Origin of the sequence: Avibacterium paragallinarum (assembly GCF_011765605.1) — a bacterium.
Classification (GTDB): Bacteria; Pseudomonadota; Gammaproteobacteria; order Enterobacterales; family Pasteurellaceae; genus Avibacterium; species Avibacterium paragallinarum.
Genome location: NZ_CP050316.1, coordinates 222119 through 279789, shown reverse-complemented (window position 1 = coordinate 279789; position 57671 = coordinate 222119). Strand labels below are relative to the sequence as shown.

General features: G+C 39.8%; 48 protein-coding genes, 3 tRNA genes, 1 pseudogene and 1 riboswitch (2 of these 53 running past the window's edge). Of the genes and pseudogenes, 24 read left to right on the top strand and 28 right to left on the bottom strand.

Going from position 1 to position 57671, the window contains the following annotated elements; all coding sequences use genetic code 11:
* Positions 1-2481, top strand: the 3' portion of a protein-coding gene (locus tag HBL79_RS01540) for a M16 family metallopeptidase (protein ID WP_017807005.1). Its footprint begins 297 nt before the window's first position; only the last 2481 of its 2778 coding nucleotides appear in the window; the start codon falls outside the window, past its left edge; the stop codon is at positions 2479-2481.
* A gap of 66 nt (positions 2482-2547) precedes the next feature.
* Here HBL79_RS01540 and HBL79_RS01535 read toward each other — a convergent pair whose 3' ends face one another.
* From HBL79_RS01535 to HBL79_RS01510, 6 genes are all read right to left on the bottom strand, one after another.
* Positions 2548-3423, bottom strand: a complete 876-nt coding sequence (locus HBL79_RS01535; protein WP_017807006.1) for a VirK/YbjX family protein — start codon at positions 3421-3423, stop codon at positions 2548-2550.
* 115 nt (positions 3424-3538) lie between these two features.
* On the bottom strand, positions 3539-4879 hold the full coding sequence (gene argG, locus HBL79_RS01530; protein ID WP_017807007.1) for an argininosuccinate synthase: 1341 nt from the start codon (positions 4877-4879) through the stop codon (positions 3539-3541).
* A 90-nt stretch (positions 4880-4969) separates the two neighbouring features.
* Positions 4970-5809, bottom strand: a complete 840-nt coding sequence (locus HBL79_RS01525) for an SDR family oxidoreductase (protein ID WP_017807008.1) — start codon at positions 5807-5809, stop codon at positions 4970-4972.
* Positions 5810-5920: 111 nt separating this feature from the next.
* Positions 5921-6223 (bottom strand): helix-turn-helix domain-containing protein, encoded by a 303-nt coding sequence (locus HBL79_RS01520; RefSeq protein WP_017807009.1) that lies wholly within the window; start codon positions 6221-6223, stop codon positions 5921-5923.
* Position 6224: 1 nt separating this feature from the next.
* Positions 6225-6590, bottom strand: a complete 366-nt coding sequence (locus HBL79_RS01515) for a type II toxin-antitoxin system RelE/ParE family toxin (protein WP_017807010.1) — start codon at positions 6588-6590, stop codon at positions 6225-6227.
* A 249-nt stretch (positions 6591-6839) separates the two neighbouring features.
* On the bottom strand, positions 6840-7700 hold the full coding sequence (locus tag HBL79_RS01510; protein WP_035686936.1) for a phosphoribosylaminoimidazolesuccinocarboxamide synthase: 861 nt from the start codon (positions 7698-7700) through the stop codon (positions 6840-6842).
* Between the two features lie 181 nt (positions 7701-7881).
* On the opposite strand from HBL79_RS01510, the gene prfC reads away from it, so the two are divergent.
* Positions 7882-9471 (top strand): peptide chain release factor 3, encoded by a 1590-nt coding sequence (gene prfC, locus HBL79_RS01505; protein ID WP_035686939.1) that lies wholly within the window; start codon positions 7882-7884, stop codon positions 9469-9471.
* A 324-nt stretch (positions 9472-9795) separates the two neighbouring features.
* On the opposite strand, the gene tsf is transcribed toward prfC, so the two are convergent.
* From tsf to dapA, 8 genes are all read right to left on the bottom strand, one after another.
* Positions 9796-10641 (bottom strand): translation elongation factor Ts, encoded by an 846-nt coding sequence (gene tsf, locus HBL79_RS01500; protein ID WP_017807013.1) that lies wholly within the window; start codon positions 10639-10641, stop codon positions 9796-9798.
* Positions 10642-10772: 131 nt separating this feature from the next.
* Positions 10773-11501 (bottom strand): 30S ribosomal protein S2, encoded by a 729-nt coding sequence (gene rpsB, locus HBL79_RS01495; protein ID WP_017807014.1) that lies wholly within the window; start codon positions 11499-11501, stop codon positions 10773-10775.
* 273 nt (positions 11502-11774) lie between these two features.
* The gene (gene ppiD / locus HBL79_RS01490) at positions 11775-13631 is read right to left on the bottom strand and encodes a peptidylprolyl isomerase (protein ID WP_017807015.1); all 1857 of its coding nucleotides are present in this window, start codon (positions 13629-13631) and stop codon (positions 11775-11777) included.
* A gap of 134 nt (positions 13632-13765) precedes the next feature.
* Positions 13766-16180, bottom strand: a complete 2415-nt coding sequence (gene lon, locus HBL79_RS01485) for an endopeptidase La (RefSeq protein ID WP_035686941.1) — start codon at positions 16178-16180, stop codon at positions 13766-13768.
* A 281-nt stretch (positions 16181-16461) separates the two neighbouring features.
* Complete coding sequence (gene gorA, locus HBL79_RS01480; RefSeq protein WP_017807017.1) at positions 16462-17817, bottom strand: glutathione-disulfide reductase; 1356 nt, start codon at positions 17815-17817, stop codon at positions 16462-16464.
* Positions 17818-17935: 118 nt separating this feature from the next.
* Positions 17936-18781 (bottom strand): 23S rRNA (adenine(2030)-N(6))-methyltransferase RlmJ, encoded by an 846-nt coding sequence (locus HBL79_RS01475; RefSeq protein ID WP_035686943.1) that lies wholly within the window; start codon positions 18779-18781, stop codon positions 17936-17938.
* 123 nt (positions 18782-18904) lie between these two features.
* Complete coding sequence (gene bamC / locus HBL79_RS01470) at positions 18905-19909, bottom strand: outer membrane protein assembly factor BamC (protein WP_017807019.1); 1005 nt, start codon at positions 19907-19909, stop codon at positions 18905-18907.
* A 114-nt stretch (positions 19910-20023) separates the two neighbouring features.
* Entirely contained in the window at positions 20024-20920 is an 897-nt protein-coding gene (gene dapA, locus HBL79_RS01465; RefSeq protein WP_017807020.1) for a 4-hydroxy-tetrahydrodipicolinate synthase, read from the bottom strand.
* A gap of 139 nt (positions 20921-21059) precedes the next feature.
* Between dapA and bcp the strand changes: the two genes are divergently transcribed.
* Both bcp and adhE read left to right on the top strand, forming a co-directional pair.
* Positions 21060-21527: a thioredoxin-dependent thiol peroxidase gene (gene bcp, locus HBL79_RS01460; protein ID WP_017807021.1), complete on the top strand. Its 468-nt coding sequence runs from the start codon at positions 21060-21062 to the stop codon at positions 21525-21527.
* Between the two features lie 529 nt (positions 21528-22056).
* Positions 22057-24684 carry a bifunctional acetaldehyde-CoA/alcohol dehydrogenase gene (gene adhE, locus HBL79_RS01455; protein WP_035686945.1) on the top strand — a complete coding sequence of 876 codons (2628 nt, stop codon included), beginning with the start codon at positions 22057-22059 and terminating at the stop codon, positions 24682-24684.
* A 402-nt stretch (positions 24685-25086) separates the two neighbouring features.
* Here the strand turns inward: adhE and lexA are convergent, their stop codons facing one another.
* Complete coding sequence (gene lexA / locus HBL79_RS01450) at positions 25087-25722, bottom strand: transcriptional repressor LexA (RefSeq protein ID WP_035660202.1); 636 nt, start codon at positions 25720-25722, stop codon at positions 25087-25089.
* A gap of 195 nt (positions 25723-25917) precedes the next feature.
* Between lexA and plsB the strand changes: the two genes are divergently transcribed.
* Complete coding sequence (gene plsB, locus HBL79_RS01445) at positions 25918-28353, top strand: glycerol-3-phosphate 1-O-acyltransferase PlsB (protein ID WP_017807023.1); 2436 nt, start codon at positions 25918-25920, stop codon at positions 28351-28353.
* Positions 28354-28449: 96 nt separating this feature from the next.
* Here plsB and HBL79_RS01440 read toward each other — a convergent pair whose 3' ends face one another.
* Positions 28450-28647 carry an opacity family porin gene (locus tag HBL79_RS01440; protein WP_233570733.1) on the bottom strand — a complete coding sequence of 66 codons (198 nt, stop codon included), beginning with the start codon at positions 28645-28647 and terminating at the stop codon, positions 28450-28452.
* 42 nt (positions 28648-28689) lie between these two features.
* The gene (locus HBL79_RS01435; RefSeq protein WP_017807024.1) at positions 28690-30348 is read right to left on the bottom strand and encodes a putative transporter; all 1659 of its coding nucleotides are present in this window, start codon (positions 30346-30348) and stop codon (positions 28690-28692) included.
* 216 nt (positions 30349-30564) lie between these two features.
* On the opposite strand from HBL79_RS01435, the gene HBL79_RS01430 reads away from it, so the two are divergent.
* Positions 30565-32352, top strand: a complete 1788-nt coding sequence (locus tag HBL79_RS01430; RefSeq protein ID WP_017807025.1) for an ABC transporter ATP-binding protein/permease — start codon at positions 30565-30567, stop codon at positions 32350-32352.
* 166 nt (positions 32353-32518) lie between these two features.
* On the opposite strand, the gene rsmC is transcribed toward HBL79_RS01430, so the two are convergent.
* The 3 genes from rsmC to HBL79_RS01415 all read right to left on the bottom strand — a co-directional run bounded on the left by rsmC (position 32519) and on the right by HBL79_RS01415 (position 35067).
* A complete protein-coding gene (gene rsmC / locus HBL79_RS01425; protein ID WP_035686948.1) occupies positions 32519-33511 on the bottom strand; it encodes a 16S rRNA (guanine(1207)-N(2))-methyltransferase RsmC in 993 nt (330 codons plus the stop codon).
* A gap of 150 nt (positions 33512-33661) precedes the next feature.
* Positions 33662-34168, bottom strand: a complete 507-nt coding sequence (locus HBL79_RS01420) for a DUF2301 domain-containing membrane protein (protein WP_035686952.1) — start codon at positions 34166-34168, stop codon at positions 33662-33664.
* 2 nt (positions 34169-34170) lie between these two features.
* Positions 34171-35067: an AraC family transcriptional regulator gene (locus HBL79_RS01415; RefSeq protein ID WP_035686953.1), complete on the bottom strand. Its 897-nt coding sequence runs from the start codon at positions 35065-35067 to the stop codon at positions 34171-34173.
* A gap of 183 nt (positions 35068-35250) precedes the next feature.
* On the opposite strand from HBL79_RS01415, the gene HBL79_RS01410 reads away from it, so the two are divergent.
* A complete protein-coding gene (locus tag HBL79_RS01410; protein ID WP_017807091.1) occupies positions 35251-35586 on the top strand; it encodes a carboxymuconolactone decarboxylase family protein in 336 nt (111 codons plus the stop codon).
* A 155-nt stretch (positions 35587-35741) separates the two neighbouring features.
* Here HBL79_RS01410 and HBL79_RS01405 read toward each other — a convergent pair whose 3' ends face one another.
* The 6 genes and pseudogenes from HBL79_RS01405 to HBL79_RS01385 all read right to left on the bottom strand — a co-directional run bounded on the left by HBL79_RS01405 (position 35742) and on the right by HBL79_RS01385 (position 40731).
* Positions 35742-37103 (bottom strand): alanine/glycine:cation symporter family protein, encoded by a 1362-nt coding sequence (locus tag HBL79_RS01405; RefSeq protein WP_035686956.1) that lies wholly within the window; start codon positions 37101-37103, stop codon positions 35742-35744.
* A 162-nt stretch (positions 37104-37265) separates the two neighbouring features.
* Positions 37266-37384: riboswitch (glycine riboswitch) on the bottom strand.
* A gap of 196 nt (positions 37385-37580) precedes the next feature.
* Positions 37581-37847 (bottom strand): GNAT family N-acetyltransferase, encoded by a 267-nt coding sequence (locus HBL79_RS01400; protein ID WP_035686958.1) that lies wholly within the window; start codon positions 37845-37847, stop codon positions 37581-37583.
* A gap of 10 nt (positions 37848-37857) precedes the next feature.
* The gene (yacG, locus tag HBL79_RS12415) at positions 37858-38061 is read right to left on the bottom strand and encodes a DNA gyrase inhibitor YacG (protein WP_046097598.1); all 204 of its coding nucleotides are present in this window, start codon (positions 38059-38061) and stop codon (positions 37858-37860) included.
* A gap of 120 nt (positions 38062-38181) precedes the next feature.
* Positions 38182-38682, bottom strand: a pseudogene (gene coaE, locus HBL79_RS01395) (dephospho-CoA kinase); the annotation flags it as partial.
* Between the two features lie 142 nt (positions 38683-38824).
* Positions 38825-39520, bottom strand: coding sequence for a prepilin peptidase (locus HBL79_RS01390; protein WP_035686962.1), 696 nt, complete (start codon positions 39518-39520; stop codon positions 38825-38827).
* Positions 39517-40731, bottom strand: coding sequence for a type II secretion system F family protein (locus tag HBL79_RS01385; protein WP_081637525.1), 1215 nt, complete (start codon positions 40729-40731; stop codon positions 39517-39519). Before HBL79_RS01385 ends, HBL79_RS01390 begins: the two co-directional genes overlap by 4 nt.
* Positions 40732-41116: 385 nt before the next feature.
* Here HBL79_RS01385 and manX point away from each other — a divergent pair, with 385 nt between their 5' ends.
* From manX to manA, 5 genes are all read left to right on the top strand, one after another.
* Positions 41117-42100 (top strand): PTS mannose transporter subunit IIAB, encoded by a 984-nt coding sequence (gene manX, locus HBL79_RS01380; protein ID WP_035686968.1) that lies wholly within the window; start codon positions 41117-41119, stop codon positions 42098-42100.
* A gap of 12 nt (positions 42101-42112) precedes the next feature.
* Entirely contained in the window at positions 42113-42916 is an 804-nt protein-coding gene (locus tag HBL79_RS01375; protein ID WP_017807082.1) for a PTS mannose/fructose/sorbose transporter subunit IIC, read from the top strand.
* Between the two features lie 13 nt (positions 42917-42929).
* The gene (locus HBL79_RS01370; RefSeq protein ID WP_017807081.1) at positions 42930-43766 is read left to right on the top strand and encodes a PTS mannose transporter subunit IID; all 837 of its coding nucleotides are present in this window, start codon (positions 42930-42932) and stop codon (positions 43764-43766) included.
* Positions 43767-43860: 94 nt separating this feature from the next.
* Positions 43861-44415, top strand: a complete 555-nt coding sequence (locus tag HBL79_RS01365; RefSeq protein WP_046097319.1) for a DUF986 family protein — start codon at positions 43861-43863, stop codon at positions 44413-44415.
* 2 nt (positions 44416-44417) lie between these two features.
* A complete protein-coding gene (manA, locus tag HBL79_RS01360) occupies positions 44418-45626 on the top strand; it encodes a mannose-6-phosphate isomerase, class I (RefSeq protein WP_035686970.1) in 1209 nt (402 codons plus the stop codon).
* A gap of 151 nt (positions 45627-45777) precedes the next feature.
* On the opposite strand, the gene rnhA is transcribed toward manA, so the two are convergent.
* Positions 45778-46239: a ribonuclease HI gene (gene rnhA / locus HBL79_RS01355; protein ID WP_035686972.1), complete on the bottom strand. Its 462-nt coding sequence runs from the start codon at positions 46237-46239 to the stop codon at positions 45778-45780.
* Positions 46240-46320: 81 nt separating this feature from the next.
* Here rnhA and dnaQ point away from each other — a divergent pair, with 81 nt between their 5' ends.
* The 4 genes from dnaQ to HBL79_RS01335 all read left to right on the top strand — a co-directional run bounded on the left by dnaQ (position 46321) and on the right by HBL79_RS01335 (position 47440).
* On the top strand, positions 46321-47088 hold the full coding sequence (gene dnaQ / locus HBL79_RS01350) for a DNA polymerase III subunit epsilon (RefSeq protein ID WP_035686973.1): 768 nt from the start codon (positions 46321-46323) through the stop codon (positions 47086-47088).
* A gap of 87 nt (positions 47089-47175) precedes the next feature.
* Positions 47176-47252, top strand: a tRNA-Asp gene (locus tag HBL79_RS01345).
* A 17-nt stretch (positions 47253-47269) separates the two neighbouring features.
* Positions 47270-47346, top strand: a tRNA-Asp gene (locus HBL79_RS01340).
* A gap of 17 nt (positions 47347-47363) precedes the next feature.
* A tRNA-Asp gene (locus HBL79_RS01335) sits at positions 47364-47440 on the top strand.
* A gap of 252 nt (positions 47441-47692) precedes the next feature.
* On the opposite strand, the gene HBL79_RS01330 is transcribed toward HBL79_RS01335, so the two are convergent.
* Positions 47693-48766, bottom strand: coding sequence for a porin (locus tag HBL79_RS01330; RefSeq protein WP_035686975.1), 1074 nt, complete (start codon positions 48764-48766; stop codon positions 47693-47695).
* A gap of 398 nt (positions 48767-49164) precedes the next feature.
* Between HBL79_RS01330 and purM the strand changes: the two genes are divergently transcribed.
* The 8 genes from purM to leuS form a co-directional block, all read left to right on the top strand.
* Complete coding sequence (gene purM, locus HBL79_RS01325; protein ID WP_035686977.1) at positions 49165-50202, top strand: phosphoribosylformylglycinamidine cyclo-ligase; 1038 nt, start codon at positions 49165-49167, stop codon at positions 50200-50202.
* Positions 50202-50840, top strand: coding sequence for a phosphoribosylglycinamide formyltransferase (purN, locus tag HBL79_RS01320; RefSeq protein WP_035686979.1), 639 nt, complete (start codon positions 50202-50204; stop codon positions 50838-50840). Before purM ends, purN begins: the two co-directional genes overlap by 1 nt.
* A gap of 162 nt (positions 50841-51002) precedes the next feature.
* Complete coding sequence (pyrR, locus tag HBL79_RS01315; protein WP_035686982.1) at positions 51003-51551, top strand: bifunctional pyr operon transcriptional regulator/uracil phosphoribosyltransferase PyrR; 549 nt, start codon at positions 51003-51005, stop codon at positions 51549-51551.
* Positions 51552-51638: 87 nt separating this feature from the next.
* Positions 51639-52583: a peptidylprolyl isomerase gene (locus HBL79_RS01310; protein ID WP_035686985.1), complete on the top strand. Its 945-nt coding sequence runs from the start codon at positions 51639-51641 to the stop codon at positions 52581-52583.
* An 84-nt stretch (positions 52584-52667) separates the two neighbouring features.
* Entirely contained in the window at positions 52668-53528 is an 861-nt protein-coding gene (rsmA, locus tag HBL79_RS01305) for a 16S rRNA (adenine(1518)-N(6)/adenine(1519)-N(6))-dimethyltransferase RsmA (RefSeq protein ID WP_035686988.1), read from the top strand.
* Positions 53529-53547: 19 nt separating this feature from the next.
* A complete protein-coding gene (gene apaH, locus HBL79_RS01300) occupies positions 53548-54369 on the top strand; it encodes a bis(5'-nucleosyl)-tetraphosphatase (symmetrical) ApaH (RefSeq protein ID WP_035686991.1) in 822 nt (273 codons plus the stop codon).
* 3 nt (positions 54370-54372) lie between these two features.
* A complete protein-coding gene (locus tag HBL79_RS01295) occupies positions 54373-55005 on the top strand; it encodes a G6PD family protein (RefSeq protein ID WP_174758214.1) in 633 nt (210 codons plus the stop codon).
* 149 nt (positions 55006-55154) lie between these two features.
* Positions 55155-57671: the 5' portion of a leucine--tRNA ligase gene (leuS, locus tag HBL79_RS01290; protein ID WP_035686994.1), read on the top strand. Its footprint extends 66 nt past the window's final position; the window shows 2517 of its 2583 coding nt (coding positions 1-2517); the start codon lies at positions 55155-55157; its stop codon lies beyond the right edge, outside the window.

Here is a 57671-nt window from a genome sequence, read left to right as displayed (position 1 = left end):
TATGCTCTCGAAAAATTAGGTATGAAATTTGCTCGAGATATTAATGCCTTTACCGATTTTGAAAATACAGTTTACACCCTTAATCTGGATAAAAATGATCCTGAGAGTTTCACTTTAGCTTTTGACGTTTTAAATGAATGGATACATCACCTTACAATTTTAAAGAAAGATTTAGATGCTGAACGCGGTGTTGTAGAGGAAGAATGGCGTCGCCGCTTAAGTCCAATGCTACGGTTAGGAGATAAAAAAAGTGCAATTGAAATGGCTGGCTCTCGCTATATTCTACGAGATCCTATTGGTGATATGAATATTATTCGTACCATTTCTCAGCAACGCGTTGCTGATTTTTATCATAAGTGGTACAGACCTGATAATATGTCGCTTATCATTGTTGGAGATATTGATACAAAAGTGATAATAAAGCAATTAAAACAACAACTTGATATCAAAAAAGCGATAAATCAGCCACCTATACCTAAAATTGATTTTTCAATTCCGTTAATCAATCAGTGGCGTTTAGCAACAGTTGCTGAAAAAGGAACAAATATTCCCGTGATTGAATTTAGTTTCTTTGAAACTTTTGATAATAAAATAAATACATTATCAGCATACCGACAAGATTTATTACAACAAATTCTTATTCGTTTAATTAATCTACGTTTACAAGATTGGGAAAAGCAAGAAAATAAAAATATTGAATCCGTTAATTTTTATCGTACACATTTAGGTCGAGAAACAATACAGAATATTTTTTCATTACAGCTTTTTAATACAGATTATAAAAAGGTAATCAGAAATTTATTTAACTTTATTGCAGAAATTAAACAGCAAGGATTTTCAAAACAAGAATTTGAACAAGAAATAAAAAGATTAATTCAATTAAATAAAAAGCAACGCACACTAAGATCAGGGAGCTTAAAAATTGCAGATGATCTGATTATTTCTGCTGCCAATAACCAAATTGTTATTAGCCCAGAAGATCGCTATCAATTAAACCAACGATTTCTAAATACAATTTCTTTAGAGGAAATTAATCAGCAATTTGAACAACTACTTGCCATTAAAGCAAAATTATTACTGATTACACAGCCTTACCCAGCGGGTTCTTTATCTTTAACGCAAAAGAACATAGAAAATATGTGGCAAGAAGCACTTTCTACGAAACAGCAACCTTGGCAAATTAAAACCAATCACGTCCAATTTCCCCCTTTAGAAATAGAATATGGAGAAATTAAAAAAGTAAAATATTGGAAAAAAGGCGATATTACAGAATATCAATTATCCAATGGCAGTAAATTAATTTATCACTATAGTGATAAAATGCCGAATCAAGTTTATTTTAAAGCTATTACTCAGGGCGGATTACGAACAGTGTCGCCTAATGACTATCATTTATTTAAAACCGCAGTAACACTTACTGATGATTCAGGGATAAATGTATTAACCCTTTCACAAATTAATCAGCTATTTAGCCAAAGTCCAATCGCTTTTGCAACAATCCTTGATGATTATAAGCAGGGATTCACGGCTGTTGGAAAAACAGATCAGTTAGAGAGTTTATTAAAACTTTTCCGTTTAAAATTACAAGGAACGCCTGTTTCTGAGAATGCACTTGAACGCTATAAAAAAGAGACTCAAGAATATATAACACAAATTGATACAGAAACGCTTTTTATGAAAAAGATTCTTGAACAACGCTATCCTCATATTCCTTTTATCTATAATGCCAAACCAGAACAGCTTCTCAATTTTTCCACCCAACAATTAACCGATTTTTATCATCAAGCCATATTAGGTAAAACAGATTTTACCTATTTTATTATTGGTGATATTGAGCAAAGCAAGGTTGAAAATTTAGCTCGTCATTATCTTTCTTCCGTGCCTGTAAAAAAACAGCAACGGCAAGCTTACGAGATTTCTCCGCAAATACCAGCTAAAACATTAATAATGAATGGGCTAAAAGAACCTAGAGCGGATGTTGAAATTTATTTAACCGCAAAGCATCAATGGCAACCCGAATTGCAATATCAATTAGATTTACTTAGTGATATTTTACAGGAAAAATTACGACGGGTTTTACGCGAACAAGCGTCAGGTGTATATACAATAGAGAGCTGGTTTACCCAAGAAAAAGAGCAATCCAAAATTGAAGGAAAAATTGCATTTAGTTGTGCACCAGAGAGAGTCCAAGAACTAAGCCAAAAAACCTACCAGATTCTTGACGAAATCAGTCAAAATGGAATTGACAGCCAATTCTTACAGAAGAAAATTCAAGAAAAGCACCGACAAATTAAACAACAATTTGATACATTGCTTTCAGTGGCAAATATCATAGAACAAAGTTTTTGGCATACAGAAAGTAACGAAGAAATCTATCTGTATCAACATTTGGAACAAATCGCGAGCAAAGAAAATATAGATCTCCTCGCAGAGAAAGTTTTACAGCCGAAAGCCAGATTTAGAGCCGTATTGATGCCTTAAGCCTCTAAAATAAGGAATACCGCATCTTATTTAAAGTAAAAGTGCGGTATTTTTTGTGAACTATTTTTATTCAAATCGCTTAGCTAACTCAGCTTCGAGTTGATCGAGCATTTCATAACGTTTGCGGTACATTGAACGTTTTTTACTTTGAATTTCTTCTAAGGGTTTGCGTTCAATACTGAGGGGGAGTTGCCAATAGCCTTTTGCGTTTAATGTCCCATTATTTTCTTGCCAAAATTCATCATAATTAAAAATCAAGCGTTTAGAGTCGTTCCAACGGTATTTGGCTTGGCGTTTATGGGCGATGCCGATTAATTCGCAATCGGATTGTGTGGCGAGCATTTTGAAAGCATTGACAATCATAAACATCGGGCGAATGCCGTGTAATTGTTTGGTGGCTGTTCGCACGAGATCTTGTGCCACTTCCCCTTTTGGCCCTTGAATTGAGGCAATCAAAATTTGGTTTGGGGATAAAAAGCTGAATGAGGCATCGTAAACACTGCGTTGGCTTTCATTATCATAAATATTCAACGAGAAAAATCCTTCCAGCGGATCAATCTGATTTAGGTTTAGTTGTAGTGATAATTGCTCTGTGAGCTGGGATAATACTACACTTTTTTGCGTAACTAATTTTTGACAGAAATCCACGCCCCATTTTTCTTCGGCAAGTAGAAAATGCTGTGAAATCGCATTCAAACGTTGCTCGGCATTAAAGGTTTTATCGCAATAGGCGTATAACAAACTGTTTGTGCGGTATAAGTTTTGATTAAAAAATTCCGCCCAAAGCGGATTTGTGTTTAAAAACGCAACGAGTTGCTGGCATTGTTTACGGTATAACAATGTTCTCCCTGCATAACGCAACGCTTCGCGTAAACGCTTTAAGCGGCGTTTTTCATTGGGATACAGTTGAGCAAAGGAAGGAAAAGAAAATTCTGTGGTCATAAAAATACCGTAAGTCTGCCAAATTGAGGGGAAAATTCTAATAAAAAACCACCGCACTTTCAATCAGGAAAAAGCTATCTGAAAAAAGTGCGGTGCAATTTTTGCGAGATTTTGATTAATCTTGCTTATTATTTAATTGTGGTAAAAAAGAGTCTTTGGAAATACTCAATAGCCCTGTTTGGGTGTAAATACCTAATTTATCGCGAGTATCCACAATGTCTAAGTTACGCATTGTTAATTGACCGATACGATCTAATGGATCGAATGGCGCATTTTCAATTTTTTCCATACTCAAACGCTCTGGGTGATAAGTGCTGTTTGCTGATGAGGTGTTTAAGATGGAATAATCGTTCCCGCGGCGTAATTCAAGGGTAACTTCGCCTGTAATCGCACGCGCAACCCAACGCTGAGCAGTTTCACGCAACATTAGGGCTTGAGGGTCGAACCAGCGACCTTGATACAACAAGCGACCTAAACGTAAGCCGTTGATACGGTATTGTTCGATAGTGTCTTCATTGTGAATTGCACTGAGCAGGCGTTCGTACGCGATGTGTAATAACGCCATTCCCGGGGCTTCATAAATACCGCGAGATTTCGCTTCAATAATGCGATTTTCGATTTGATCTGACATTCCCAAGCCGTGGCGACCACCAATGCGGTTGGCTTCAAGGAAAAGTTCAACTAAATCGCTGAATGATTTGCCATTCAATGCTACTGGCACGCCTTCTTCAAAGCGAACGGTCACTTCTTCAGGTTTGATTTCCACATCTTCACGCCAGAATGGCACGCCCATAATTGGGTTCACAATGCGAATGCCACGGCTGAGTAATTCAAGATCTTTCGCTTCGTGGGTTGCACCAAGCATATTGGAATCGGTCGAATAGGCTTTTTCCACTGACATTTTGTATTCAAAACCGTTGGCAATTAAAAATTCTGACATTTCGTGGCGACCGCCCAATTCTTCGATAAAACGGTTGTCCAACCAAGGTTTGTAGATTTTTAAATTTGGGTTAGTTAATAAGCCGTAACGATAGAAACGTTCAATGTCGTTGCCTTTGAAGGTACTACCATCGCCCCAGATATTTACATCATCTTCTTTCATTGCAGAAACTAACATTGTGCCTGTTACCGCACGCCCTAATGGGGTGGTGTTGAAATAGGTCGCACCGCCCGTTGAAATGTGGAACGCACCGCATTGAATGGCTGCGATCCCTTCGTGAGCAAGCTGGCTGCGACAATCAATCAAGCGAGCATTTTCCGCACCGTATTCCATCGCTTTACGTGGAATAGCATTGTAATCCTCTTCATCAGGCTGACCTAAATTGGCGGTGTAAGCATAAGGAATCGCCCCATTTTGACGCATCCAAAGCAATGCGGCACTGGTGTCTAATCCACCTGAAAAGGCAATCCCTACTTTTTGTCCAACTGGAAGGCTTTGTAAAATTGTGTTTGACATAGTAATCCCTATATTTGATTTTAAATTTGCGTTGGTGTGATTTTAAATCGGCTTATTATCAATGAAATCCCCCATAAAGTCCATTGCCCGTTACAGAGTTTTTTCCCCATCGGCGATCATTAAATCAGGATCGGGATATTGATAAACAAAATCCAATTCTTGACAAATTTTGTTGCCCGCAATAATCCGCATTGGATCATTCGCGGAACAAACAAAGTGCGGTGCGATTAAATGAAGTTTTTCCGCCATTTTGCCATAATATTCCGCTTTGCTCGGGTGTTGTGGAGCGACGAGGTGATATAAACGCTGCCCGCTTGGCGTTTCCAACAAAAGCTGAATGGCTCTGGCACAGTCGTCAATATGCACCAAATTAATCGGCGTGTTGCCTTGTGGCAAATCGCTTTTTCCCGCGAGAGCATAAACGGGGTGGCGATCCGCCCCCACTAGCCCCGCAAAGCGAATAATGTCGCAATCAATATTCGCCAAACTGGCTAGCCATTGTTCAATTTCTAACAAGCCCCGTCCGATTTCGCTATCAGGTTGAGGCGATTGGCTTTCGGCGAAATGCCCATTTTGCTGTGGGAAAACGGAAGTTGAGCTGATAAAAATAAAGTGTTGCACGCCGTTGAGTAAGGCTTCATTCACCAAATGTTTAATGCCTTGTACATACTGTTGCACATCGAAAAAATATTGACTCGGCGGAATATTAATCACCACAGTTTCCACCGAAAATAAGGCAGCGAGATCGTCAGGATCAGCATTAATTTCAGGCTCTAACAAGAGATGATAGGTTTCCAGCCGCATTAATCGCATTTGCTCCACACCGCTATGGGTGCGTTTTGTGCCTTTCACCGCCCAACCTAAATTTTTCAGATGACGAGCAAGGGGCAAGCCCAACCAACCTAATCCAACGATTGCAACAGATCGCATAATCCCTCAAAAACGTTAATTCAAAGTGCGGTTAATTTTAGCGGAATATCTTCTTTTTGTATATTCCACAAGGGTTTAGCTAAAAAAACGTTCACTAAAACACCTTACCATTTATAAGTTAAATGTTACGGTTTTCCCAGTAGGCAATTCAATAGATAAATTTAGAACACCGCCCATTGCTTCAATATAACGCTTCACTGATGATAATTTTATATCATTACCCCGTTTCTCAAGTGCAACAACTGATGGCTGAGAAATATTCAAAGCTTCCGCCATTTGCTTTTGGGAAAGCTCCAATTCTTCACGAATGCGATAAAGTTGTAATTCCATTCGCATATCATCTGCTATCGCTTTTACTTTGGCTTGCTTTTCTGCTGGCAGTTTATTCATTAAATCTTTAAATGCTACGCTCATTTTATTGCTCCTTTAAAAATTCAGAAAGGTAATTATCATAAGTTTGTTCGGCAAGTGTGATCATCTCTTTGTAAAAGAGCTTTTCTTTTTTGCCTTTTTTATCTCCCCCACATAGCACAATAGCCTGTCGAATGGGATCAAATATATAAAACAAACGGAAAACGGATAATTTAGACTGTACTCTCAATTCTTTTAAATTGGTATATTTAGAACCTTGAATAGTATCGGCATAAGGTCTGCCTAATTGCGGTCCTTCTGTTGATAATAACGCTAATGCCGCATAGACTTTTAATAAGTCATCTTCTGCTAATGTTTCAAGCCAATTTAAAAGTGGGTCTTGTAAAATAACTTCCCATTCTTGTTTCATACAGCGATTACCTTTTATTACTTAATATAGATTTTAATCTATATTTAATAACCGAACAAGAAATTTACAACCACACTTAAACTAAGTGCGGTCGGTTTTTAGTGAATTTTTAACGCATATTCAATGGCTTAGAATATGGTTTTTTGCGTATTTTGATAATTTCCGCTTTCAAGAAGCTCGTTACTTTATTATAAAAAAGCAATGTTTTAATTAAGGAAATCTGAACCGAAAAATCACCGCACTTAAAATTTATTTAGTTAAAAGATCCAAGGCTTCTTGATATTTATCCACTGTTTTTTGGATCACTTCAGTAGGAACACGTGGAGCGGGCGGTTCTTTGTTCCAGCCACTGTTTTCCAGCCAATCGCGGATAAATTGTTTATCAAAAGAAGGTGGATTGATACCCTCTTGGTAAGTATCCACCGACCAAAAACGGCTTGAATCTGGCGTAAGCACTTCGTCCATTAGGGTGAGTGTGCCATTTTCGTCCAAGCCAAATTCAAATTTGGTATCACAAATAATAATGCCTTTAGTCAGGGCATATTCTGCCGCTGCTTGATAGAGAGCGAGGGCTTTTTCTTTCACTTGAGCCGCTAATTCTGCCCCAATCAATTTTTCGAATTCTGCGTAGCTGATATTAATGTCGTGATTGCCCACTTCTTCTTTGCTTGACGGGGTGAAAATGGGTTCGGGTAATTTGCTCGCTTCCTGTAAGCCCTGTGGTAGCACCAGCCCGCAAATTGTTCCCGTTTGCTGATAATCTTTCAGCCCGCTGCCCGTGAGATAACCGCGTACGATAGATTCAATTTTAATCGGTGTTAAGCGTTTGCACACCACCGCACGATCTTTAACTAAATCCGCTTCCGCTTTCGGCAACACGTCATACAGGCTTTCTCCTGTTAGGTGGTTCGGCATAATATGTGCCAATTTGTTAAACCAAAAATTGGAAATTTGGGTCAAGATTTCCCCTTTGCGAGGAATGGGATCGGTTAAGATCACATCAAATGCCGACAGCCTGTCCGTTGCCACCATTAGCATTCGTTTCTCATCGATCTCATAGAGATCTCGCACTTTTCCCGAATAGATTTTTTTCAAACTTAATTCGCTCATTTTCAGCCTCTGTTGCTTTGTGAAAAAACTGCCGTCTATTGTACCGCACTTTTGCCCTATTTACGCAAACGATTGCTTAATTTTTTTATTTTCGTAAAAAAGAAATAAAAGATTGAGAATAAAGGCAATATCAGGGAAAATAGCTCCTATTTTTCGCCATAAAAAGAATGATGAGAGAACAATGTCTGTAAACGATTATCCACAACAAGTTAATAAACGCCGAACTTTCGCGATTATTTCCCACCCCGATGCGGGGAAAACCACCATTACGGAAAAAGTGTTGCTTTACGGCAATGCCATTCAAAAAGCAGGATCGGTAAAGGGGAAAGGCTCAGCCCAGCACGCAAAATCAGACTGGATGGAAATGGAAAAACAACGGGGAATTTCTATCACCACCTCCGTAATGCAATTTCCTTATAACGATTGCTTGGTGAATTTGCTTGATACCCCCGGACACGAAGATTTCTCGGAAGATACTTACCGCACTTTAACCGCCGTAGATAGCTGTTTAATGGTGATCGACAGTGCCAAAGGGGTGGAAGAATGTACCATTAAATTAATGGAAGTTACCCGTCTGCGTGATACCCCAATTCTCACTTTTATGAATAAATTAGACCGCGATATTCGCGATCCAATGGAATTGTTGGACGAAGTGGAAAGCGTGCTAAATATCCATTGTGCACCGATCACTTGGCCGATTGGCTGCGGAAAGCTTTTCAAAGGGGTTTATCATTTATACAAAGATGAAACCTATCTTTACCAGACTGGACAAGGGCATACCATTCAAGAGGTTCGCATCGTTAAAGGCTTGGATAATCCTGAGCTAGATGCTGCCGTAGGCACGGATTTAGCCCAACAACTGCGTGAGGAATTAGAGCTAGTCAAAGGGGCATCGAACGAATTTGATTTATCCCTCTTTTTGAGCGGCGAGCTAACGCCTGTTTTCTTCGGTACGGCATTAGGCAATTTTGGGGTAGATCATTTCCTTGACGGCTTAACCGAATGGGCACCTGCACCGCAAGCACGCCAAGCGGATACTCGTCTGGTTGAAAGTAGCGAAGAAAAGCTCACGGGCTTTGTGTTTAAAATTCAAGCCAATATGGATCCAAAACACCGCGACCGCGTCGCCTTTATGCGTGTGGTTTCGGGAAAATATGAAAAAGGAATGAAGCTCCGCCACGTTCGTATCGGCAAAGATGTGGTGATTTCTGATGCTCTGACCTTTATGGCAGGCGATCGCACCCACGCCGAAGAAGCCTATGCGGGCGATATTATCGGCTTGCATAATCACGGCACGATCCAAATTGGCGATACGTTCACACAAGGGGAAGAACTGAAATTCACGGGCATTCCAAACTTCGCCCCTGAGCTATTCCGCCGTATTCGTCTGAAAGATCCGCTCAAACAAAAACAGCTGTTGAAAGGCTTAGTTCAACTTTCGGAAGAAGGGGCGGTGCAAGTTTTCCGCCCGCTCACCAACAACGACCTCATCGTAGGTGCGGTTGGTGTGCTGCAATTTGATGTGGTGGTATCACGCTTGAAATCCGAATATAACGTTGAAGCCATTTATGAAACCGTCAATGTGGCAACGGCTCGCTGGGTTGAATGCTCAGATGCGAAAAAATTTGAAGAATTTAAACGCAAAAATGAACAAAACCTCGCTCTAGACGGCGGCGACAACCTCACCTACATTGCCCCAACAATGGTAAACCTCAACCTTGCCCAAGAGCGTTATCCTGATGTGGCGTTCTTTAAAACAAGGGAACACTAACCCCGCAACGCTAAAAGGGAGGGCAATTGCTCTCCCCAAAAAATCACTGTATTCGGGTATATTACTAAAGCATAATTTTTGTTTCTTTATTGTCCCAAATGCATCACGATTCATTGGTAAAGAAAACCGATATAAATTATTTGATGCTAACAACCTCCAGCGGGCTTTACATCAAAATACTACTCATATGATCTTTAAATCAGAATCTTACCTTGCTTTGAGCTTAAATAGTTATAAAATTCGTTTTACATCTTTCTTTAGTAGATTAGTAATAAAAAAGCAGATCCGAAGATCTGCTTTTTTCGATTCGCCATTTTACAATGATTATTTCGTCATTGCAGCAACTTCTGCAGCGAAGTCAGTTTCAACTTTTTCGATACCTTCACCCACTTCAAAGCGTAAGAATGAAACCACTTCTGCACCTTTCTCTTTTAGTAATTCACCCACTGATTTAGAAGGATCCATTACGAAAGGCTGGCCAGTTAAAGACACTTCACCAGTGAATTTCTTCATACGACCTTCAACCATTTTTTCAGCGATTTCGCGTGGTTTACCAGATTGCATTGCGATATCCACTTGGATTTGACGCTCGTGTTCTACTACGTCTGCAGGTACATCACTTGGATTTACATATTCTGGACGGCTTGCTGCAACGTGCATTGCAACGTGTTTCACTAATTCTTCATCAGCGTTTACTGCACCCACTAATACACCAATTTTCGCACCGTGTAAGTATGAACCTACAACTGGTGCTTGTACTGAACCAACGCGGCGGATTGTCATATTCTCACCGATTTTAGCCACTAATGCAGCACGTTTTTCTTCAAATTCAGCTTGTAATGCTTCAATGGTTACGCCTTTGTTGTTTAATGCGTAATCTGCTACTTCATTTGCTAAACCTAAGAAACCTGCGTCTTTTGCTACGAAGTCAGTTTCACAGTTCATTTCAATCATTACGCCGTAGTCGCCAGCAACACGTGCGATGATAACACCTTCAGCAGCAACACGACCTGCTTTTTTCGCCGCTTTTGCTTGACCTGATTTACGCATATTATCAATCGCTAATTCGATATCACCGTTTGCTTCTACTAATGCTTTTTTACATTCCATCATACCTGCGCCGGTACGATCACGAAGTTCTTTTACTAAAGATGCTGTAATTTCAGCCATTTTAAAATCCTCTATCCACAAAATTTGATGCGATTTTTGACCGCACTTATGTAAAAAAGCAGGGAACATAAGCCCCCTGCTAACCAATTAATCGTTGTGATTAATAAGGGCTTTCGCCGCATTCACCTGAATTATTCAGCTGCTTCTGCTTCAGCAAATTTCTCTTCGGCTACCACTTCTTGTTGGCGACCTTCTTTTACTGCTGCCGCTGCTGCTGCAAGATATAGTTGAATTGCACGTGCTGCATCATCGTTACCAGGGATAACAAAATCAACACCGTCTGGTGCAGAGTTTGTATCAACCACTGCAAATACTGGAATACCAAGGTTATTTGCTTCTTTGATTGCGATGTGTTCGTGATCTGCACCGATAACAAATAATGCATCAGGAAGACCCGCCATATCTTTGATACCGCCAAGGCTTAATTCAAGTTTTTCCATCTCACGGCTACGCATTAATGCTTCTTTCTTAGTTAATTTGTCGAAAGTACCATCTTGAGATTGAGTTTCTAAATCTTTTAAGCGTTTGATTGATTGACGTACTGTTTTCCAGTTAGTCAACATACCACCTAACCAACGGTGATTTACATAGTATTGCTGACAGTCTAATGCTGCTGCTTTTACTGCTTCACTTGCTGCTCGTTTTGTACCAACAAATAAGATTTTACCGTTGTTGCCCGCAATACGAGTTAATTCTGCTAATGCAGCATTGAACATTGGGACGGTTTTTTCAAGGTTGATGATATGAACGCCGTTGCGTGGTCCGAAAATGAATGGTTTCATTTTTGGGTTCCAGTAACGAGTTTGGTGACCGAAGTGAACGCCAGCTTGTAGCATTTCACGCATTGAAACTTGTGCCATAATAATTTTCCTTTTGTTTGGGGTTTAGCCTCCACATACCAAATAAATCGACCGTTTGGCACCCCGATTTATCCGTGCGATATGTGTGTGATTTATTGTTAAAAATTAAGTTTGAAATTATTTTGTCTAAAATAAAAATTACTTTGCTATTCTAGCCAAAATAACGCCGCACTTTATACCATAAAGTGCGGTGAAAAACTAGCGAATTTTTAAAAACCAATAAAAACGGCAACCTGTCATTCCAAAGCTGCCGTTTTATTTTTATGCTACGAATTATTCTTGCTGAGTTAAAAACGCTTGATTAATCTCGATTTTCGCTTTTGCTCTTAACGCCTGCAATAATGTCTGCTGTAATTCAATTTGTTGCGTCTGTTGTAACTGCATATCAAATTGCTTAAGTTGTTCTGGCGATAACTCTCCATCTTTCACATTAATAAGCTCTATTACAACTATACCATTATCACCATTTTTTGCAGCCATATATATTGGTTTATCCGCCGGTTTTCTCATTGCAAAAATCACATCTCGCAGTTGTGGATGTTTGTTTTCTGCATAAACCCATTGTTCTGTTTCACCAAATTGAACTCCATCTGGTAACGTAGCATCACTATTTTCCGTTAACGATTGTGCTACTTTTTCAGCTTGAGCCAACACAATTTGTTCTGCTTTTTGTTGTTTCAAATATTGGATAATTTGATCTTTTGCCTCTGCTAAAGTTTTCACCCCTTCTGGTTTGTGATCGACCACTCTAATAATCAAAGAGTGTTGTTCGCCTACATTAATCGCTTCTGAATTTGTCCCTCCCTGGTTTAATTCAGAGTCAAATATCGCAGAAACAACATTACTATAATTTAATACAGCTGGAATTTCATTACGTGGGAAATAGCCCGTTTCTTGCACGCTAACGCCAGCCGTTTGAGCAGCAGCTTGTAAAGAATCTGGCTGTTCAAATGCTCTCTCATTCGCCTGTCTTTCCATTGCATAAAACGCTTTTGCACTTAATTCATTGCGAAGTTTCGCAACAATGTCATTTTTTACTTCTGAAAGTGGTAAAAACTTTTCATCTTCCACTTTAATGATGTGATAAGTATTATCAACTTTTACAGGCTGACTATACTCGCCCACTTTTAACTCTCGTGCAACCGCTTCAAATTGTGGAGGCATCATACCTGCAACCACCCAATCTAAATCACCACCATTTGAGCCTGAAATTTTATCAATAGAATAAAGTTTTGCTAATGAGGCAAAGCTTTCTCCTTTTTGTAAATCTTCATAAACTGCTTGTGCTTCTTTCTCTGTTGAGAGCTGAATATGTGCCAAATGTTGAACCATATATTGAGCTTTATTATCTTGATAATACTGTGCCACTTCTACATCGGTAACATTAACATTTTTTTCTGCCGCTTGTTTAGTTAAATCAAGATATTGTACTTTTACTAATTCAGGTACAGCAAACGCGGATTTATTGGCATTATAATAAGTGGCAATTTCTTCTTCACTCACTTGTTGCTGAGCAATTGTTGCAGCCAATGGGAATTGGAGTAAACGCACATCACGCTGTTGAAAAAACAATTTCGCAAACGTATCACTTTGACTGGGAACCGTAAATACAGATTGAACTAAACCATCATTTAATTGTTGTAAACGTAAGCCTTCACGTAGATATTGTGCATAACGCTCGCCAGTGAGTTGATTATTCTCAAGAATTTGTTGATAAAGTCTATTATCAAATTTTCCTTCTTTCTGAAAAATAGGACTAGTTACAATAGCTTGTTCTATTTGCTCATCACTAATATCGAGTTTTAATTCTTGACTGTACTGACGTAATAATTGCTCATCGATCAAACGTTGTAAAATAGTACTACGCAGTTGCTGAACAAATTCTGGCGAATCTGCAACCGCGGCAAAACTTGTTCCCATTTGTTGACTAATTCTCTGGGACTCTTGATTATATTGCTCTAAAAATAATTGCTGGGAAATTTCTTCACCATTCACTTTTGCCGCAAAAGTATCAACGCGTGTGAACATATAGCCTGCCACACCACTTAATACAAATGAAACCACAATTAGTGCGAAAATGATCTTCCACAAGATGCTGTTTGACGCATCGCTAAGTTTTTCCATTAACATTGAAATTATCCTTAAATGTAAAATTAAGACAAATCTTGAGAATTATAATCGAAAGTGCTTTGATTGCCAGCATAAAAATAAAGAAGTCGGCAAAGATTGTTCTTTACCGACTTTATTATTAAAAAAACTTGCAATTAATTCACCGCACTTTCCGCACGTTTACTTTTACGGCGTGGCGTTGCTTTTTCTTCTTTTGCAATCAAGTGAGAAAAATCAACCCCTTCAGGCGGATTTTCTAAGGCGATGCTTAACACTTCATCAATGGTTTCCACTGGACGAATATCTAAGCTGTTTTTCGCATTCTCTGGGATTCCTTCCAAATCTTTTACATTATCTTTTGGAATAATCACCGTTTTAATGCCGCCGCGGTGTGCTGCGAGCAATTTCTCTTTCAAACCACCAATTGGAAGCACTTTACCACGTAAGCTGATTTCCCCTGTCATCGCCACTTCAGACTTCACAGGATTCCCTGTTAAGCAGGAAACCAAGGCGGTACACATTGCGATGCCCGCACTTGGGCCATCTTTTGGTGTTGCACCGTCTGGAACGTGAATATGAATATCGCGTTTTTCGTGGAAATCAGGCGCAATGCCTAATTTTTCTGCACGAGAACGCACCACGGTCATCGCTGCTTGAATAGATTCTTTCATCACATCGCCTAGCGATCCTGTGTAGGTTAATTTACCTTTACCGATAACGGAAGTGGCTTCAATGGTGAGTAAATCACCACCGACTTGCGTCCACGCCAAGCCCGTTACTTCACCTACACGTTTTTGTGTATCCGCACGACCAAACTCAAAGCGTTTTACGCCTAAATATTCGTTCAGGTTATCGCTGTTTACCGTGAGCGATTTTAATTTCGGGTTCAGCAGTAAATTTTTCACCGCTTTACGACAGATTTTAGAAATCTCACGTTCAATCCCACGCACACCCGCTTCACGGGTGTAATAGCGAATAATATCTAAAATAGCACTGTCTTCGATTTTTAACTCGCCTTTTTTCAACCCGTTACGCTCAATTTGTTTGTTAAGCAAATGACGTGTGGCGATATTGAGTTTTTCATCTTCCGTATAGCCCGATAAACGAATCACTTCCATACGATCAAGCAACGGCCCTGGGATATTCATTGAGTTTGAGGTTGCCACGAACATCACATCAGAGAGATCATAATCCACTTCTAAATAATGATCGTTGAAGTTGGCGTTCTGTTCTGGATCAAGCACTTCTAACAATGCAGAGGCAGGATCTCCGCGCATATCTGATGCCATTTTGTCAATCTCATCAAGTAAAAAGAGCGGATTTTTCACCCCCACTTTTGCCATTTTTTGGATCAATTTACCCGGCAATGAACCGATATAGGTTTTACGATGCCCACGGATTTCCGCTTCATCACGCACGCCACCTAGTGCCATACGCACATATTTACGTCCTGTGGCATTGGCAATAGATTGTCCTAGGGAAGTTTTCCCTACCCCTGGAGGCCCAACTAAGCAAAGGATAGGCCCTTTAAGCTGATTTAAACGACTTTGTACTGCTAAATATTCCAAAATGCGATCTTTCACACGCTCCAAGCCATAATGATCCGCATCAAGGATTTCTTGAGCTTTCACAATGTCTTTTTTTACTTTACTACGTTTATACCAAGGCACTTGCAACATCCAATCAATGTAACTACGCACCACCGTTGCTTCAGCAGACATTGGCGACATCATTTTCAATTTCTGCAATTCTGCTTCCACTTTTTCTCTCGCCTCTTTTGGCATTTTGGATTCTTCTACTTTTTGACGTAGTTGTTCCACTTCATCGATTGTGCTTTCCGTTTCCCCCAGCTCTTTCTGAATAGCTTTGATTTGCTCGTTGAGATAATAATCACGCTGGCTTTTTTCCATTTGTTGTTTCACTCGCCCACGAATCCGTTTCTCAACCTCTAAAATGCCAGCTTCGTTAATCATTAAACCGAGCAAATATTCAAAACGTTCTACAACATTTGCAATAGAGAGTGCATCTTGCTTATGTTGTACCGCTACAGGCATATGTGCAGCCATTGTGTCACTCAATCGCTCTGGATCTGAAATATTTTTTAATGCAGAAAGCACATCAGGTTGTACTTTTTTATTCAATTCAATATATTTTTCAAATTCCTGTAATGCGGCATTTTGTGCGACTTCTAACTCAATTTCATCACCGAATTGGGTATCTATTAATTCAATTTTTGCTTCAAAAAAGCGTCCATTGTCTTCCAAATGGGAAATTTTGGCACGTTGCTGTCCTTCCACTAGCACTTTTACTGTGCCATCTGGCAAGTTTAGTAATTGAATAATATTCGCCACCGTGCCGACATCATACACATCATCCACCGTAGGCTGTTCTAACTCAGCCACTTTTTGCGAAACTAATAATAATTGTTTGCCATTTTCCATTGCCTCTTCAAGACTGGCGATGGATTTTTCGCGTCCCACAAACAATGGCATAACCATATATGGGAAAACCACCACATCGCGTAATGGTAAAACAGGCATGGTTTTTTGTTTTGTTCGTCTGGCGTTCATATTTTCTCTCTTTCCTTAAAACTTGAAATTACTCTCCCATATTGGGGCAATTTAGTAAAGTTCAAGTTCGTAACATAAATTATGCTAAATAAGATTTATGCCGTTCAGTGTACCCCATTCAAATTAAAAGTGCGGTCATTTTTTCACACAAATTTTATTTTTTCTCCTTTCACGAAAGGAAAAGATTAAAAAACATTCAATTTGTGCGTAGATAAATAAAAAATCCAACCCCGAAAGGTTGGATTGATTAAAAATGATGAAAATTTACACCGCACTTAATATTAACGCATTGTTACAAATTCTTCCGACCCCGTTGGGTGAATGGCAACGGTGTTGTCGAAATCCGCTTTGGTTGCACCCATTTTGATTGCAACAGCAAAGCCTTGGATCATTTCATCAACACCAAAACCAATTCCGTGTAAGCCGACAATTTTTTCATCTTTACCCACACAAACCAATTTCATTCGGCAAGGTTGGCGATGTTGAGTTACTGCGCTGTACATTGGTGTGAATGATGATTTATACACTTTCACGTTTTCTGCGCCATATTGCTCAATGGCTTGCGGCTCAGTTAAGCCGATAGTACCGATTGGCGGGTGGCTAAACACTACAGTTGGCACAAGATTGTAATCTAAATGTTCGTTTGGTTTATTATTGAACAAACGCTCAGATAAACGGCGTCCTGCAGCAACGGCAACAGGGGTGAGTTCAATGCCACCTTCGATAATATCGCCCACTGCATAAATGCCTTTCACATTGGTGTTTTGATATTTATCTACTTTGATAAAGCCTTTATCGTTAGTTTCCACGCCTGCTGCGGCAAGGTTGATGTTCGCCGTATTTGGTTTACGACCAATCGCCCAAATCACTTTTTCAACAGTTTGCTCACGTCCATCTTCTAATTTTAAGGTGAAAGAACCGTCAGCATTTTTAACCACTTCTTTTGGAATGGAGTGAGTGTGCAGATGAATGCCATCTTGTGCCATTACTTCCACAAGGGTTTCTACGATAAGGGGATCAAAGCTACGCAATGGGCTTTGTTTACGCACAAATAAATGAGTGTCCACACCTAGGCTGTTTAATACCCCCGCTAATTCCACTGCGATGTAACCTGCACCAACAACCGCTACGGATTTTGGTAACGCGTTTAATTCAAATACGCCGTCAGAATCAATGCCGTATTCTGCGCCTTTAATTTCAGGGTGAGCAGGATAAGCCCCCGTTGCGATCAAAATATGATCTGCAGTGATTTTCTCGCCGTTTACTTCAACGGTGTGGGCATCAACAAATTTGGCAAAGCCTTTGATCACGTCCACGTTATTTTTGGCTAATACATTGTTATAAGAATTGTGGATACGTCCAATATAAGCCTGACGATTTTCCACTAACTTACTGAAATCAAAGTCTTTTACCGCAACATCAAAGCCATAATCTGGTGCATACAGATTGATCGCTTCGGCGATTTGAGCGCCATACCACATTACTTTTTTCGGCACGCAGCCCACGTTTACACAGGTTCCGCCTAGTTCTTTTGCTTCAATAATGGCACATTTTTTGCCATAGCTTGCCGCACGGTTAATTGAAGCGATACCGCCACTTCCGCCACCAATGGCGATGTAATCATAATGTTTTGTCATTTTTAACTCCCTAAATTGGTGAATTGGGCTGTGAATGCGAAAAAGCCCATAATAAATCTGCGCTTATTTTGCCGAAAAATACGGAGTAAAGCGACTAATTAATCTAATCGGTAAATTCTTACTCTGGAGTAATCCATTCCACCTTCCAGCTGCCCGTACCTTCTGGCACAAGGGTTTTGGTTAAATAAGGCAGAATTTTTTTCATTTGTGCTTCTAGCTGCCAAGGGGGATTAACCACAATCATTCCGCTTGCGGTCATTCCGCGTTGATCAGAATCAGGACGCACCGCCATTTCAATTTGGAGAATTTTGCGAATGCCGGTGTTTTCCAACCCTTTTACAATGCGCTTGGCTTGCTGACGTAACACCACAGGATACCAAATGGCATAAATGCCCGTGGCAAAACGTTTCACGCCTTCTTCAATGGCTTTTACCACCAAATCATAATCTTCTTTTAATTCATAAGGGGGATCGATCAAAATCAGCCCGCGTCTTTCTTTGGGCGGTAAGGTGGCTTTAATTTGCTGAAAACCGTTATCGCGCTTGGTGGTAACATTATCAAATTCTTTGAAATTATTGCGTAATAATGGGAAATCCGCAGGGTGCAGCTCCGTTAATAAGGCACGATCTTGCGGACGCAATAAATGTGCGGCGATCAGCGGTGATCCTGCGTAATATCGTAGCGATTTACCGCCATAATTCAGTTTCTTAATAAGGGCGACATAACGCGATACTTCTTCAGGCATTTCTGTTTGATCCCACAAACGCCCGATCCCTTCTTTATATTCACCGGTTTTTTCCGCTTCATTGCCGAATAAGCGATAATTCCCCACACCGGCGTGGGTGTCTAAATAATAAAAGCCTTTGTCTTTTTGTTGCAGACTTTCAATAATCAGCATTTGCACAATGTGTTTTAGCACATCGGCAAAGTTGCCCGCGTGGAAGCTATGACGATAACTCAGCATTTTTTTGCCCTTAAAAATTTGATAAAAAAAGACCGCACTTTATTTTTGCGGATTATGATAGTTAAAACGAAGGGCGAACATTCTGGCTCGCCCTGTGTCATCAAAGAACTGCTTGATGACAATTTATTTGGCTAAAATCGCTTGCAAGGCTTGGTAAATAGACTGTGCTTGATTACCTGAAAGCGCATTGCCGTCTTCATCGCTAATCACCACTGCACTTTGTCTGCCTAAATCAGAAAGTTGCATTGCATACTCCCCTTTTTCTAATTCAGGCGAAGCCACGCCAAATCTCGCCCATTCTGTTTTTTCTAATGGACTATATTTTAATTCACGATAGCCACGCCCCGGATTTTCTGACGTGGTTTCAAATCCTACTTGATTTAACGCTCCACGCAAACGCTGCCACGCTTGGTTAAAAGGTGCATTTAACGCTAATGCAGCACGACCGTTTATATCTGTCGTTAATTGCGTTTGAATTGGCGTTACCGCAGTGCTATTTAATTCACTTTGCTGTTTGCGATACGCCGCATTTAACTCACCAATCAGCTGATTTAAACGATCAGACGTATAACGCTGCTTTTGTGCCACTGTTGGGGTAAAAATAATATTATCCTGTTTCATTTGCAGAATTGACACCACCAACGCACTCGCCCCTTGATATTGCACTTGTTCAATCAAATAACGAATTTGCAGATCACCAATATCATCAGCTCGTCCAGTCAAAGTCCAATCAGTTTCAATGCGATTAGATGCCGATTGAAAGCTAATTCCCTGCTCTTTCAATAAACGAGCCACTTGATTAAGATTATAAATTGCTTCTTTGGACACAGGATAAACAATTAAAGAATGTTCTCCATCAAATTGAGCAACCGAATGATGAATCAATGCCATTGGCATACTTGGGGGACGAATATCCACAATTTCATAAGCTTGTTTCTTAAAATTAGGTAACGCATAGGTGCTATCTTGTTTCGGTAAATTTACGCCGCCACTCGCCAATGGAGAAAAAAAGACTTGCTGTTCTGCATATTTTTCAAAATTATCGTTTGCTTGTTGTTTGCTTTCATTGCTGGTAGAACAAGCTGTTAATACCATTAAAATCGGCGTACATAATAACCACTTTTTCATCTATTTATCCTCAAGATTACATAAAACTAATATGACCAACGTTTGATAACTATAGTATTAAAAAGTTTAGGGGCATTGAATGCCTCAATACCCCTCATCACACTTTGGCTAAAATTATAATAACTGAGCAATTTTTAACGCTTCAACCAATTTCGGCTGTGCCGCTTCACTCAAAGTGGTGAGCGGTAAACGCAACACAGGCTCAGGAATTAAACCTAATTTGTAAGATGCCCATTTCACAGGGATTGGGTTAGATTCCACAAACAAATCTTTGTGCAATGCCATTAAACGCTGGTTAATCACTTCCGCTTCATCAAACTTGCCAGCCAAAGCTAAATTACACATTTCAGCCATATCTTTAGCAGCAACATTGTTCGTTACCGAAATCACGCCTTCACCACCCGCTTTCATACTTTCTAAACCCGTGGCATCATCACCGCTTAAAACGATAAAATCCTCCCCAGCTAGCTGTTTAATCTTCGCCACACGGCTTACATCACCCGTAGCTTCTTTAATTCCCACAATATTTTTGATTTTCGATAAACGTGCTACGGTTTCAGGCAACATATCGCTTCCCGTTCTACCAGGAACATTGTATAAAATTTGTGGAATATCCGTGCTTTCTGCAATGGCTTTGAAGTGCTGATACATTCCTTCTTGGGTCGGTTTGTTGTAATAAGGCACAACAGACAAACAGCCCGCAACCCCACTGCCGTTGAGCAATTTCGTCATTGTGATGGCTTCACTGGTCGCATTTGCTCCCGTTCCTGCGATCACGGGAATGCGACCTGCGGCAAACTCAAGGGTCTTTAAGATCGTTTTTACATTTTCTTCAATACTTAATGTCGCGGATTCCCCCGTTGTTCCCACTGACACAATACCGTGCGTGCCAGCATCAATGTGATATTCCACCAATTTCTTTAAGGCATCAAAATCCACTTCACCATATTGATCCATTGGGGTAATCAGGGCGGTGATACTACCGTAAAATAAAGGATTCGTTGCTGACATAAAAGACCTCCGAATTATTTTTGTTATCTTAATTGAGTTTGCTTGATAAAGTTTGTTTAGGATCGCTAAAATAGCCCGACTTTGCAAGTTACTTTTTATCTTTTTTTTCGCAATCACCACATTTTTAAGGAGATTTCTAATGCAAATATTAAAAGCTGGCGATTTTGCACCGCACTTTACTTTACACGATCAAAACGAAAACCCCATTGCCTTAACGGATTTTCAAGGCCAAAAAGTGTTAGTTTATTTTTACCCCAAAGCCCTCACACCGGGTTGCACCACGCAAGCCTGCGGGTTACGCGATAGCAAAGCAGAATTGGAAAAACGCAACGTCGTCATTTTAGGCATTAGCCCCGATAGCCCGAAAAAACTCGCCAATTTTGCCGAGAAAAAAGCCCTGAATTTCACCTTGCTTGCTGATGAAGATCATCAAGTGGCTGAGCAATTTGGCGTTTGGGGAGAAAAAAAATTTATGGGTAAAACCTATGATGGCATTCACCGCATCAGCTTTTTAATTGATGAAACAGGTAAAATTGAAAAAGTATTTGAAAAATTTAAAACGGGTGAACACCATCAAGTAGTGCTGGATTATCTGAACACAAAATAACTCACTTTATATCAAATATGCTAACTATTTTAATTCATCGTTTAACGTAAAAAGTTACCCAACCAACAGTCCTTTCAATACTAATTGAAAGGATTTTCAGTCATCCATTCTATTTTGACTAAATACTAACGTTTATTCCAAAAATCCCCCCTAAATGTGATTGTCATCGACATAATTTTTCACTACAAATCGCATAAAATAGCTAAAAATTTAAGAGAGAGGTTACACTCATCAAACATAATTTTTCTCTTGAACGCAATGGGTAATTAAAAAGCTCACACCGTCTTGTGTTTCCTCTCCCTAAAGTCAGCAGAATCATCTCCTTATTCCTATAATGTCTTTTACGTTTTTAACAATAGTTTCAATTGTTAAACGCTCGTTAAGCACTTGTAAAATAGAATATTTTCATTTTGATCTGGATCACTATTTATTATAGTTATGCAAATTTGTACAAACTCTTCTGTTTTTAAATAGGTATAATTTCCCGTAGAAAAAAATTATTAATTTATAAACTTTAGGAGAAATCATTATGAGTAACGCTGTTGAAAGCACAGTGAGTTCAGCACAAGCTGAAGTGAATGCGTTAGTGGAAAAAGGGCTGGTTGCCTTAGAAAAATTCCGCCAACTGAATCAAGAACAGGTTGATTATATCGTGGCAAAAGCCTCGGTGGCAGCGTTGGATCAGCACGGTGTCTTGGCGATGCACGCTTATGAAGAAACAGGGCGTGGGGTGTTTGAGGACAAAGCCACTAAAAACCTGTTTGCTTGTGAGTATGTGGTGAACAATATGCGGAATTTAAAAACCGTGGGGGTCATCAGTGAGGACGATGTAACAGGCATCACCGAGATTGCCGATCCTGTGGGGGTTATCTGCGGTATCACGCCAACCACCAATCCGACTTCCACCACCATTTTTAAAGCCCTCATCGCACTCAAAACCCGTAACCCAATCATCTTCGCTTTCCACCCTTCCGCTCAACAATCCTCTGCTCACGCTGCCCGTATTGTGTATGAAGCGGCAGTGGCGGCAGGTGCACCCGAAGATTGCGTACAATGGATTGAAACTCCGTCAATGGAAGGCACGTCTGCCTTAATGAAACACCCCGGTATTGCAACCATTTTAGCTACTGGGGGAAATGCAATGGTGGAAGCGGCTTATTCTTGCGGTAAACCTGCTCTAGGCGTGGGGGCGGGCAATGTGCCAGCTTATGTGGAAAAAAGTGCGGATCTACAACAAGCGGTACACGATATTGTGATGTCGAAAGCCTTTGATAACGGAATGATTTGTGCTTCTGAACAAGCGGCGATTGTTGATGAAGAAATCTATGATGATTTTGTTAAAGAAATGAAATCTTACGGTGCTTATCTGGTAAATAAAAAAGAAAAAGCCCTGTTAGAAGAATTTATGTTCGGTGCAAAAGCGAACAGTGCCAACTGCGGTGGGGCAAAACTCAACGCAAATGTGGTGGGCAAACCAGCCCATTGGATCGCTCAACAAGCGGGCTTTGACGTGCCAGAAAAAACCAACATTTTACTTGCTGAATGTAAAGAAGTTGGGCCAAAAGAACCGCTCACTCGCGAAAAACTTTCCCCAGTGCTTGCCCTCCTAAAATCCCATTCTCGTGAAGAGGGCGTTCAATTAGCCGAACAAATGGTGGAGTTTAACGGTCTTGGACATTCCGCCGCCATTCACACCAAAGACGCAGAATTAGCGAAAGAATTTGGTGAACGCGTTAAAGCCATTCGCGTCATTTGGAATTCCCCGTCCACCTTTGGCGGTATTGGCGATGTGTATAACTCTTTCCTCCCTTCTCTCACCCTTGGCTGTGGCTCTTACGGCAAAAACGCCGTAGGCAACAACGTCAGTGCGGTGAATTTACTAAACATTAAACGAGTGGGAAGACGGAGAAATAATATGCAATGGTTCAAAGTGCCTTCAAAAATCTATTTTGAACGGGATTCAATCCAATATTTACAATCAATGAAAGGAATGGAGCGTGTGGTCATCATCACCGACCGCACAATGGTCGATTTAGGCTTTGTGGAAAAAGTGGCAAAACAAATCACTGCACGCGGAAATCACGTTACTTATCAATTATTTGCTGATGTTGAGCCTGATCCAAGTATTGAAACCGTACGCCGTGGGGTAGAATTAATCCGTAGCTATAAACCTGATACCATTATCGCCTTAGGAGGCGGTTCATCAATGGACGCGGCGAAAGTAATGTGGTTATTCTATGAACAGCCTGAAGTGGATTTCCGCGATTTAGTGCAAAAATTTATGGACATTCGCAAACGGGCATTCAAATTCCCACAATTAGGACGCAAAGCACGCTTTATCGGCATTCCGACCACATCGGGAACAGGCTCAGAAGTGACGCCATTTGCCGTGATTACTGAGGGCGACAAAAAATACCCAATCGCCGACTACTCACTCACGCCAACAGTTGCCATTGTTGATCCCGCATTAGTGATGACCGTGCCAGCTCACGTTGCCGCCGATACGGGCTTAGATGTACTTACCCACGCAACAGAAGCCTATGTTTCCGTGCTTGCCAACGACTTCACCGACGGCTTAGCCTTACAAGCCATCAAATTGGTCTTTGAAAACCTCGAGCGTTCAGTGAAAGAGAAAGATCCTGAAGCGCGCGAAAAAATGCACAACGCCTCCACAATGGCAGGAATGGCATTTGCCAACGCCTTCTTAGGAATGAACCACTCTCTCGCGCACAAAATCGGGGGACGCTTCCACACCCCACACGGACGCACCAATGCGATCTTAATGCCACACGTTATCCGCTATAACGGCACGCGACCGCAAAAAGTGTCCACTTGGCCGAAATACAACCACTACAAAGCCGATGTGAAATACCAAGACATCGCCAGAATGCTCGGGCTGCCTTGTGCCACCCCTGAAGAGGGCGTGAAATCGTTCGCCCAAGCCTGCTACGATTTAGCAGCCCGCGTCGGCATTCAAATGTCTTTCAAAGAACAGGGCATCGATGAACAAACGTGGCTTGCGGCTCGCCGTGATATTGCATTACTCGCCTTTGAGGATCAATGCTCCCCAGCCAACCCACGCTTGCCATTAGTGGAAGATATGGAAGTGATCTTAACCAATGCTTATTATGGTTATGATCCCGCTCAATACAAATAAAAAATCACGTTAAAAACCGACCGCACTTTTAAAGTGCGGTCGAACTATAGATAGAATTTTGTCGATGTGTTTACAAAGATAGGCTCTAACTAGTTACTAAAAAAATCAAATTTTCTTTAAATATTATTAGCACTTAAATTAACAAAATAATCGTTAATCTAAAAAAGCATAAATAATGCCGTGATACGATGCGAGCTAATATTATTTTGAAGTCAAACCACTATAAAGTTTCCTTTTTTCTTTATCAAATAACTTAAAAGATGATACATCTTTAACACGCTTTCCTTTCTTCTATCAATAAAATGCTAGTAAATTCTTAGCTATCGCTAAATTGATGAGGATTTCATATAAATCTTCGATCCGAAGAATATATAAATATAACCACTATGACTAACTAATAGATTACATCCACGCATTATTGCGAATAATCCCAACTGCAATGCCTTCAATTTCAAAATTCACGGGTTGAGAAAGATCGACAATAATAGGCTCAAACTCTTCATTTTCCGCATGTAAATAAACTATAGCACCTTTACGCTCAAGGCGTTTTACCGTAACCTCATCTTCAATTCTCGCCACAATCACTTGCCCATTACGAACATCTTTTGTGCTGTGAACGGCTAATAAATCTCCGTCTAAAATGCCGATATCTTTCATCGATTGTCCATAAACCTTCAGTAAAAAATCTGCTTGAGGCTTAAACATATTAGCATCAATTTTATAAGTACCTTCAATATGCTGCTCAGCTAAAATAGGTTCACCAGCTGCAACGCGTCCAACTAACGGCAACCCATCTAACTCTTCTTCATCTTCTTCATTCACTAGCAATCGAATACCTCGCGATGCTCCAGCAATAATTTCAATGACTCCTTTTCTTGCAAGAGCTTTGAGATGTTCTTCAGCGGCATTAGGTGAACGAAACCCAAGCTCTCTAGAAATTTCTGCTCGTGTTGGCGGCATCCCTGTTTGTTCTAAGTGTCGTTTCAGTAGATCATAGACTTGCTGCTGACGGGCGGTAAGGGCTTTCATCATACTCATAGCATCCTCCTGTTTTTATATACATAATCACTGTTATTATATACATAAAAGAATTTGTTGCAATATTCTTAGTGCTTTTTGATCTTTTTTACTGAATTTTAATAAAATTTGAATATGAAAAGGAAAAACGATATCAAATTTTTATGTTAAAATACCGCTCACTTTTGTACTAATTAATTTAATTATGGAATTTGTATGACAAGTGTGCTTAATTTATATAGAAAATTATTAGAATTCCCTCTATCTATTTTAGTAAAAAATAATCCAATTCCTCACAATCCTATAGAAGAGCTGGCTCTTAATATTGCTCAACCTGTCGTATATGTATTGCCTTATACTTCGCAAACAGATTTAGTGATTTTTCGGAAAAATTGTTTAAATGTAGGTTTGCCTGATCCATTTGAAAAAAATGTAATTGGAAACCTCACATTGCCGCGTTTTGTTTTCTTAGATGAAGGAAGACGTTTTTTTAAATCTAAAGGAGCTAAGAAAGAGACGATTGCTATTTTTAATAAATATTTAGAATTACACCGCACTTTAGTTGATCTTGATGTGCAAATTATTCCTGTTTCCGTATTATGGGGGCGCTCTCCAGGACACGAAAATAAATCTAGCCTACCTAATTTACGTTTATTAAATGGAGTTCAGAAGTTTGCTGCTGCAATTTGGTTTGGTCGTGATACTTTTGTGCGTTTTTCACAAGCTGTTTCTTTACGTTATATGGTTGAAGAACATGGTTCAGATGAAAAAATTGCGGCAAAATTAGCTCGTGTTGCAAAAATCCATTTCTCTAAACAGCGTATTTCTGCTACAGGTCCAAGATTACCTAATCGCCAAGCTATGTTTAATAAATTATTGCAGTTACCAACTATTTTAAAAGCAATTGAAGATGAGGCAAAAAGTAAGAAAATTCCATTAGAAAAAGCACACAAAGAGGCTTATAAAATTTTAGATGAAATTGCAGCAAACGTGAGCTATGAAGGATTAAGAATGGCGGATCGGTTCTTACGCTGGTTATGGAATAAGCTTTATCAAGGTATTGATGTGCAACATGCTGATCGTGTGCGTAAACTTGCACTTGAAGGCCACGAAATCGTTTATGTACCTTGTCACCGCAGTCATATTGACTATTTATTGCTTTCTTACGTACTTTATCATCAAGGCTTGGTAACACCACATATTGCGGCAGGAATTAATTTGAACTTTTGGCCAGTTGGTGCGATGTTCCGCAGAGGCGGAGCCTTTTTTATCCGCCGTACATTTAAAGGTAATCGCCTTTATTCAACGATTTTTCGGGAATATTTAGCAGAATTATTCCATCGCGGTTATTCTGTAGAGTACTTTATTGAAGGAGGCCGATCTCGCACAGGGCGTTTGCTTGCCCCAAAAACGGGAATGATGTCAATGACGTTACAGGCATTACAGCGACAAACCCGCCCAATTTCAGTCGTCCCCGTGTATGTTGGCTATGAACACGTTTTAGAAGTGGATACTTATGCTAAAGAATTACGCGGAGCAGCCAAAGAAAAAGAAAATGCCGGCTTAGTATTGCGTGTTATCAAAAAATTACGCAATTTAGGAAAAGGCTATGTAAATTTTGGCGAACCTATCATTCTAAGTAATTATCTGAATACGAATTTTCCTGAATGGAAAGAAACTCATTCTGAAGATGACCGAACTCAGTGGTTTAATAAAGCCGTAGATGCAGTATCTAACCAAGTAATGGTAAATATTAATAATGCAGCTGCGGTAAATGCAATGAATTTAACGGGAATGGCATTACTATCTTCCCGCCAACGGGCATTAACGCGTAAACAGTTATTAGAGCAATTAGCTAGTTATCAGCAATTTTTGCAAAATGTCCCTTATTCTGCAGATATCATTATCCCCTCAGAAACACCTGAAGAGATGTTAGAACATGTATTAACTTTAGATCGTGTTGGTGTACTTATTGAGAAAGATAACTTTGGTGAAATTGTCCGCTTAGAACGCAACTCTGCTGTATTAATGACTTATTATCGCAATAATATTCAGCATTTATTTGTGCTTCCTTCTTTAGTCACAAGTATCGTATTACATTACGGTGCAATTCAAAAAGATCTGGTTTTAAAAGCTGTTGGAAAAATTTACCCTTTTCTACGTGACGAATTATTTTTACATTTCAGTAATGATGAATTAAAAGAACGTGTAGAAAATATTATCCGAGAATTGCAACGGCAAAAGATTATTCAATGTAATGAAAGTATCTTGTCAATTTATAAACCTCAAGTTAGAATGCTACAACTTTGGTCAGCTGGTGTAAGAGAAATCTTACAACGTTACTATATTACAGTAAATATTTTACAAAATGATCCTGCCATTTCTCGAGCCACATTGGAGAAAGAAAGCCAATCTGTCGCTCAACGTTTATCTGTATTGCATGGAATTAATGCACCAGAATTTTTTGATAAAGCTGTATTTTCAGCATTTATTGGAAGCTTAAAGGAAAATAACTATTTTGACGAGAATCATCAAGTCAATCTATCTTTACTAGATGATTTAAGCCAAATTCTCTGTCAGCTCATATCTGCTGAAGTCGGACTTACGATTAGGAGTGCGGTCGAAAAAATAAAAGATGCAAAATACTCTTGATTGATTTAATGAAAAGCCTTATTAATTTAATAAATTCGCTTAGCATCTAGAATGAAAAATGCGGTAGAAAACTACCGCACTATTAAAAATGATTAATTAGAACTCGTAGCGAAGTCCAATTTTTGCACCGTATTGGTTAACGTTAGTATCTTCCCATCCACCTAAACGGTTATATTCTATGCCTGCATTTAATGCAAGGTTTTTATCAAGACTATAAGAGAATCCAGTTAAAATACCATAACCAAATTTAGTTTGTTTTCTTCGTTCTACTCCACTTGAATCAGAATTATCGATATGAACAATATTGCTCGCTAAACGTACACCTACATAAGGTTTTTATAAGAAACTCCACATCAATATAGCAAGAAGTTGCGGTGAAAGTATTCGTAAAAACATTACTAGTGGGTATACAGTAGCATAGGATAATGCGGCAATTCCACTATCTTCTTTAATCGCATTTGCAAAAGCAAGTGCAGGCGGATCCGTCATAGATCCTGCTAGTAAACCGCATAAGGAAAGATAATTAAGTTTTAGATACCAACGAGCCAATACCCCTACGACCATTAATGGGAAAAGCGTAATGATAATCCCATAGCCCATCCATTCTAATCCTGAACCATTGACAAGCGTATCTACAAAATTTCCACCTGATTTTAATCCAACAACAGCTAAAAATAATACAATACCAATTTCACGAAGTGCCAAGTTCGCACTTGGTGGCATAAACCAATATAGTTTTCCGATACTTCCTATTCTTGCCAAAATTAGTGCAACGACTAGAGGTCCACCTGCCAAACCAAGTTTTAAAGCAACCGAAAGTCCTGGAATATAGAAAGGAATGGAACCTACTAACACACCTAATCCAATGCCAATAAACACTGGGAGCATTTGTACTTGTTGCAATTTTTGCTGTGCATTACCAATTAAATTGATCGCGTTGTCAATCATATCTGTACGCCCTACAACATGTAGAACATCCCCAAATTGCAACGTACTGTTCGCTGTCGGCACAAGTTCAACTCCCGCTCGATTTAAACGAGAAATCACGACGCCATACTTTTGATGAATTCCAAGAGATTTGATTTTTTTACCTAGTACTTTTTCATTGGTTACTACAATACGTTCAGAACGAAGATCGCCCGTTAATGTTGAACGCGGCACATCAACCTCTTCACCAATCACGAGTTGCATCTTTTGTAGGGTGTGACTATCACCAACAAGGTGTAATAAATCATCAAGGAAAATTTTCGTATCTGCGTTTGGTACGCTCACATTTTCACCACGTTTCAAACGTGAACAAACAACGTCTTTACTCTCGAATCCTGGAATTTCAATCAAACCCAATCCATTGAGATTTTGGTTGGTAACACGAATATTCATTGAACGTAGACTTTCTTTATCTTGTCCACTTTCTCGTTGGAAATTGGTTGCTTCTTCGTCTACTTTTATTTTAAAAAATAACCGCACTAACCACATTGTGAGTAGAATACCGCAGATTCCAAAAGGATATGCCATTGCATATGCCATTCCCATATTACCTGTGGCGTGATTCATTCCCAGTTCAGAAAGAATTTGTTGTCCAGCACCTAAAGAAGGGGTATTGGTTACGGCACCAGAATAAACACCAAGAATAATATCAAGTGGCACACCAGCAATTTTATAAAGCACTACGACACAAGCTGCACCAAGCAATACAATCAACACGGCTAAGCCATTGAGCTTTAATCCAGATTCTCGTAATGAAGCAAAAAAACCTGGTCCAACTTGAATCCCAATGGTATATACAAATAAGATCAAGCCAAATTCTTGAATAAAATGTAAAGTATGGGAATCCAAATGTACGCCATATTGGTTTGTAAAGTGAGCAACAATAATCCCTCCAAATAATACACCGCCAATACCTAGCCCTACACCACGGATTTTAAAATGTCCTATCCATAATCCCACCACTGCGACCAGTGCTAAGATACTGATAGTAATCGCAATATCATTCATAACAACCTCAAAAACTAGATTCTACTAGAAAATTATAACAACCTATCGATAGAAAGAATAAATTAAGATTGAAAAATGTAATCTACATCACATTTTTCTTGCGAGATGGATAATTTTCTTTAACAATATTCGAACAAATTCTTAATTCTAATATCTAATATTTTTTATTCATTACAAAATTTACGATAGATAAAATAATTTTTAATAGGAATAATTATGAACTGGTCAGAAGAAGTTCTTACTTCGTTGATATGGGTAGCTAAAACCCTAATTATAACAAGTCTCGTATTTTCACTCATCTTAGCAATACTCACTAAAATAACTCGATGGGGACGGCAATTTTGGCTTTTAGCTCGAGATTATCTTTCACCTAAACAAAGTTTGAAACCCTTATGCTACTTTTGGGTGATCATTTTCTTTAACTTAATTTCTGTGCGTTTGGATATTCTGTTTTCTGAATGGTATAACGCAATGTACAGTGCTTTACAAGATATGAATGAAAAAATATTTTGGCAACAAATGCTTTTATTCTCTTTTCTTGCAAGTATTCACGTTTTAAATATTCTGCTCACTTATTATTTATCTCAACGATTCAAAATTCAATGGCGTATTTGGTTAAACCAATGTTATTTAGAAAAATGGCTATCAAACCAAGCTTATTACAAAACGCAACATAGCTTGACCCAAATAGATAATCCCGATCAACGTATTCAACAAGATATTGAATCCTATATTGAAAGATCACTTAGTTTAGCTACAGGTGTCATTTCTTCAACAGTATCCCTTATTGCATTTACAGCAATTTTATGGAATTTGTCCGGACCAATGAATGTTGCAGGATATGAAATTCCTCATATGATGGTATTTCTTGTTTTCATTTATGTTTTCTTCACAAGCCTTATTGCTTTTAAAATAGGCTCACCTTTAATTAAACTTAATTTTATCAATGAAAAATTGAATGCTAACTATCGCTATTCTCTTATTCGGCTCAAGGAATATGCAGAAAGTATTGCCTTTTATCGTGGAGAAAAAGTAGAGTTACATCTACTAAATACCCAATTTCATAAGATAATTACAAATATTTGGCAACTGATTTATCGAACATTAAAGTTATCAGGTTTTAATTTAACAGTTTCACAGGTTTCGGTAATTTTTCCTTTTTTAATTCAAGCTGTCCGTTATTTTAATCAACAAATTAAATTAGGAGATCTAATTCAAACAGCCCAAGCATTTGGTAAAGTGCAATCATCATTATCATTTTATCGTAATTCTTATGATGATTTTGCAGCTTATCGAGCAGTACTCGATCGTTTAACAGGTTTTCATACGGCTATTAATACAACCATTCAACAATCACAAATACAAGATAGCGATGGAGAAATTATCTTTCATAATTTAACAATTAAAAGACCTGATAATAAAACGCTTATTTCTGATTTAAATTTCACATTACCTTTAGGAGAAAGTTTATTAATTCAGGGACGTTCTGGTGTAGGAAAAACAACATTATTACGCACAATAGCCGGATTATGGCCCTATTCAGAGGGCGATATTATTTGTCCACAAAAAGCATTATTTCTTTCACAGAAGCCTTATTTACCACAAGGAAAACTCATTGATGCGATATATTATCCTGAAAAAATCAACGATTCACAGGATATGACCCCAATTATAGAAATTATGCATAAAGTCAATTTAGGACATCTTGTCAATAGACTGAAAGAAGAAAATGATTGGACTCAAATACTTTCTTTAGGCGAGCAACAACGTTTAGCATTTGCTCGATTATTATTACATAAGCCACGAGTCGCCTTTCTTGATGAAGCCACCGCAAGTATGGACGAAGGCTTAGAAGAAGCAATGTATTATTTACTAAAAACATCACTTCCTAGCACAACAATCATTAGTGTAGGTCACCGATCTACTTTAATGAACCATCATCATCTTCACTTAAAAATTAATGATGACACACACTGGGAGTTAATAGTAAACGAATATGATTAAATTCAAAATAAAGCGTTAATTCAAAGAGAGTATAAATAATACCGTTGGTATAACATCGTATTCGCTTGGAATAAAATGACTATATGTAGATATGAGCCTGAAAAGAATCAGGCTCTATCATCAAATAAATATCTAGATATGTGACCTTTCACTTATTTACAAAATTTTAATAACGAACAGAATAAACCTTAAATTTATTGGTTTTAGCTAACACTTGGTGAGAAGCAAAATATTGATCGAGCAAATCGGCGTAAGGCAAAAATGCGTTCGCAACAATGCGTAATTCTCCCCCTGTATTTAAATGCCATTTTGCTTGCTGAATAAGTTCTGACACCGCACGATAAGCGGTATCCACACCATCATGAAAAGGGGGATTGGAAACAATCAAATCAAATTTGCCCTCAATTTTTGAAAATACATCACTCGCCAGCACTTTACCTTCAAGCTGATTTTCTGCAAGGGTTCGTTGTGCTGAAGCGATAGCTAGAGCGTGAATATCCGTCATAGTAAGATCCACATTCGGATTATGTCGCTTAATATAGCTACCAATGACACCAACGCCACAGCCTAGATCTAACACGCGTCCTTTAATTGGATGATTTAAAGTGGAAAGTAATAACGCGGTTCCCACATCAAGTTCGGCTGCACTAAATACACCAGGCAGACTAAATATGGTTAAATCCCCTAATTGAGTATGTCGATAAGATCTCCAAGCTTGAGCGAAATCAAAGTGCGGTACTTTTTTTAAGCAAAAATGATATAGCCCACAACGCCTTGCACTGTCAATTTTGCCAATTTCACCAAAAGAGGAAAGTATTTTTTCCGCAGAACGCACGCCACTGCGGTTTTCGCCAATAATTAGCACCTCTTGCTCAGGCTCGCATTTAGACAAAAGTTGCATTAATTGCAGCAGGCTTTCTTGTTTGTTTTTTGTCCAATAATAAACAATGAGATTGGCATTCGGAGTAAAATCAACACAAAAATCTACCGCACTTTGATTTTCTGCATAATCAAAATACCATGACCAATAATGTATTGATTTTGCTTTATTTTGCAGTTGCTGTGGAAAAGCATCGCACAATGCTCCTGTAAATAATATATGTCTATTTTCAAATAAAGAAAGATGACGCTCAAGCACTTGGCTTTCTGGTGAAATCACGGTTTTGCCCTATTCATAAAAAAATAAATAAACCCTGCTTTTGTACTGGCAGGAATGAAATTGCTGAATTCTATAATTCTCCGCCAAGCAAAACAACAATCTCTTTGCTTACAAAGAAAAATTTCTCTCAATACCTTATCTTATCGTTTATTAAATTTGATATTTTCGCTTATCCCCAATATCAAAATGCAATGGCATTCGCCATTTTTGGATCGCTAATAATGCAAAAAGTAACGCTGAGATCACGGATAATCCATTGAAAAATAGCACGTAATTAAACCTATCTGCAAACCACAGCAATGCGAGAAAAATGGGTTGAAAATTTAGCCCAATGATACGGAAACAAAAATATTCTTTAAATGCCAAACCACCAAGAGTAACCAACGCTCCTCCTAAAGCCAGCTGTGGCATTCCATACAAATGACATAACAAGGCAACCCATGTCGCAAATTGCAAGACAAACCTAAAATTTTTCAAATAAATATGCAATGATGAGGCACAGCATAACGCTGCAGTAAGCAACCCTAAATAAGCAATAGCGGGATAATAAGGTAAAAGAGCCGTCATTATTGCTGCAAGTACAAAACCACAACGATAAATGATTACGGTAAGGTAATCGCACCAATCCATTGGGGATTGAATATGTGGATCAGCCATTATCATACTCCTTGTTTACGGTACTGATTAGGTGAAATACCATAATATTGTTTGAACACACGACTAAAATAGGCTTCAGACTGGTAGCCAATGTCTAAAGCAATAGTAAGTATATTTTTCTGTGTTGTTTTCAATAACATTGAGGCTCGTTGCATTCTCACTTGAGTAAGAAATTTGCCCGGAGCGATCCCCATTTTCTTCTGAAAAACACGGATAAAATTGGCTCGCGACATATTCGCCATTTCAGCTAAATTTTCCATATTCCAATTTTGCTCGGGATTCTGTAAAACCTCGCGTACAACTGCCGATAAGCGTTTATCTTGTAATGCTGCAAGCAAGCCCATCTCACTTTCGTGTTTTACAATATAATGACGCAAAATGTAAGCAAATAGCACAGATGAAAGCGAATTAATAATCGATCTTCCTGCCGATTGTTGACCTTCAGCTTCAAAACGAAAAAGTTCCACAAGTTGCTCAATCGGTGTTTGATACATTGATAAATGCAAAATATGCGGCAAAATTTTGAATAAAATGGATTGTTTATCGTAATAAAATACACCGCAAAACATCTCAAAATCACTTTTTTCTAAACCATTAGTGGCTAGCTGAAATAGCCCAATTTCACTTTTTTCAATCGTACTTTGTGTGATTTCTGCAAATTTTCGACTTTGAATATAATGCAAATCCCCTTCAGGTAAAAAGAAAATATCTCCCGCTTTAAGAAAAATTTTTTGCTTATTAACAATAATTTCACACTCACCACGAACAATAATATGAAAAATACCCATATTTTGGGCCGCACTTGGCTGTAGGGTTCGCCAATTTCCTTGAAATAGGCAATGTGTGTGAATTTCTCCTTGAATTTGAGCCAATTCAATGAGGTGATCTAAAATATCCAACGGCTTTCTCCTTACTACAGGCAATCATCATAAAGCATTTTGTTAGATTTTTTAACTAAAACTTGAGATGATCCTACCAGACATATCGAACAATTCATCTCATAATAATACGGACTATAATCGTTTAAGTTAAAAATGAAACGACCATAAATAGCTATCATTTAATTAAATAGGAGTTAAACTATGTTTAAAGACTGGAAACAAGAAAAAAGCCATGTTAAACAATCTTTTGGTGAATTAGGTAAAAAATATCCAAAAATGTTGCAGGCATATGGAGCATTATCAAGTGCAATGGAAGCATCCGCATTAGATGCAAAAACGCGTGAGCTTATTGCTCTTGCTGTTGCGGTAACCACACGTTGTGAAAGCTGCATTGCCGTTCATGCTGATGAAGCAGTCAAAGCGGGAGCGACGGAAGAAGAAGTAGCCGCCGCCTTAGCCACTGCCATCGCCCTAAATGCTGGGGCTGCTTATACTTACTCTTTAAGAGCGTTAGAAGCATTTAAGGTAAATGAATAGTTGTAGGAAACAGTAGCAAATAAGTGAGCTATTATGTTAGTTAGCTTATTAATGTATAATTCACCTATTGCTTATTAAGTTAAATATTAAATCGCTAACCTATAAACTTTCCATATACACGAAGTTAGCGATTTAAAGCATATTAACGAATTCCATTACTCATCAGCATCGTGGTGCGTGAGTTTTAAACACTCAAAATAGCTTTTTGTTTCCTCAATAATGACCTTACGCAAGCCGATTAATGCAATGAGATTTGGGAATGCCATTAGTCCATTTACGATGTCGGCTAAGATCCAAATGGTGTCGAGTTGGATAAATGCCCCGCAAGCAACGAGTAAGATGAAGATAAAGCGGTAAAGTTTCACGCCTTTTACGCCTGCGAGATAAACGAAGCAGCGTTCGCCGTAATAGCACCAGCCTAAGATCGTGGTGAACGCGAAAAAGAGTAAGCCGATAGTAACGATTGTTCCGCCTGCCACGGTGCCTAGTCCTTCAGAAAAGGCGAGATTGGTTACCGCTGCCCCCGCTTGTGGAGATTGCCACGCCCCAGTTAGCACAATCACGATACCGGTCATTGTACATACAATTAGGGTGTCTAAAAATGTTCCCGTCATTGAGATTAAACCTTGCCGTACGGGTTCTTTCGTTTGTGCGGCGGCGGCGGCAATGGGGGCACTACCTAACCCTGATTCATTGGAAAAAATCCCCCGTGCTACACCTGATTGAATAGCTTTCATCACAGTATATCCCAATGCTCCCCCCAAAGCAGACTGCGGATTAAAAGCACTTTCTACAATTAAACTGATTGCAGTGGGAACGTGTTTCCAATTTAAGATGATGATCACAATCGAAGTCAGCACATAAAGCATCGCCATAAACGGCACGACAATCGCAGCGACAGCAGAAATCCGTTTAATACCGCCAAGAATAATCGAAGCCACAAGTAGCGTGATGATAGGTGCCATTATTTCCACAGGAATATGGAAAGTATCTTGCATCGCGTGCGTGATGGCTTGCACTTGGGGGAATGTGCCAATGCCGAAAAAGCCAACTAAGATCCCGCAAACAGCAAAAAATTTCGCCAGCCATTTGATCCCTAAGCCTCGTTCAATATAGTACATCGGCCCACCCGCGATAAAACCGCGTTTATCCACAATGCGATATTTGACCGCAAGCAAACATTCGGCATATTTGGTTGCCATTCCAAGCAAGGCGACTAACCACATCCAAAAAATCGCCCCTGGCCCTCCCGCTTGCACGGCGGTGGCAACGCCGACAATATTCCCCGTGCCAATGGTGGCAGCAAGAGCGGTACTCAATGCGGCAAAGGCGGAAACATCACCTTTTCCTTTTTGTGCCCCTTTTTCTTTTTTGAATAAATAGGTGAGTGCTCTAGGTAATTGAAAAATTTGAATAAATCCAAGCCTGAAAGTGAAATACAGCCCCGTTCCTGATAATAAAATTAATAACGGCGGGCCCCAAATAAATGAATTAATTGATGATAAAAATGCGGTCATTGAATATTCCTCGTAAAAAATCTGGGTTTACAAGGAGGCGAAAAGAGTGGGTGAAATCGCGTTGGTTGAGTTTAACATCACAGGGCTGCTCGCCTTGTCTTTAAACCTAAACGATTAAGCAATAAAAAACACGAAATACATCGTGCATTTCACCGAAAATAATCTCTTGCCCCTGTCCTTTTGCCTGAGCGTTTGAAAAACGGTGAAATTTCACACCGCTCTTTTGCGCCTTCGGCGTCCATTCTGCGTTAATCGCGATGGCTCTCTCCAAGGGTTCGTCCAGTAACAGTCCTCGCTAACTTAATAGCACCTGAAAGATTTTACCTCGTCGGTGCAGGGTTAATTCCCTACTCTCCAGCTACCTTCATCCGAACATACTTTTGTAAAAAAGTGCGGTGGATTTTAGCAAGATAATTTTAATTTCTCAATCATCTTCACGAAGAAAATGACATATTTCAATACTACGCTTTGATGTGGTTATTTCAGCTCACGTTGCCATTTTTTGGCGATATAACTGCAAGTTGGTTCTAAGATTAATTGCTTTTCTCGCACAAACTTCACCAATGCTTGATAGAGTTTATCCGCCACGCCCTGACCGCGTAATGCTTCTGAAACATAGGTATGATTGGCATTAATGCGATGTTCATCAATGAAATAATAAGTAAGCTCTGCCACTTTTTGCCCTTGTTCATCAAGGATAAAAAACTCGCCATCTTGTTGATTTTGTTGGTGTTGTATCCGCATTCTGCTTCCATTAGCCTCGCCAATCATCGCCAAAATGTTCATTCGTAGCAAAATCTGCGGTTTCGCACGGAATGGCTTTTTCTTCGGCTGCCCATTCGCCTAAATCAATCAGTTGGCAACGTTTACTACAAAACGGGCGATATGGGTTTGCTTCCACCCAAGCCACCGCCTTTTTGCATTGTGGGCAAGGTACTTCAAAAATCTCTTTTGTCATTGGTATCCTTCTTTTTTTCGCGAACTGTAAGTAATGTTGATGCAATTCTAACACTTTCTTTTTTAACGCAGGAAGATTTTGCGGTAATTCGGGTTCGTTATCCACCACATCATCAGCCATCGCTAAACGTTGCTCACGACTGACTTGGGCTGCCATAATATTTTTTATCAGTTGAATGTCGCTGTGATCCCGCAAGCTGGCTCGATGCAACTGCGTTTCGGGCAAGACATCGATCACCAAAACACGATCGCAAAACTCCGTAAGCTGATTTTCAATTAATAACGGCACAACCCACAGCACATAAGGGGCTTGCGATTGTGCTAATCGAGTGAGCATTTCTTTACGAATTGCAGGGTGAAGCAGATCGTTAAGCCATTGTTTTTCTTGTTCATTACCGAAAACAATTTGGCGTAACGCGGAACGATTTAACTCGCCAGAATCTTGTAAAACCTGTGTGCCAAAATGCTCAACAATTTGAGCAAGCAATGGCGAGCCTTGTGCAACAACCTCCCTTGCAACCACATCGGCATCAATAATCTCCGCCCCCAGTTCCGCGAAAAGATCTACGATCGTGCTTTTACCACTACCGATCCCACCTGTTATCCCAACAATATAGCTCATTTTTTCTCCCGATTTATTGCGTTATTCGCGATCATACGCACTCTATTTTTACGAAGCAATATAAAATAGTCAGTGCTTCGCCTTGCTGTACGATTTATACTATCGGCGGATCAAAGCCTTGTCTTATTTTGAGCTGAAGCAACTACCACCACACAAGCGTTAAAGCGGAAAGAATAAGAAACGGGGCAAAGGGGATTTCGGGGGTAGCGTTGTGGTGTGATTTTTTAACGAGGCGTTGCTTGATCAAATAAAAAACAATGCCGTAAAGGCTAGCTAAAAAAACAAAGTGCGGTAGTTTTTCAAGCTGAATTTCTGCCCCGAGAGCCAGCACTAACCAGCAATCGCCCTCGCCGAGCATTTCTTTTTTTAATCCCCATCGGCAAAGGGCATACAGCCCATAAAAAATCACGAAAATACTGACCGCACTAATCACGCACTGTTCCAAGCCGAAAGGCAAAATTTGCCAGTACGCACTAAGCAATCCCCACAAGAAAAGCCAAACACACAGCAAGGGGGAAATAAGCCGATAAAGCCCGTCAATTAAGCCAATAAAAATCAAAGCACCCAGCCAACACGCCCACCATAACGCAACCCAAATGTTAGCATTGAGCTGGACGCACAGGGCAAATAAACCACCAATCGCAAAAAAGTAGTGCCAGAAATGACCGCACTTTTTCTTTGTTAATGTTGTTTGTGGCATTGCGGTTTCTTGCGGGGTGAAAAGCTGGCAATAATCGTTCCATACAGTAAACGAAAGCCGTGCGGTAAAGGTTGAAACGGCATAAAAAATGCCTGCACCGACCAAACCGCCGAAGAAAAAACTGGCTAGTTCCTTCATTGGATCATTGCTCCGATATTAAAAATAGGGAGGTACATTCCGAGCAGCACCGCACCAATCAATCCGCCAATAATTAGCATCAACATCGGCTCTAATAATTGGGATAACAGATCCACTTGGTGATCAAGATCTTGTTGATATTTCTCCGAAATATGCTGCAACATTTGAGCCACTTGACCACTTTCCTCACCAATTTTTAACATTTGCTGAGCTTCAAGTGGAAAAAAATCGCTAGAAACGCTATCAGATAAGCTATATCCTAAATTAAGCCAATACAATGCTGTTTCTATGGCTTGGTTCAAAAATTGATCGCCCACATAACTTTTTTGGATCTGCCAGCTAGCTTGTTTAGGTAAAAAAGACTGTAAAGCAATATTTAATGGCACTTTAGCATACAACATTAAAGATAAGGTCCCGCTAAAATTAATGAGACGAGAGAGTTTTGTTATTTTTCCTAATATAGGAGAATAAAAAATACACTGATTCTTTAATCGCACAAGACGCTGAGAATGTTTCAAACGTATACGAATAAAAATAACACATAAAACGACCAATAAAATACTGTGTAGCAAATAAGTTTGTAGTAACTCTGATAATGCAATTAAAAAGACAGTAAAAGAAGGCAACTGGCTATGATTAGCCTCGTACATCTCAGCAAATTGTGGCACAACAAAAACTAATAAAAGAATGGTTAAAATTGAAGAAATACAAAACACAACTATAGGGTAAAGTAAGATTTTCTGGACTTTTCTTTTCAACTTTAATGAGCGTTGTCGGTATTGTGCAATATTGTGGCAAACTTGAGGAAGTGATGCCGTCATTTCGCCAACTTTTAAAAGTTGCAACTCTTGTTGAGAAAAATATTTACCTTGTTTTTCTATTGACTGAGAAAAGCTTAATCCACTATCTAATGCAGAAATAATTTCACTAATCCAGATATTTAATTGAATAATTGTACAATCTCGCTGTAACAACAATAAACTTTGTTTAAGCGGAAGAGACGCTTTCAATAATAGAGCCAATTGATTTATGAATTCATAAAGCTCATTTAATTTTGGTTTACGCGAAAATTGCCAGTTGCGTTGTAGCTTAATATTTTGTAGTTTTCGATTAAATAAGAGCGTTTTAGCTATATCTTCATTTTTGGCGACAATCATTCCTTGCTGTTTTTGTTGCAATTGATTAACTGCTTTCCATTTAAATAATTTCATCTTTGATTTCTTCATATGGCACTTCAAGCATAAAATAACAAAATCTTTCATCTATTTTATAAAAATAGTACCAAAAAAAATCACCGCACTTTATTTTTTACGATCCACATCTCAATAATAAAATTTAAGAAAGAAAATGATGTAATATTTTGTTACCTTACTAAATTTTTATTTTATAAATAGAGTTTTACTTCAAAATTCCGTCAAATAAATTATCAAAACTATTACCCTTTTTAGCAAAAACAGTAAAAGTTCGATCTTCCTCACAAATTTTATTGAAGAATTAATAAAAACTGTGATCTCTATCACATTATTTTGGAGTATTTTAGTTTAGAATGCTCGCCGAATTTATATCGTTGCAATCACTTAACTTAAAGGAGTCCTTATGGCTATTGCGATCATCATAGCAACACACGGGGTGGCAGCAGAACAACTGCTCAAAACCACGGAGATGCTGATTGGTGAACAAGAAAATGTCGCCACAATTGATTTCGTTCCCGGCGAAAATGCTGAAACGATTATGGCGAAATATCAGGAAAAACTGAGTACAACGCTTTCCCATTGCGATGAAGTGCTTTTCCTTGTGGATACTTGGGGTGGCAGTCCATTTAATGCGGCAAACCGTGTATCTGAAGGCAAAGACAATATGGACATTGTTACGGGCGTGAATGTGCCAATGTTGGTGGAAACCTTTATGGCTCGCGATGATGGCCCAAGTTTGCAAGAACTCGTGGCAATCGCGTTAGAAACAGGGCGTACGGGGGTTCGTGCGTTGAGATATGTGGAAGAAGAGCCTGAACAAGCAGCTCCAGCTCCACAACCTCAAACCGCACAACAAGCCCAGCCTGCAGTGGTAACACCAAATAAAGAGGGACATCTTACCATTGGTTTAGCCCGTATTGATGATCGTTTAATTCACGGTCAGGTAGCAACGCGCTGGACAAAAGAAAGCAAAGTTTCTCGCATTGTGGTAGTGAATGACGATGTGGCGAAAGATAGCGTGCGTTCGACAATGCTGAAAAGCGTTGCGCCACCGGGAGTAACCGCACACGTTGTGGGCGTAGATAAAATGATCCGCGTTTATAACAACCCTGAATATGCGGGCGAGCGTATGATGTTGTTATTCACCAATCCAACAGACGTGTTAAAACTGCTAGAAGCTGGCGTTGATATGAAATCCATCAACATTGGTGGTATGGCTTATAAAGATGGTAAGAAAATGATTACCAGTGCGGTATCTGTTGATGATAAAGACATTGACGCATTCAAAGCCATTGATGCAATGGGCGTGGAGCTTGATGTGCGTAAAGTATCAAATGATAGCCGTCAATATATGATGGATTTATTGAAGAAAAACAATCTTGTGTAAAGGATGAATATTATGGAAATTTCAACGCTACAAATTATTCTTGTATTTATCGTTGCCTGTATTTCAGGTATGGGATCGATCCTTGATGAATTTCAAACTCACCGTCCGCTTATCGCTTGTACCCTTGTGGGCTTAGTGTTAGGCGATATTAAAACAGGGATTATTGTAGGTGGTTCATTAGAATTACTTGCTCTTGGCTGGATGAACATTGGTGCGGCACTTGCGCCTGATGCGGCATTAGCTTCTGTGGTTTCAACCATTCTTGTCATTGTGGGTGGTCAAGAAATCACTACGGCGATCGCATTAGCCATTCCACTTGCCGCGGCAGGTCAGGTTTTAACCTATGTGGTGCGTGCAATTACCGTGGGTTTCCAACACGCCGCAGACCGTGCCATTGAAGATGGTAACTTGAACCGCTTAGACTGGATTCACTGCAGTGCCTTGATTTTACAAGCAATGCGTATTGCAATCCCAGCGTTAATCGTGGCTTTAACCGCAGGTACAGACGCTGTGCAAGCAATGTTAAATGCAATTCCGCCAGTTGTTACAACAGGCTTAAAAATTGCCGGTGGAATTATTGCCGTTGTGGGTTACGCAATGGTGATCAATATGATGCGCGCAGGCCACTTAATGCCATTTTTCTACGCAGGCTTTGTGATTGCCGCCTTTACTGATTTCAACCTTGTTGCCTTAGGTGTGCTAGGTGCAATTATGGCAGCACTTTATATCCAACTTCACCCAAAATACAACCAAAGTAAACAAGTGGTGCAAGTGGTTTCAAATGGCAACAATGATCTTGATAACAGATTAGATTAATGGGGTAAGAAAAATGACAACTGAAATGAAAAAAGTAACCCAAAGTGATTTAAATAAAGTAGTAATGCGTTCTAACCTTTTCCAAGGTTCTTGGAACTTTGAGCGTATGCAAGCCCTTGGCTTTGCTTACTCAATGGTGCCTGTTATCAAGCGTTTATACCCAGATCCAAATTCTCAAGAACGCAAAGATGCAATCAAACGCCATTTAGAGTTCTTTAACACGCAACCTTTCGTGGCCGCGCCTGTGCTTGGTGTAACCATCGCAATGGAAGAAGAGCGTGCAAATGGGAAAGAAATTGATGATGCGGCGATCAACGGGATCAAGGTAGGTCTAATGGGCCCATTAGCGGGTGTGGGTGATCCAATTTTCTGGGGAACGGCTCGTCCTGTATTTGCAGCTCTTGGTGCGGGTTTAGCATTAAGCGGAAGTATCCTTGGCCCATTATTATTCTTCGTCTTATTCAACCTTGTACGTTTAGCGACCCGTTATTACGGCGTAGTTTACGGCTATAAGAAAGGGCTTGATGTAGTGCAAGATATGAGTGGGGGCTTATTACAAAAACTCACTGAAGGAGCATCAATTCTCGGTCTATTCATAATGGGGGCGTTAGTGCAAAAATGGACAAGCATTAATGTGCCACTGGTGGTTTCCACCATTGAAAAACAAGACGGTACGATTGAAGTGACCACCGTGCAATCTATCCTTGATAGCTTAATGCCGGGTTTATTACCATTGCTATTCACCTTTGCGTGTATGTGGTTATTACGCAACCGCGTCAATGCGTTATGGATTATCGTGGGCATTTTCATCATCGGTATCATCGGTGCAGCAACCGGTATTCTCGCTTAATCGTTACTTAAACGCAGAATAATGCTAAAATTAAACTCTCCCCGAACTTTCGCGGAGAGTTTATTTTTTGTCTAACCAGAATACGGACGTTGTTATGATCAATACCGCTTTATTAGTTTTTATCATTCTTTATTTTTTATATGCTTTCTATGATCAATTTCTCATGGAAAAACGCTTTGGTGAAACCATCTTAAAAGTGCGTTTACGCCGTAAATCAAAAATTGAAGGCATTATTATGCTCGCACTGGTTGGCGTTGCTATTTATCAAGCATTACCACAAGGCATCGAACCTTACACAATGTTTTTATTGGTAATGTTCGGTATTTTGATGATTTATCATTTCTTTATCCGCTACCCTGTGTTTATTTTGAAAAAAGACGGCTTTTTCTTAAATAATCTTTATTTGCAATATGCTTATATCAATACCATTAATATTGGTGAAAATGGCTTTTTGCAATTAGTATTAAAAAACGGCAAAGCCGTGCCTTTAGTGGCTGAAAATCCTAAAGATGTGGAAAAAATTCTACAATATCTCACCGATAGCGGCCGCATTTCGCAAGATCAAAATGCCCTAGAACAAGCTAAGCAACAAGCGAAACAAAAATCCACGGCAAATAAAAACGAAAAAAACAATAAAAAAGGAAAATAACAATGCTTTACCCATTAAATGGTCAGCTCCAGAATTATGTCTGGGGCGGACACCAATTTTTACCTGAGTTTCTCGGCATTCCAGCCGAGCAAAATCAATATTATGCCGAATGGTGGCTAGGAGATCACAATTCTGCCCCATCAATCATTGAAGAAAATGGCACCTCTGAGCCACTAAACGCATTTTTAGCGAAAAATCCCACCGTACTTGGGAAAACAAGCCGAACTCAATTTGGTAATAACTTGCCTTATTTGCTGAAAATTTTAGATGTAAAACAGCCCCTTTCCATTCAGCTTCACCCAACAAAAGCACAAGCTGAAGCAGGCTTTGCAAGAGAAAATGCCCTAGGCATCGCGTTGGACGATCCGAAACGCACCTACAAAGATGATAACCATAAGCCTGAAATGATGATTGCCCTTTCTGATTTCTGGCTATTACACGGTTTTAAACCGAAACAAGCGATCATTGAAATCTTATCGGCTCGTCCCTCTCTCGCCTCTTTAGCAGAGAAGCTGAAACAACAGCCCCTCGCGGATTTTTACGCCACAATTATGCAAGCGGATCAAACCGAGCTGGCAAACTGGCTTAATCCGATTATTCAAGCCAATCAAAGTGCTTATGCACAAAATCAGCTTAGCCTTGAAAATCCTGATTATTGGGTGCTTTACACAATGGACGCAATGCAGATTTCCCCGGAAAAACTTGATGTGGGGCTGATCTGTTTCTACTTATTTAACATTGTGGAAGTGAAAAAAGGCGAAGGCATTTTCCAAGACGCGGGCATTCCCCACGCCTATTTACGCGGGCAAAATATTGAATTAATGGCGTGTTCGGATAATGTAATTCGTGGTGGTTTAACCCCAAAACACGTTGATATTGCTGAACTATTAAACGTGATCGACTGCCGAGAAGTCGTGCCACAAATTATTCCCGTAGCCCCTATTGAGCAAGCGATATTTACTTACAGCACGCCTGCAAAAGATTTTGCACTTACCCAAATTACTTATGAAAAAGCCCAAACGCACCAGCTTCACAGTGAAAGTGCGGAGATTTTATTAGTGATGAGCGGTGAAATAAAAATCCGTGAAAATCACACCGCACTTTATTTAACACAAGGACAATCTGCTTTTATTAGTGCTGGCTCACAATATGAAATTAAGGGAATGGCACAGGGCTATGCGATCATCGCCACCTTGCCGAAACAGGTGTAATCATAATAAAGGGGGAAACTATTCCCCCCTTTCCTCTTATACACATAATCAATAAAAAAGAGAAGGCTTCATCAATGAAAGTATTGAATAGTGAAAATGAGGTGAAAATCACACCGCACTTTACAATGCGGTGAATAAACTTTGCAAAGGATTAAGGCTCATACCCCACATCATCGAGTGTAGGATTTTCTGCCCCTTGCTTTGCCAGTTGATCACAAATTTCATTTTCACGATGTCCGCTATGCCCTTTCACCCATTGCCAATTTATTTTATGCGGTTGAATGGCGTTATCTAACTGCCGCCACAGGTCTTGATTTTTAACGGGCTTGCCTTGGCTTGATTTCCAATTATTGCGTTTCCAGTTAAAAATCCATTGGGTAATGCCATTTTTCATATACTGGCTATCGCTGTGTAGCGTAACAGCACAAGGCTCGGTCAGGCTATTCAGTGCCTCGATCACGGCTCGCAATTCCATTCGGTTATTGGTGGTCTTAAAATAGCCTTTGGAAAGGTGCTTTTCGTGCTGTTTATAACGCAACACAATCCCAATTCCGCCTCGCCCAGGGTTGCCAAGGCAAGAGCCATCGGTAAAAATTTCGATCTGTTTCAACATAAATCCCGCAAAATTTTCACTATAAATTTTTCTCAAATGGGGCGATAATACCGCAAAAATGACGAAAGAGATAGAAAAACAATGACAACGCCATTAACGCCTGAACGACAAATTGTGCTGGATACCGAAACCACAGGTATGAACCAGTTTGGTGCACATTATGAGGGACATTGCATTATTGAAATTGGTGCGGTGGAATTAATTAACCGAAAATATACGGGACGAAAACTCCATTTATATATTAAGCCTGATCGCCCTGTTGATCCTGAAGCGATCAAAGTTCACGGCATTACCGATGAAATGCTTGCGGATAAACCCTCTTTTGCTGAAATTGCTCAAGAATTTATTGACTTTATCAAAGGGGCAGAATTGCTCATTCATAACGCACCCTTCGATGTGGGATTTATGGATTATGAATTTCAAAAGCATCATTGTAATGTCAAAACCAGTGACATTTGTGAAGTTACTGACACCTTGCAAATGGCACGTCAGCAATACCCTGGCAAGCGGAATAGCTTAGATGCACTTTGCGATCGCTTGCATATTGACAATAGTAAGCGAACCCTACACGGAGCGTTACTCGATGCGGAAATTTTGGGTGATGTTTATTTAGCAATGACTGGCGGCCAAACCAGCTTATTTGATGAAAGCGAAGCGGAAATTCCACTCCTACAGATTGAGGAAGATAGTCAAACTGGAAGTGCGGTCAGTTTTTCCTACGATTTTTCTGTATTAACGCCAAACGCGGAAGAAGAGCAAGCCCATTTGGATTATTTGAAATTAATCAACAAAAAAAGCAAAGAAAATTGTTTATGGACAAAGCGAATGGAAAACGAAATCCTGCATTAACGCTCATTGCTTAATCAATTAAACGAAGCAAAGGAAAAATAGCTTGACGCAATGACTATTCGCCATTATCATTCAACTCGCTAACGCGGAGTGGTAGTTCAGCTGGTTAGAATACCTGCCTGTCACGCAGGGGGTCGCGGGTTCGAGTCCCGTCCATTCCGCCAATTAGCATATCAGATTCGGAGCGGTAGTTCAGCTGGTTAGAATACCTGCCTGTCACGCAGGGGGTCGCGGGTTCGAGTCCCGTCCATTCCGCCAATTAGCATATCAGATTCGGAGCGGTAGTTCAGCTGGTTAGAATACCTGCCTGTCACGCAGGGGGTCGCGGGTTCGAGTCCCGTCCGTTCCGCCACATTACCTCATCAATTAAGTACAACTTAAAACACACATTGATAGCACCAGCAAACATTTTGTAAATGACATTTAACCTGCTTCTATTTATCTCAGGTATCCGAAATAACTTTCATTACCCCCTCAAATGACACCCACCTTATTTTAAACTTAATTCACCACACAAAAGAAAATCCTACAAATTAAAAATAAAAAAATCAGCATACGATTTTACTCATATGCTGATTAAATTGACTTATTCTAAATAATACACTTAGAAATAAACACGCAATCCAACACCATAAAGACTATCTTTAGATTTTGTAGAACCTGAACGGCGACCATTATTCATTCGTTTTTGAGCATATTGAGCATAAGCTGTTACATTTTTTGCAATGTCATAGTCAGCACCAATAATGTAATAGTCTGTTCTACGATAAATGTATTGTGCAGTTTTACCTACCTCAACTTTACGCTTCCACTGAGTAAACACTCTTGACGAAGGTAAAACCTGATATTCAGCACCAACAAGATAATGCGTATTTAAGAAATTCATTACATTCATTCGAGTGCTATCTGTAATATGTGTTTTGCCATATTCCACACCCAATTTTGCACCTGAAAAATCTAAACGGGAAGCAACACGCCAGCTTTTATCTTTTCTACCTGTACCATTATTTGATAAGTTATTGTCCTTACTTTCAATTGTGTAACCCGCATTAAGATTTAACACCACGCCACTAAAGTCACCGCGATAAAACAGGCTTGCTCCATAAGCATTTTTTAAATTGACTGTTGTTGTATCTTTTCTTGCATCACCAAAAACATAATCCGCTCCAAACCCTAATGTCTGACCAGCTGACAATTCAAAATCAGCTGAACGGAAAGAAACAACTTTATTACCCCCCGTATAAAGGTTATTGTTTCCTCCCAAGAAGTAGGCATTATCATTCAATTGAACTGCATCACCAGTCGTATTTTGTTTACCAAATGAAACACGTCCAATTCCGTCTTGCTCAAGAGCCAACCATAATTTATTGGTTACTGGATTATTAAATGTATTTGTATTCGCTTGATAATCCTCAAATACGCCATTACTGAAATCATCAAAACGTAAACGAGCATACCCCAACACTTTAAGCCCATTACCTAAATTATGTTGAGCCTGAAAGTTAATACGAGACTCATTATTGCGTAAATCTGTACGTTGATATTTGCTAAATTTACCTAATACAACATCAAAATACCCACCAACATCCACTTGAGAGTCATCATTACTATAAACCGTTACAGCATTTGCTGATGCGGCAGCCACAGCAACTGATAATGCAACTAATACTTTTTTCATAAATTTAATTCCTTTAGAAATCTAAAAAATTATGCTACTCACAAAACACAACAAGAAAACAGGAGCATAAATACTATAAAATGGGTGCATATCATAAAAAAAAATAGATGTCAAATAAAAATAACTGAAAAATACAAAAAAAAAATTAAAACAATGCTGCATTATGAATAAAGACGAATATCTTTAGGCAATGAACCACCTTAAAGCAACTGCAACTCATTCAATAATCTTAATAATGAAAAATATATACTTGTTAAGTTCAATATAATTATCTTAAATAAAATTTTGAATATCGAAATTTCTATAAGAGGGCTAGAAAATTTATCGCAAACGATTGCGTAAGCGTGGTACAATACACAAAAATTTTTAATTCTTAGGCTATATAGTAGGAAAAAATCGTGAGAGAACTATCATTAAGTTACAAAGATGCGGGCGTAGATATTAACGCGGGTAATGCGTTAGTGGAAAAAATCAAAGCCGATGTAAAACGAACCTCTCGCCCAGAGGTGATCGGGGGATTGGGAGGATTTGGGGCACTTTGTGCTTTGCCTACAAAATATAAAGAGCCGATTTTAGTTTCTGGCACTGATGGCGTTGGCACAAAATTACGCCTTGCCATTGATTTGAATAAACACGATACCATCGGCATTGACTTGGTGGCGATGTGCGTTAATGATTTAGTGGTGCAAGGGGCTGAACCGCTATTTTTCCTAGATTATTATGCCACAGGCAAATTAGACGTTGAGGTCGCGGCGAATGTGATTAAAGGCATTGCAGACGGCTGTCAGCAAGCAGGTTGTGCTTTAGTGGGCGGTGAAACGGCAGAAATGCCGGGTATGTATCACGCGGGCGATTACGACCTTGCTGGCTTTTGCGTTGGCGTGGTTGAGAAATCAGAAATCATTGATGGCAGCCAAGTAAAAGTGGGCGATGCGTTAATTGCGTTAGCTTCAAGTGGAGCACATTCCAACGGCTACTCTCTGATTCGTAAAGTGATTGAACATTCTGGAATTAATCCAGCTGAAGCCGAGCTTGAGGGAAAACCTTTTGCGGATCAAGTGCTTGCACCAACTAAAATTTATGTAAAATCCATTTTACAGCTGATCAAACAGGTTAATGTCCACGCGATTTCTCATTTAACGGGCGGCGGCTTTTGGGAAAATATTCCTCGCGTATTGCCACATTCGGTGAAAGCAGTGATTAATGAAGCCAGTTGGCAATGGCCCGCGATTTTTACTTGGTTACAACAGCAAGGTAACATCAATCGCTATGAAATGTACCGCACTTTTAACTGTGGCGTGGGAATGATCATCGCATTACCACAAAATCAAGTGGAAACGGCATTAGCACTGTTGAAACAAGTGGGTGAAACGGCGTGGCAAATTGGATGCATTGAAAGTGCAGCTGAAGGCGAAGCACAGGTTATTATCAGCTAATGAAAAAAATTGTTGTTTTAATATCAGGACAAGGGCAAACCTTGCAAGCGATTATTGATGCTTGCAAGGTGGGCGATATTCCCGCTCAAATTTGTGCTGTTATCGCCAATAAAGCAAATGCTTATGGATTACAGCGTGCAAAAATGGCTGAAATTCCCACCGCACTTTTTGAACGCCGTGATTATGCGGATAATCTCGCGATGGATCGAGCGATTGGCGATTATATTACGTCATTGGAGGCTGATTTAATCGTGCTAGCGGGCTATATGAAAATTCTCAGTGCGGAATTTACTCAGCGTTTTGCAGGCAAGATTTTGAATATTCACCCCTCCTTATTGCCGAAATACCCTGGCTTAAACACCTACCAACAAGCCTTGGCGGCGGGTGAGAAAGAACACGGCACAACGGTGCATTTCGTTAATGAAGAAGTGGACGGTGGGGCGATTATCTTGCAAGCGAAAGTGCCAATTTTCCCTAATGATGATATTGCAGACATTGAACAACGGGTGAAATATCAGGAACAGCACATTTATCCATTGGTGATTAATTGGTTTGTTACCGAACGCCTAACATTGCAAGCGGGTAAAGCCTATTTAGATGAAAAAATGTTGCCGCCTAACGGCTATGCCACAGACTAAGCAAGAAAGTACAAACAAGATTTTGTACTTTTTTATAGGGAAAAGTTGGAAGATTTCTTGATCTTTTTGCGATGTTCACAAAGAATTTTATAAAGTGCGGTCATTTTTGGCAGATTTTTTGATATAGTAACCAAAGTTTTAATCTCGCTTTAAGGATAACGAATGGTAGAAAAAATCATTATTGATGAAAACCGTTTTATGCGAACCATTTCTCGCATCGCCCACGAAATTATTGAAAAACATCAAAATCTGGATGAGCTCATCATTGTCGGAATTAAACGTCGTGGGTCAGAAATTGCCGAGCTTATTAAACGCAAAATCACCGATTTGAGCGGTAAAACCTTGCCCTCAATTGATTTAGATATTACCTTTTACCGTGATGATTTAGAATATGTTGAACCACAGAGCCAATCCCCCGTGTATAGCGGTGCATCAAATTATGTGAGCATTCAAAATAAGATTGTGATTTTGGTAGACGATGTCTTATTTACGGGGCGGACAATCCGTGCTGCACTTGATGCCTTAATTGATTTTGGGCGAGCTGCAAAAGTAGAATTGGTGATTTTTGTTGATCGCGGACATCGTGAATTGCCAATCCGTGCCGATTATGTTGGCAAAAATGTGCCAACCAGCCGCACGGAAAAAGTGCAAGTTCGCACTATGAAGTTTGATCAGCGTTATCAAGTGGCATTAGTCTCAAAGGAAAATTGATTTTAGGCTCAATAAAAAAGAATTAATGAACCTTTTAATCAATTAATACTCTAAATGTAAAATAAATCACTTTATCAATGGATGTATATGAAACGATATAATATTAAAGGTATTTTTATCACCTTATTTGGATTGCTCTTTATTTCCACTCATAGTTATTCATCAGATGCTGTAATCGCAAGTGTAAATGGTGTCCCAATTCTTGAGAGCCAAGTAAAAACGGCTTTAAGAAAGAAAGCCTATACTGAGAATAATCGCAAAGTAGCTTTAGATAATATTATTGATGATATTTTGGTTAATCAAGCTATTAAAAACTCCGGAATAAGCGTGACTAATGCACAAGTAGATAAAGTTATTGAAGATATCGCTGCAAGTAATGGATTGACTTTTGGGCAATTATTAGATGCACTAGATTATCAAGGCATTAATTACCAGCAATACCGTAATCAGATTGCTAATCAGTTATTAATGTCTGAGGTTCGAAACCAAGCCATTGGAAAAAGTTTGGAAGTGAGCCACGAGGAAGTCCAAGAACTTGGCAATAAATTATTAGCTCAAGCTAAAGAATTAGGCAAAGAAAAGAAAGCAACTGCAACAGAATATCAAGTTCGTCATATTTTATTAAAATTGACACCATTATTGAATGACACTCAAGCAAAAGCACTATTGACTAAAATTCGTTCTGATATTTTAAATAATAAGATGACTTTTGAAGAAGCCGCATTAAAATACTCTAAAGATTATCTATCAGGTGCAAATGGAGGAAATTTAGGCTTTGCTTTTCCAGAAACCTATGTTCCTCCTTTTGCAAGAGTCGTATTAACAACGCCAAAAGGAAAAATTTCTTTGCCCTTTAAAACAGAATTTGGCTGGCATATATTGGAAGTAACGAATACTCGTCAAGTAGATAGCACTAAAGATATTTATATGCAGGAAGCCTACCAGAAATTGGTAAATAAACAACTACAAGATGTTTCTAAAGATTGGGTTAAAATTTTACGTAAAAATGCCGATATTAAATACTTCAACTAATCTGTATTTAAATGAAAAATCCCAGCCCTAAGGTTGGGATTTTGTTTTATAATAAAGCCAATTTTTTTCGATACAATACAAGCAATGAACTCAAAAAGACATTTAGGGCATACCGCCCGTAAACGTTTCGGGCAGAACTTTTTATCTGACGATAATATTATTCAAAGTATTGTTGCGGCAATTTATCCGCAACCCGATCAATTCTTGGTAGAAATTGGACCCGGTCTAGGGGCATTAACTGAGCCTGTGGCTGAGCGGGTTTCCCATTTGACTGTGGTTGAGCTAGATCGCGATCTCGCACATCGCCTACGCCATCATCCTTTCTTACATCAAAAATTGACCGTGATCGAGGCGGACGCAATGCAGTTTGATTTTGCCGAGCTTTATCGCGATGAGCATTTAGCAGAAAAAAATCAAAAATTACGCATTTTCGGCAACCTGCCATACAACATTTCTACGCCATTAATGTTCCATTTATTCAACTATTGCGAACAAATTCAAGATATGCACTTTATGTTGCAAAAAGAAGTGGTTAAACGCCTTTGTGCTGCACCGAATAGCAAAGCTTACGGACGCTTAACCATTATGGCACAGTATTTTTGCCAAGTGATGCCCGTGCTAGAAGTGCCGCCAACGGCTTTTAAACCTGCACCGAAAGTGGATTCTGCGGTGGTGCGGTTAATTCCCCACAGCACCTTGCCACACCCCGTTAAAGATTTGTATTGGCTAAACCGCGTTTGTACCCAAGCCTTTAATCAACGCCGTAAAACCTTGCGTAATGCCCTTTCTACGCTATTTTCTGCGGAAAATCTCACCGCACTTGGGGTTGATTTAAATGCTCGGGCAGAAAATCTGTCGATTGCCGATTATGCTCGCTTAGCAAATTGGCTAGCGGATAATCCCGTGCAAGACAAGGCAGAGCTTGCGGATTTAGAGCAAGAATAATCGTAAACCAGAGGCAAAAATGGCGACCTATTTAATCGGTGATTTACAAGGCTGTTATGACGAATTTAGCCTTTTATTAGAAAAAGTGCGGTTTGATCCCGCCGCGGATCAGCTTTATCTCGTGGGCGATTTGGTGGCACGCGGGGATAAATCTCTCGAATGTTTGCGGTTGGTGAAATCACTAGGTAACGCCGCACATAACGTACTCGGCAACCACGATTTGCACTTAATTTCCACCGCACTTGGCATAAAAAAAATCAAACCCAAGGATCGCGTGGACGCCATTTTTAACGCCCCTGATTTTCACGAATTAATTGATTGGCTACGCCAGCAACCCTTGCTTATTCATAATCAACAAGCAGGATTTTTACTCACTCACGCTGGGATCTCGCCAGATTGGGATCTTGCCACGGCAAAAGCCTGTGCTGCCGAAGTGGAGCAAGTGCTACGCCACGGTGATTATTATGCAATGATCAAACAGATGTATGATAACCAGCCTGATCGCTGGTTGCCTGATTTGCAGGGCATCGATCGCCTACGTTACATTATCAACGTATTTACCCGTATGCGTTTTTGCTATTATGATCACCGCCTTGATTTCGCTTGCAAAGCCCCTGTTGATGAAGCACCTGCGGCGCTAACGCCTTGGTTTCGACTTAATAATCCCCTATTCAAAACGGAAAATATCGTCTTTGGCCATTGGGCTAGTTTAGTGGATACGCCTACGCCAGCTAATATTTATGCCCTTGATACCGGCTGCGTGTGGGGCAATCGCATGACAATGCTACGCTGGGAAGATAAACAGTATTTTACTCAACCTGCAATGAAACAATACACCTAATCTATGAAAGAAAAACTGATTACTTCTGCCAGTTGCGAGCTGTTCAATCTCCCTTTTTTTCAGTTCGCCCAGATGAAAAAATTCTGCCCAGAGCAAATCCCACAAATTAAAGCGGATTACAAACGGCAATGGCATTTATGGAAAACAGCGATTTTGCAAGTGGCTCAACGCCTTGGCACGCCTTTTGCTGACCCCCATATTGAAAAATGGTGTAACGGTTGGCAAGTGCGGGTGCATTTTTTCGCTTATTTCAAATATGAATTTAACAAAAATTCTGCCGCCATTTTATCGGTTATTTTAAATCGCCGCCGTTTACAAGTGAGCCTTGATTGGCATTGCTACCGCGCCGATCGTTCGCAAATCAATGTGCAACAATATAACCAATGGTTTGAACAGCTGGATCAAACTCAGTATGCCGATTTTGATTTTTGGCGTGGTGATGAAAGCGAATACGCCGATTTCCGTAAAGTGCGGTCGCTTTCTGCGCAGGATTTTTTACTCAACAATGATGAAGATTTTTTCTGTATAGGGAAAAATATTGAAAAAGCCGAGTTAGATCACATTGATGCTGTGGAATTTATCGCACAAACCATTCAAGAGTTAGTGCCGTTGTATGAGAAATGCCACCACCAATAAGGGTGGCAATTTTCGCAATAGTTCTATCAATTTTCCCCATTTTACGCTATCCTATACTACATTTTCTTATTCATCTATGCCGCCTAAAATCGCCGTAATAAATGGGCAAAGTGCGGTCAATTTTTTGATAATTTTTTAAAGGTAACATTATGCAAGAACAATATCGCCCTGATTTAATTGAGCCTGAAGTGCAGAAATATTGGGCTGAGAATAAAACATTTAAAGCGGTGCAAGATCCAAGCAAAGAGAAATATTATTGCCTTTCAATGTTCCCCTATCCGTCTGGTCGCTTGCATATGGGACACGTTCGCAACTACACCATTGGTGATGTAATTTCGCGCTATCAGCGAATGAACGGTAAAAATGTGTTACAGCCGATGGGTTGGGACGCATTTGGCTTGCCTGCGGAAGGTGCGGCGGTGAAAAATAAAACCGTGCCTGCAAAATGGACATACGAAAATATTGATTATATGAAAAATCAGCTCAAAATTTTGGGCTTTGGTTTTGACTGGGATCGTGAAATCGCTACTTGCAAACCTGAATATTACAAGTGGGAACAATGGTTCTTCACAGAGCTTTATCGCAAAGGTTTAGTGTATAAAAAAACCTCTAGCGTAAACTGGTGTCCGAATGATGAAACCGTGCTTGCCAATGAGCAAGTTCACGAAGGGTGTTGCTGGCGTTGTGATACGCCTGTGGAACAAAAAGAGATCCCACAATGGTTTATCAAAATTACCGACTATGCCGAGCAATTATTAGGCGGTTTAGATCATCTGCCAGAATGGCCAGATATGGTGAAAACAATGCAACGTAACTGGATTGGCCGTTCGGAAGGGGTGGAAATTACCTTCAATATTGAAAATTCAGAAGAAAGCGTAACGGTTTACACCACCCGCCCAGATACCTTTTATGGCGTATCCTATCTCGCCGTAGCGGCAGGACACCCGCTTGCAGAAAAAGCAGCGCAAAATAACCCCGCACTTGCGCAATTTATTCAAGAAGCCAAAAATACGAAAGTGGCGGAAGCCGAGCTTGCCACAATGGAGAAAAAAGGAATGGCAACGGGCATTCACGCCATTCACCCGATTACAGGAAAATTAGTGCCTGTTTGGGTGGCGAATTTCGTGTTAATGCACTATGGAACAGGTGCGGTAATGGCCGTGCCAGCGCACGATGAGCGTGATTATGAGTTCGCTAAAAAATATGATTTACCGCTTTATCCAGTGATTACGCCAGCAGACGGTAGCCCGCTAGATTTATCAAAGCAGGCTTACACCGAACACGGTATTTTGATCAATTCAGCAGAATTTGATGGCTTGGATTTTGATGCCGCATTCAATGGCATCGCCGATAAATTAGAAAAAATGGGCGTGGGCAAACGCCAAGTGAATTATCGTTTACGCGATTGGGGCGTATCTCGCCAACGTTATTGGGGCGCGCCAATTCCAATGCTAACACTGGAAAACGGTGAAGTTGTGCCTGCCCCATTGGCAGATTTACCAATCGTGTTACCTGAAGATGTGGTCATGGACGGCGTGCGCAGCCCGATCAAAGCCGATCCAAATTGGGCAAGAACCACTTATAACGGACAACCCGCATTGAAAGAAACCGACACTTTCGACACCTTTATGGAATCTTCGTGGTATTACGCGCGTTATACTTGCCCAGATTTCCACCAAGCAATGCTGAACCCAGAAGAAGCCAATTACTGGCTACCAGTGGATCAATATATCGGCGGGATCGAACACGCCACAATGCACTTGCTTTACTTCCGTTTCTTCCACAAATTATTGCGTGATGCGGGCTTAGTAAACTCTGACGAGCCAGCAAACAAATTATTGTGCCAAGGAATGGTGTTGGCTGATGCGTTCTATTACACCAGCGACACCAACGAGCGCATTTGGGTATCACCAACAAAAGTAACCCTTGAGCGTGATGAGAAAGGACGCATTATCCGTGCCATTGATGATGAAGGACGCGAGTTAGTCCACAGCGGAATGACAAAAATGTCCAAATCGAAAAACAATGGTATTGACCCACAAGAAATGGTGGAAAAATACGGTGCGGATACCGTGCGCTTGTTTATGATGTTTGCCTCCCCTGCGGAAATGACCTTGGAATGGCAAGAATCAGGCGTAGAAGGGGCAAATCGTTTCCTACGCCGTTTATGGAATTTAGTGTTTGAATACAGCAAAAATCCAGCAAAAACTGCGCTAAATCCAACCGCACTTTCCAGTAGCCAAAAAGCGCTTCGCCGTGATGTGCATAAAACCATTGCGAAAGTGAGCGATGATATTGGTCGCCGCCAAACCTTTAATACCGCCATTGCAGCCATTATGGAGCTAATGAACAAATTAACCAAAGCGCCATTGGACGATGAGCAAGATCGTGCGGTAATGGCAGAAGCCTTAAATGCAGTGGTAAGAATGCTTTACCCAATCACCCCACACATTTGTTTCCAATTATGGAAAGAGCTTGGCAACCAAGACGCTATTGACTTCGCCCCTTGGGTAAAAGCTGATGCGCAAGCAATGGTTGATGACGAAAAATTGGTGGTGGTACAAGTAAACGGTAAAGTACGCGCGAAAATCACTGTGCCTGCGGATATGGCAGAAGACGCGATTAAAGAAATCGCCCTTGCCGATCCGAATGTACAAAAATTCCTA

Bases quoted from the DNA above. Each gene is read 5' to 3' on its own strand.
- HBL79_RS01330 (WP_035686975.1), bottom strand. From the start codon at position 48,766: ATGAAAAAAGTATTAGTTGCATTATCAGTTGCTGTGGCTGCCGCATCA.
- gorA (WP_017807017.1), bottom strand. From the start codon at position 17,817: ATGACAAAACATTATGATTACATCGCCATTGGTGGCGGAAGTGGCGGT.
- bamC (WP_017807019.1), bottom strand. From the start codon at position 19,909: ATGAAAAAGTGGTTATTATGTACGCCGATTTTAATGGTATTAACAGCT.
- rpsB (WP_017807014.1), bottom strand. From the start codon at position 11,501: ATGGCACAAGTTTCAATGCGTGAAATGCTACAAGCTGGCGTTCACTTC.
- HBL79_RS01520 (WP_017807009.1), bottom strand. From the start codon at position 6,223: ATGAGCGTAGCATTTAAAGATTTAATGAATAAACTGCCAGCAGAAAAG.
- lexA (WP_035660202.1), bottom strand. From the start codon at position 25,722: ATGAGTATGATGAAAGCCCTTACCGCCCGTCAGCAGCAAGTCTATGAT.
- HBL79_RS01430 (WP_017807025.1), top strand. From the start codon at position 30,565: ATGAACTGGTCAGAAGAAGTTCTTACTTCGTTGATATGGGTAGCTAAA.
- HBL79_RS01385 (WP_081637525.1), bottom strand. From the start codon at position 40,731: ATGAAATTATTTAAATGGAAAGCAGTTAATCAATTGCAACAAAAACAG.
- HBL79_RS01420 (WP_035686952.1), bottom strand. From the start codon at position 34,168: ATGGCTGATCCACATATTCAATCCCCAATGGATTGGTGCGATTACCTT.
- HBL79_RS01310 (WP_035686985.1), top strand. From the start codon at position 51,639: ATGAAACGATATAATATTAAAGGTATTTTTATCACCTTATTTGGATTG.
- manX (WP_035686968.1), top strand. From the start codon at position 41,117: ATGGCTATTGCGATCATCATAGCAACACACGGGGTGGCAGCAGAACAA.
- HBL79_RS01295 (WP_174758214.1), top strand. From the start codon at position 54,373: ATGAAAGAAAAACTGATTACTTCTGCCAGTTGCGAGCTGTTCAATCTC.
- pyrR (WP_035686982.1), top strand. From the start codon at position 51,003: ATGGTAGAAAAAATCATTATTGATGAAAACCGTTTTATGCGAACCATT.
- rnhA (WP_035686972.1), bottom strand. From the start codon at position 46,239: ATGTTGAAACAGATCGAAATTTTTACCGATGGCTCTTGCCTTGGCAAC.
- rsmA (WP_035686988.1), top strand. From the start codon at position 52,668: ATGAACTCAAAAAGACATTTAGGGCATACCGCCCGTAAACGTTTCGGG.
- HBL79_RS01525 (WP_017807008.1), bottom strand. From the start codon at position 5,809: ATGCGATCTGTTGCAATCGTTGGATTAGGTTGGTTGGGCTTGCCCCTT.
- HBL79_RS01365 (WP_046097319.1), top strand. From the start codon at position 43,861: ATGATCAATACCGCTTTATTAGTTTTTATCATTCTTTATTTTTTATAT.
- apaH (WP_035686991.1), top strand. From the start codon at position 53,548: ATGGCGACCTATTTAATCGGTGATTTACAAGGCTGTTATGACGAATTT.
- yacG (WP_046097598.1), bottom strand. From the start codon at position 38,061: ATGACAAAAGAGATTTTTGAAGTACCTTGCCCACAATGCAAAAAGGCG.
- purN (WP_035686979.1), top strand. From the start codon at position 50,202: ATGAAAAAAATTGTTGTTTTAATATCAGGACAAGGGCAAACCTTGCAA.
- tsf (WP_017807013.1), bottom strand. From the start codon at position 10,641: ATGGCTGAAATTACAGCATCTTTAGTAAAAGAACTTCGTGATCGTACC.
- HBL79_RS01515 (WP_017807010.1), bottom strand. From the start codon at position 6,590: ATGAAACAAGAATGGGAAGTTATTTTACAAGACCCACTTTTAAATTGG.
- dapA (WP_017807020.1), bottom strand. From the start codon at position 20,920: ATGTCAGCAACGAATCCTTTATTTTACGGTAGTATCACCGCCCTGATT.
- argG (WP_017807007.1), bottom strand. From the start codon at position 4,879: ATGTCAAACACAATTTTACAAAGCCTTCCAGTTGGACAAAAAGTAGGG.
- HBL79_RS01475 (WP_035686943.1), bottom strand. From the start codon at position 18,781: ATGCTGAGTTATCGTCATAGCTTCCACGCGGGCAACTTTGCCGATGTG.
- HBL79_RS01435 (WP_017807024.1), bottom strand. From the start codon at position 30,348: ATGAATGATATTGCGATTACTATCAGTATCTTAGCACTGGTCGCAGTG.
- dnaQ (WP_035686973.1), top strand. From the start codon at position 46,321: ATGACAACGCCATTAACGCCTGAACGACAAATTGTGCTGGATACCGAA.
- HBL79_RS01410 (WP_017807091.1), top strand. From the start codon at position 35,251: ATGTTTAAAGACTGGAAACAAGAAAAAAGCCATGTTAAACAATCTTTT.
- HBL79_RS01535 (WP_017807006.1), bottom strand. From the start codon at position 3,423: ATGACCACAGAATTTTCTTTTCCTTCCTTTGCTCAACTGTATCCCAAT.
- plsB (WP_017807023.1), top strand. From the start codon at position 25,918: ATGACAAGTGTGCTTAATTTATATAGAAAATTATTAGAATTCCCTCTA.
- HBL79_RS01510 (WP_035686936.1), bottom strand. From the start codon at position 7,700: ATGAGCGAATTAAGTTTGAAAAAAATCTATTCGGGAAAAGTGCGAGAT.
- HBL79_RS01390 (WP_035686962.1), bottom strand. From the start codon at position 39,520: ATGAAGGAACTAGCCAGTTTTTTCTTCGGCGGTTTGGTCGGTGCAGGC.
- manA (WP_035686970.1), top strand. From the start codon at position 44,418: ATGCTTTACCCATTAAATGGTCAGCTCCAGAATTATGTCTGGGGCGGA.
- prfC (WP_035686939.1), top strand. From the start codon at position 7,882: ATGTCTGTAAACGATTATCCACAACAAGTTAATAAACGCCGAACTTTC.
- adhE (WP_035686945.1), top strand. From the start codon at position 22,057: ATGAGTAACGCTGTTGAAAGCACAGTGAGTTCAGCACAAGCTGAAGTG.
- lon (WP_035686941.1), bottom strand. From the start codon at position 16,180: ATGAACGCCAGACGAACAAAACAAAAAACCATGCCTGTTTTACCATTA.
- ppiD (WP_017807015.1), bottom strand. From the start codon at position 13,631: ATGTTAATGGAAAAACTTAGCGATGCGTCAAACAGCATCTTGTGGAAG.
- HBL79_RS01370 (WP_017807081.1), top strand. From the start codon at position 42,930: ATGACAACTGAAATGAAAAAAGTAACCCAAAGTGATTTAAATAAAGTA.
- HBL79_RS01400 (WP_035686958.1), bottom strand. From the start codon at position 37,847: ATGCGGATACAACACCAACAAAATCAACAAGATGGCGAGTTTTTTATC.
- HBL79_RS01405 (WP_035686956.1), bottom strand. From the start codon at position 37,103: ATGACCGCATTTTTATCATCAATTAATTCATTTATTTGGGGCCCGCCG.
- bcp (WP_017807021.1), top strand. From the start codon at position 21,060: ATGCAAATATTAAAAGCTGGCGATTTTGCACCGCACTTTACTTTACAC.
- HBL79_RS01375 (WP_017807082.1), top strand. From the start codon at position 42,113: ATGGAAATTTCAACGCTACAAATTATTCTTGTATTTATCGTTGCCTGT.